This is a genomic window from Paenibacillus sp. BIHB 4019 (genome assembly GCF_002741035.1).
Taxonomy (GTDB): domain Bacteria; phylum Bacillota; class Bacilli; order Paenibacillales; family Paenibacillaceae; genus Pristimantibacillus.
Window position 1 is genome coordinate 1,787,679 of sequence record NZ_CP016808.1, and the last position, 42,322, is coordinate 1,830,000.

Sequence of the window (42,322 nt, forward strand, 5' to 3'; positions counted from 1 at the left end):
CCAGCTGCCACGGGTTCTGCCCATTTCCGGCCTGTGCACTGCCTTGCAGGCCGCCATCCCTTGCTCTACCGCTGTTTCCTGCTCTGCCGCTTTTCCCTGCTCTTCCGCCTTGCCCTTCATTCCCGGCTCTGGCGCCTCTCGCTCCATTGCCTGCTCCAGAGCCTTGCGCTCCATTGCCCGCTTTGCCGCCCTTGCCTTTAAAGCCGCCGTAGCCGCCATTTCCGCCCTTGCTGCCAGCAGCGGTACTGTCGCCCTTCGCTCTAGTGCCGGTGCCCGCACCGCCACCGCTGCTGCGTCCGCCTTTGTTAAAGCCGCCGCTGCGCCCACGCCCGCCGCGCGATGCGCCGAACCCAGCATCAGCGATGCCTTTAAAACCGCTGCGAGGCTTCATATCGACCATTTCAAAATCAATCGTATGATCGTTCATATTCACATTGCCAATGCGGATTTTCACCTCATCGCCAATCCGGTATACCTTGGAAGTACGTTCGCCGATAAGCACCATATGCTGCTCTTGGAAGTGGTAATAATCATCCGTCAGATCGCTCAGACGAATAAGCCCTTCCACCGTATTATCCAGCTCGACAAACATCCCGAAGCTCGTTACGCTGCTGATAATGCCATCGAATTCCTCGCCGATTTTATCAAGCATAAATTCGCATTTTTTCATCTGCTCGGTATCACGCTCGGCATCAGCCGCTACCCGCTCGCGCTCAGATGAGTGCTGCGCGATATCCGGCATGCGTGCAGTCAGCGCCTCATTGCGCTTCTCGCTAAGCGCTCCGCCGCCTTCCAGCACCTCGCGAATGACGCGGTGGATAACCAAATCCGGATACCGGCGAATTGGAGAAGTGAAGTGCGAATAAAATTCAGCTGCCAGCCCAAAATGTCCCAAGCTTTGCGCATCATATTTCGCCTGCTTCATCGAGCGAAGCATAACGGTGGAAATGACCGTCTCTTCCTTCGCCCCTTTGATTTCCTCCAGCAGCATTTGCAATGCACGCGGATGAACCGAGTTGCCTTTGCCTTTCACAACATAACCGAAGTTCGCCGCAAACTGCATGAAATGCATCAGCTTCTCCTGATCCGGGTCTTCATGGATCCGGTATAGGAAAGGAACGCGCAGCCAGTGGAAATGCTCGGCAACCGTCTCGTTCGCCACAAGCATAAATTCCTCAATGATCTGCTCCGCGACGGAACGATCTCTTTTCACGATATCGACAGCCTTGCCCTGCTCATCTACGATGACCTTCGATTCCTGAAAATCAAAATCAATCGCGCCCCGCTTCATCCGCTGCTTGCGAAGCTTCATCGCCAGCTGCTCCATCAGCGTGAACATATCCAGCAAATCAGCGTATCGTTCCTTCAGCTCGGTCTGCGGCTCCTCTTCGGTTGCCGTCAGCAGCTTGCGAACGTTCGTATACGTCATGCGCTCCTTCGTACGAATAACACTCGTAAACACATCATGACGCACGCGTTTCAGCGTTTTGGCATCAAACTCCATTTCGCAGGAAAGCGTCAGCCGATCTACTTGCGGATTAAGCGAGCAAATGCCATTCGACAAGCGATGAGGCAGCATCGGAATGACGCGGTCCACCAAATAAACGCTGCAGCCTCTGCGGAAAGCTTCCTGATCCAGCTCGGAGTTTTCACGCACATAATAGCCTACGTCTGCGATATGGACGCCCAACAAATAATTGCCGTTGTCCAGCACCTTCACATGGACGGCGTCATCGAGATCCTTAGCATCCTCGCCATCAATCGTTACGATGACTTCATTGCGCAGGTCACGACGACCCTGCTCTACAATTTCTTCCTCGGTAATCGAATCTGGAGCCGCTTCCGCCTCTGCATCCACCTCTTCCGGAAAGCCTTCCGGCAGCTGATGCTTGCGGATAATCGACAAAATATCGATGCCTGGATCATCCTTGTGGCCAAGGATTTCAATAATTTCGCCTTGTGCTGCTGAACGGCCTTCTGGATAGGTCACGATGCGCACGACTACCTTTTGGCCGGATACGGCGCCTTTAAATTCATTTTTCGCGATGAAAATGTCGCGGTTAATCCGTTTGTCATCCGGCACAACAAAGGCATACACCTCATGGCTTTCAAAAGTGCCGACCACCTGTGTAACCGCTCTCTGCACAATGCGGACAACCTCGCCCTCCAGGCGGCCACCCGCTTGGCTCTTGGACGTCACACGCGCAAGAACAATGTCGCCGTTCATCGCGCTGAGCTGATCATTGGCATGAATATAGATGTCAGGATGCTCTTTGTCGTCAGGAAGCAGGAACGCAAAGCCTTTCGCATGGACCTGCAATTTTCCGCGCAGCAAATTCATCCGTTCCGGAACGCCGTAACGGTCATTGCTCGTACGGAGGATTTTTCCGCTATCCTCCAGATGGGTAAGCAGCTGCAAAAAAGCTTTGAAATCAGCAGCCTCCATCACGCCGAAATGCTGCTCCAGCTCCTGATAAGTCATCGGTTTATAAGCGGTCTCCCGCATAAAATCAAGCAATTCCTGCTCTTGTGTCATTAGTTTCCTCGTCACCTCATATACCGGAGGCCATTCTATCAGCACTTGCAACCGGTTGATAGATTATCATATACCATTTAGTATACACGAAATTACCCAATCGCATCCGCGAAACCACGAAAAAACAAAAAAAGTGGAGGAAGCTCCCCCACTTTTTGCATTCAATACAGATTATTACTGTTGTACGACGTAAGCAACAACGAGCGACAGGACGAAAAATCCAACAGCCAGTGCAATCGTCAAACGCTGCAGGAACAAGTCCAAACCACGCGCTTTCTGCTTGCCGAACAAATGCTCAGCGCCACCACTAATGGCTCCGGACAATCCCGCGCTTTTACCTTTTTGCAGCAATACGACCGCAATTAGGCCAACCGAAAAAATAACCAGTAAAATTTTCAAAGCTATATCCATTCAATCCACCTCCAGCATAGGAGCTCCATTAAAACATATAAAATGATTGTATCACAGCGATTTACTGAAAACAATACTTTGCTGTTTAACCCTAACATTTCCTGTTACGGCTATCCCTTGGCTGGCTGCGGTCCTTGCATAAGCCTTTGCATAAAATGAAAGCTCATCTCTGCGCTTTTCAGCGACGTTTCCGTAAACTGCTGCTGTTCGATAATGATATATTTTACTCCCGATTGTTTTACTACCTCATACAGCTCGGTGTAGCCGACATCTCCTCTCCCGAGCTCTGTATCCTTGCGTCCCTCCTGAAAATCTTTAAAATGAACGAGCGGCAGCCGATCCGAATAATATTTCACGTATTCAGCCGGGTCATAACCCGCCATGTAAATCCACCCCAAATCCAGCTCCGCCTCTAATAAATCCGCAGGCACAAGCTCCAGCAGGTGCACATACAGCGGCTTGCCTTCAACCTTTTTCCAATCCGCATCATGGTTATGCAGGCATAGCTTAATGCCCTGCTGCTTCGTTTGCCAAGCGCATCGCTCCAAAATTTCAGCCAAATATTTAATATCGTCCATTTTCGGCACCTCTGGCACTGGAACCCAAGGCACGACCATATATTCCAGCCCAATCTCATTTGCATATTCAACCTGCTTCTCGAAGTCTGATGGAATTTTTTTTGCATTTTCAAAATTAAGCGGGATGTGCGCGGAAGGCGCAATGAGCCCCAGTGAATCCAAACGCTCTTTCAACCTTCTTGCCGGTGCGTGAAAATAACCCCCGAATTCGACTGCTTTATAGCCGATTTCCGCCACCTTGTCGAGCGACCCCAATAGGTCGCTTTCTGTAATATCCCGCAGCGAGTACATTTGCAGGCTTAGCACTTGTTTTTCCATAAAGTAACACCTCCATATCTACTCAAATCCAGCAACCATTTATAAAACAGGCTCGTCATTAGAGGTAACCAAAAACGTGCCTGGATTCGCACACTACTTTTGCAGAAGGGGATGCTGCTATGTTTATTATCATTTGTTTGGCCGGGATTATCCTAACCATGATTGTTCTCAAAAAAGCTGGCGCCTTATACATTTACTCCAAAGGCGTGTTCATATCCGTCATTGTTACGCTTATAGCTGCAATCGGTCTTTCACAAAATTATTTATACAGTCTGATTCCCTCGTTCGAGGACGGTATTGCGGTTTCTAATTTTATCGCTTATTGGATTATTGGCGATGACGGTTGGTCGGTGAGGTTATTTCAGAAGTATTCGGAAGGTTCGATAGCGCTGGCTATTGGTTTGCTGGTTATCTACATTATTGTGCATAGTGTGGAGTTGGCTGTTGGTCGTAAGACGGTACGGCGATAGGTAGCGTGGAAGGCTGCTGAAAAGAATCTGCGCTGCGTAAAAGGGTTGGGATTCGATCGCTATTGTCTGCAAACGCTCCGCTTCACCACCCCAACCCTTTTATTCCGCTTGCCTTTTCATCAGGTTCCCACCCACTTACATACCAAAAACCCCTGCCCACAATATTTGTGGGCAGGGGTTTTTTAGGGCAATATAGCCTATTCGCATTGATACTTGCTCATTTAGATATGGCCAAGGTATTGGCTGATCATAATGAGCAAGTTGTCATTGTTTAGACTTATTTGAAGTTTTTAAGGTTGTAGAATGCGGATTTGCCAGCGTATTGAGCTGTAGCACCCAGTTGGTCTTCGATACGAAGTAATTGGTTGTACTTCGCTACGCGGTCCGTACGGGACGGAGCACCTGTTTTGATTTGGCCAGCGTTTGTTGCAACTGCGATGTCAGCGATTGTGCTGTCTTCGCTTTCGCCGGAACGGTGGGAGATAACCGCTGTGTAACCAGCGCGTTTCGCCATTTCGATTGCGTCGAAAGTTTCAGTAAGGGAACCGATTTGGTTAACTTTAACCAGGATCGAGTTGCCCACGCCTTTGTCGATACCATCGGACAGACGCTCAGTGTTTGTAACGAACAGGTCGTCACCAACGAGTTGAACTTTGTCGCCCAATTTTTCAGTAAGCAATTTCCAGCCATCCCAATCGTCTTCGGAGCAGCCGTCTTCGATTGTGATGATTGGGTATTTATCAACCCATGAAGCAAGCAGGTCAACGAATTCAGCAGGCGTGAAGGATTTGCCTTCGCCTTCCAGGTGGTATTTGCCATCTTTGAAGAATTCAGTCGAAGCTACGTCCATACCGAGGAATACGTCAACGCCTGGCTTGTAGCCTGCGCTCTCGATAGCGGAAATGATTGTAGTGATTGCTTCTTCGTTCGATCCAAGGTTAGGAGCAAAGCCGCCTTCGTCGCCTACAGCTGTGTTCAGGCCTTTGTTTTTCAGAACCGATTTCAGGCTGTGGAAAATTTCAGCGCCGATACGAAGAGCTTCTTTGAACGTTGGAGCGCCAACTGGCAGAACCATGAACTCTTGTACGTCGATGTTGTTGTCCGCGTGCTCGCCGCCGTTGATGATGTTCATCATTGGAACTGGCAGAACTTTAGCGTTGAATCCGCCCAGGTAAGTGTACAGGGATACGTTCAGTGCATCAGCAGCAGCGCGAGCTACAGCCATCGATACAGCAAGAATCGCATTAGCGCCCAGCTTAGCTTTGTTCGGCGTACCGTCAAGCTCGATCATTTTGCGGTCGATAGCTACTTGATCAAGAGCGTCCAGACCAATGATTTCAGGAGCGATAATTGTGTTAACGTTATCTACTGCTTTTTCTACGCCTTTACCAAGGTAACGGCCTTTGTCGCCATCACGAAGCTCAACAGCTTCGTATGCGCCAGTGGATGCGCCGGATGGAACGATAGCGCGGCCTTGGCCGCCGGACTCTAGGGATACTTCTACTTCTACTGTTGGATTACCGCGGGAATCCAATACTTCGCGTGCATAAACGTCAACGATAATAGACATGTTTGAACACTCCTCTTAGTTTGATGATAGTTGCTACTTCTGAATCAGGGAAATGCCCGTCATTTCTGCCGGCTTGGAAAGCTGCATCAAATCAAGCACCGTCGGTGCAAGGTCTGCCAAAATTCCGCCTTCACGCAGCGTTGCTCCAGCAACCGTCACAATGCATGGCACCGGGTTGGTTGTGTGCGCTGTGAAAGGACGTCCATTTGCATCAAATACCATATCGGCATTACCATGGTCAGCTGTAATAATACATACGCCGCCTTTAGCAAGCACAGCTTCAACGACTTGGCCCAAGCATGCATCCGTTGCTTCCACCGCTTTGATTGTCGGCTCCAGCATGCCGGAGTGACCTACCATATCGGGATTGGCAAAATTCAAGATAATCGCGTCATGCTTATCTGCTTCAATCTCGCTGACTGCAGCTGCCGCTACCTCATAAGCGCTCATTTCTGGTTGCAGATCATAAGTCGCTACTTTAGGCGAATTAATCAGAACGCGAGTCTCGCCCGGCAGTTCATGATCGCGGCCGCCGCTGAAGAAGAACGTTACATGCGGATACTTTTCTGTTTCCGCAATGCGAAGCTGCTTCTTGCCGTTTTGCACAAGCACTTCACCAAGCGTATTATCAAGGTTTTTCGGCGAATAAGCGACAAAGCCGCCAATCGTTTCGCTGAACAGCGTCAAGCATACGAAATACAGATTTTTCGGAGCATGCTCCCCGCGTTCAAAACCGCGGAAATCTTCATTCGTAAATACTTGTCCCAGTTGAATCGCACGGTCAGGACGGAAATTGAAGAAAATAACCGCATCCTCCGACTCGACAAGACCAACCGGTTTGCCATCTTCGCCCACGATAACCGTTGGCATAACAAATTCATCATAAACGGATTTCTCGTACGATTCAACTATCGCCTTGAGCGGATCGTTATATTGCGGGCCTTCGCCATACACCATAGCGCGGTAAGACTTCTCTACCCGCTCCCAGCGTTTGTCGCGGTCCATCGCATAATAACGTCCTTGCACCGTTGCAACATGGCCTACGCCAACCTCTTCGATCTTCGCGAGAAGCTGCTCCATGTAGCCTTTTGCGCTATCCGGGGCAACGTCGCGACCATCAAGGAATGCATGGATATAAACATCTTCCAGGCCTTCCTTCTTCGCCAGGTCAAGCAGAGCAAATAAATGCGCAATGTGGCTGTGTACGCCGCCATCGGACAGCAGGCCGTACAAATGAAGCTTCTTGCTATTTGCTTTTGCATGACGCACAGCGCCGAGCAGCGTTTCGTTGTCGAAAAACTCGCCATCGCGGATCGACTTGCTGATGCGAGTCAAATCCTGATAAACGATGCGGCCTGCGCCGATGTTCAAATGGCCAACCTCGGAGTTGCCCATTTGTCCATCTGGCAAGCCTACCGCTTCACCGCTAGCTGTCAGCTGCGTATGAGGGTAAGTCGACCAGTAACGGTCATAGTTAGGCTTTTTCGCTTGGGCAACTGCATTGCCTGTCACGTCATCGCGCAGACCAAAGCCGTCAAGAATAATTAATGCAACCGGAGCAGCCATCTTACTTGGCCCCCTCGATCAGTGCGATATAGGAAGCAGGCTCAAGGCTAGCTCCGCCTACAAGCGCGCCGTCGATATCTTGCTGACCCATATATTCAGCAACATTGTTAGGTTTGACGCTGCCGCCGTATTGGATACGAACCGCTGCTGCTGTAGCATCGTCATAAAGGCCTGCAATTACGCTGCGGATATAACCGATAACGTCTTGTGCATCTTCAGAAGTTGAAGATTTGCCAGTGCCAATCGCCCAGATAGGCTCATAAGCAACAACGACTTCAGCTGCTTGAGCTGCGGACAAGCCTTGGAATGCCGCTACCGTTTGCACGTTGCAAACATTTTTCGTTTCGCCAGCTTCGCGCTCTTCAAGCTTCTCGCCTACACATACGATAGGAGTCAGCTCATGCTTGAATGCTGCATGTACTTTTTTGCTAACGATTTCGTCTGTCTCAGCAAAATAAGCACGACGCTCGGAGTGGCCGATAATGACATATTTTACGCCCAGGTCTTTCAGCATCACGCCGCTGATTTCACCTGTGAATGCGCCATTGTCTTCGAAGTGAAGATTTTGAGCGCCAATCGCGATCGTTGTTCCTTTAGCTGCTTCAACTAGGGAAGGAAGTGCTGTGAATGGCGCGCAGATTACGCTCTCTACGCCATCAACCTCTGCTTTGCCTTTCACATCTGCGAAGAAGGAAGCCGCTTCAGAAACCGTTTTGAACATTTTCCAGTTGCCTGCAATAATTGGTTTTCTGCTCATATATATACCCTCCTGTACTGTATGGGTTGCTTATTTATCGTTAAGTGCTTCAACGCCCGGCAAAATTTTGCCTTCCATGAATTCCAGGGAAGCGCCGCCGCCAGTGGAAATGTGGTCCATTTTATCAGCCAGACCGAATTTCTCAGCCGCTGCAGCCGAATCGCCGCCACCGATAACGGTGTAGCCAGCTGTTTCTGCACATGCTTTCGCTACTGCTTGTGTACCATGGGAGAAAGGCTCGATTTCGAATACGCCCATTGGTCCGTTCCAAACAACCAGCTTGGAGTTTTTGATCGCTTCTGCGTAAATTTCACGCGTCTTAGGACCGATGTCGATGCCTTCCCACTCAGCTGGAATGCCGTCAACGTCAACGATTTGCGTGTTGGCGTTTTTGCTGAAATCATCAGCTACAACAATATCAACCGGAATGAGGAAGTTTTTGCCCAGCTTTTTCGCTTTCTCGATGAACTCAAGCGCCAGATCAAGCTTGGAGTTGTCTACGAGCGATTTGCCGATTTCATGGCCTTGCGCTTTGAAGAATGTATAGGACAAGCCGCCACCGATAATGATGTTGTCGGCAATTTCGATCATTTTGTTGATAACGTCGATTTTATCCTTAACCTTCGAACCGCCTACGATAGCTGTGAAAGGACGCTCAGGGTTGTTCAGCGCTTTGCCAAGAACATCAAGCTCTCTCTCCATCAATAGACCGGAAACAGCCGGCAGGTGGTGCGCAATGCCTTCAGTCGAAGCATGAGCACGGTGTGCAGCTCCGAAAGCATCATTTACGTAAAGATCAGCAAGCTCAGCGAAAGCTTTCGCCAGCTCAGGATCGTTTTTCTCTTCGCCCGCATGGAAACGAACGTTTTCAAGCAGCAATACATCGCCAGCGTTCAATGCCGCGATTTGCGCTTTAACATTTTCACCGATCGACTCATCCGCTTTTACTACCGGTTTGCCAAGCAGCTCGGACAGACGCGCTGCCGATGCTGTGTGGCGAAGCTCTTCTACAACTTCACCGTTCGGGCGGCCCAAGTGGCTTGCCAAAATAACTTTCGCGCCTTTTTCGATCAAGAAGTTAATCGTAGGAAGCGTCTCACGGATACGCTTGTCATCGGTAATTTTACCATCTTCGAGCGGCACATTGAAATCGACGCGTACGAATACCCGTTTGCCTGCTACTTCTACGTCACGAACACTTTTTTTAGCCATGAATGTAACCTCCTGATATTAGCGTGCAAAGCTTAACACTTTCTATATTCAAACAAAAAGAAGCGTTCCCTCTTTATCAAAAGAAGGAACGCTCCCTCTTGGCCCGCGGCCAGAAGGCTCGCGAACCTGAAGCTGCGCTTCGTCATGAAGACAAAATCGCGCCCCTGTTAAGGTTTCGCTTGAATCGCATACGATGCCCCGGGAGCGCCGCGGATTAAGCGTATCCCAAGGGCCAGTGCAATACCGGCCTGGGACGTAAAGCGTTCCATGTAATTGTGGGGGATATTTCCCTTGTTCTTACAGACCTTTGCTTGCGATATAAGCAGCGAGATCAACTACGCGGTTCGAGTAGCCCCACTCGTTGTCGTACCAAGAAACCACTTTAACCATGTTGCCTTCAACAACCATAGTCGACAGACCGTCGATTGTGGAAGAAGCTGGATCGTGGTTGTAGTCGCTCGATACAAGCGGCAATTCATTGTAGTTCAAGATGCCTTTAAGAGCGCCGTCAGCAGCTTCTTTCAAAGCAGCGTTAACTTCTTCAACTGTAACGTTAACTTTCAATTCAGCTACCAGGTCAGTAACGGAAACGTTAGGTGTAGGAACACGCATAGCCATACCGTTCAGTTTGCCTTTCAGCTCAGGAAGTACAAGGGATACCGCTTTAGCAGCACCAGTCGATGAAGGAATGATGTTCTCAGCAGCTGCACGAGCACGACGAAGGTCTTTGTGCGGTACATCCAGAACGGATTGGTCATTTGTGTACGAATGGATCGTTGTCATCATGCCTTTAACGATGCCGAATTTATCGTTCAATACTTTTGCAAACGGAGCAAGACAGTTCGTTGTGCAAGAAGCGTTGGAGATGATTGTGTGGGAAGCTGCATCGTATTTGTCTTCGTTAACGCCGATAACGATAGTGATGTCTTCGTTAGTAGCAGGAGCGGAGATGATAACTTTTTTAGCGCCGCCTTTAAGGTGAAGCTCAGCTTTTTCTTTAGCTGTGAAAATACCAGTGGATTCAACAACGATTTCAGCGCCTACAGAAGCCCAAGCCAGGTTCTCAGGGTTGCGCTCAGCGAAAACTTTGATTTCGCGGCCGTTAACTACGATCGCGCCTTCTTTAGCTTCAACTGTAGCATCAAGAGTACCGTGAGTTGTATCATATTTCAAAAGGTGAGCCAGTGTAGCTGTGTCTGTCAAATCGTTTACTGCTACGATTTCAACATCAGCGTTGTTCAGAGCTGCGCGGAATACGTTACGACCAATACGACCAAAACCGTTAATACCTACTTTAACCATTGTTGTTTCCTCCTAGAGTGTTTTGGGATGAAAAATATATTTCAAGACATTTCGCATGCCGATGCCATTGTCTCGCACGGCGCGCGAAGCATCAAGATCACTTGCCAAGTTAAAACGACTTCGACGTCCTTCTAGGACGAGCGAAGAGCTTTGCCCTAGAATTCTAAGCGGATATAAGGATAAAACTTATAAATTCTTAGAATTCAAGCGTAAACGGCCGAAAGCCATCCTCTTGCGGTAAAGCTGCGGCTTCGCGGTGAAATATAAGTCCTATTTATAAGCTGCAACTTATAAATTCTTATATTTTTATGGAGCTGAGCCTTCAATAATCGCAATGATTTCTAATGCGGCAGCCTCATCGGTAACTAACACATCATTGTGTCCAAAACGCATAACTGCAGCGATCGCTTCACCTTTGCTTTTGCCTCCGGCTACTCCGATAACTACTTCAGTCTTCACAATATCCTCGAGCCGTAGTCCTACCGTCGGCATCTTGTGAACCACTTGCCCGCTGCGATCAAAATAAAAACCGTAAGCTTCAGCAAGCGCCCCTTCAGCTTCAATACCCTGCATCGTCGCCTCATCGAGCTTCCTGCGCCGAGCCATCACCATAGCGTCTCCGATGCCGTGCACGACAATACGCGCCCTGCGGATCACTTCTATAATGTCCTGGATATTCGGTTCCTGCATAATGGGAGCATAAGCTTCCTCGCCAAGATGATCAGGAACGTGAAGCAGCCGATAGTTGGCACCTGTCCGCTTCGCCATAGTGGAAGCAATCGTGTTCGCCTGATAATCGACGCTTTCGCCAAGTCCGCCTCTTGCAGGCACGAACCAATTGGTTTTAAGCGGCGCTACAGCCGAAAGCTGATTAGCTACCTGGGCAGTCGTCGTACCGCCTGTAACGGCAATGACGTCGCCTTGCTCCATCGCTTTGCGCAGTACCTGCCCTCCTGCTCTGCCGAGTTCCCGCTTCGTCTGCGCGGATACATCAGAATCGCCGGCCACAACAACCACTTGGCTCAGCCCGAAATAACTTCTGATCTTCTCCTCAAGCTCCGATAAGCCGAAAATCGTCTGCACAAAAGGCTCAAACTGTTCAAGCAGTTCTTTGCCAGGTTCACTGATTCTCATGCCTGAAGCATGAATTTCAAGCAAGCCCTGCGACTTTAGAAAGTCCGTTTCTGCTCGCAGTACCCTCTCCGTCATACCGAGCGTTGTCGCAAGCGTTCTGCGGCCGATGAGATCAGAGAGCATAACCTGGTGCAGTATCCTGTAGCGCTTCCTCATCACGTCGAGCAAATCTGGCAGAAGCTGCTGCTGCAATTCAATCATTTGGCGCATCTTCTAATTATTCACTCCACCCGTACTAAGTTAAGCGAAACCGATACTCATGCATAGCGGTGGACACGAAATGTCCCATGCTTTCGTTTTAAGTCCCACCTCTATTTTACCGAACTTGATCTAACATTTCAAGTCAACAATTTCATATGAAACCGTTTACTGACACGATTTTATCAAATTTATTTTTAATAGCTGGCTTGATTTCTATTCACATTTAACATATACTAAATCTTGCTGTTACTTTTATACATGCGCCCGTGGTCCAATGGATATGACGTAGGCCTCCGGAGCCTGAGATCTAGGTTCGATTCCTAGCGGGCGCGTTCTGATTTGCCCATAACGACATACAGCAAGCAATCGTGTTTATGAAGCCTAGTATGTGGCCACCCTGATGAAAGGGTGGTTTTTTTATATCGTTTTTTAGCTGCTAAAAGGCGTGCGATAGAGAAAAATCTGATTTGTCTGACTATCTTTGACTTTTAACGTTTCATCCGCTATTATGATGTTACGGCAATATCAATCTTGTTATTTTTCGGAGGAGGTTTACAGGATATGAATTTCGTCCCTATGGTTATTGAGCAAACTAATCGCGGAGAGCGCTCCTACGACATCTATTCCCGGTTATTGAAGGATCGTATTATCTTCTTGGGCTCGGGCGTCAATGACGTTGTAGCCAACTCCATCATCGCACAGATGCTGTTTCTGACAGCTGATGACCCTGAGAAAGACATCTCCCTTTACATTAACAGCCCTGGCGGTTCCATCACCTCGGGTATGGCTATCTATGATACGATGCAATACATCAAGCCTGACGTATCCACCATTTGTGTAGGTATGGCAGCATCGATGGGCGCTTTCCTGCTTGCAGCAGGCGCCAAAGGCAAGCGTTACGCGCTTCCGAACAGCGAGGTTATGATTCACCAGCCGCTAGGCGGCGCAGAAGGCCAAGCGAGCGATATCGAAATCCGCGCTCGCCGTATTATCAAAATGCGCGACCACTTGAATGGCATCCTGTCCGAGCGCACAGGCCAACCGCTTGAGCGCGTGGAGAAAGATACCGATCGCGACTATTTCATGAGCGCAGCAGAAGCTTGCGAGTATGGTCTGGTTGACAAGGTTATTGAGAAAATCTAATTGCCCCGCATTATTGTGGGCGCATAACAAAAGAAACCCGGTTCAGGCGAACCGGGTTTCTTTTGTTATGCGCTTTTGTTATAAACTTTTTTCAACCAAAAAACCGCCCCAGATCATTCTGATCCAGAAGGCGGCATGGCCAAATAATAGGGTTATGAGCAAGCGAGCCCCTACTGAATAGGGCTTCTTATTGGTTCTCCAGCTCTTCCTTGCTTACCAATGCAGCTAAAGCGTTTACAGCCTGTTCTGCGTCCGAGCCTTCCGCACTTATGAAAACTTCAGTGCCCGAACTGATTGCCAAGCTCATAATTCCCATAATCGATTTGGCATTCACTTTCTTGTCGTCTTTCTCGACGAATACTTCAGATGAAAATTTATTAGCTTCTTGTACGAATAATGCTGCAGGTCTTGCATGAAGACCCGTCTTTAGTCGAACGACAACCGGAAGCCTTGTCATGGAAACCATACCCCCTATATCTTATTCAATCCTTAATTATGCCGATAATTTTAAACTCATTGTATCATTATACCATCGGAAACAAGAAGTTAAAAGTTTAGCCATTGCGTATTTTTTCAGCAAGCTCGTCAATTTTGCGAAGACGATGGTTTACACCCGACTTGCTTACTGACCCTTTCAGCAGTTCGCCAACTTCCTTCAAGTTCAGATCGGGGTGCTGCAGGCGAATTTCAGCGACTTCCTTGAGCTTATCCGGCAAGTTATCAAGGCCCAGCTCGCGGTCCAGCAGTTTAATATTATCAATCTGCCGTACGGACGCGCCAATGGTCTTGTTCAGGTTCGCCGTCTCGCAATTGACGATGCGATTGACGGAATTGCGCATGTCGCGCATAATCCTTACATCCTCGAATTTGAACAGCGCCTGATGAGCGCCGATAATGTTCAGCAGCTCAATAATTTTCTCGCCTTCCTTAATGTAAAAAATAAAGCCTTTCTTCCGTTCAATGCAGCGGGCATTCAGCTCGAACTTATTGGCAAGCTCCACTAATGAGGCGCAATATTCCTCATACATCGAAGAGATTTCCAAATGGTACGAGGAACCCTCAGGGTTATTCACTGAACCTCCAGCAAGGAAAGCCCCGCGCAAATACGAACGCTTGCAGCAAGACTTCTTGATCATCGCTTTATCGATTCCGGAGTTGAACACGAAACCTTCCGACACGATATGAAGCTTGCTCAATATAGATTGTACCATTGTTGGAATACGTACGATATACACATTGTTCTTTTTCAGCCGCATTTTTTTCCGAACCAACAGCTCGGTGTGTACCTCAAAGTGCTTTTTGACCAGAGAATAAATACGACGGGCTATGGCAGCATTTTCTGTTGAGATGTCCAAAATGACTTTGCGGCTGGATAAGCTGACAGAACCATTCATCCGAATGAGTGCGGAAAGCTCTGCAAGCTCACAGCAGGAATCCGCTTCAATAAGCGTAAGTTCCTTTTTCGTTTGTGCCGCAAACGACATGGTTTGTCACCTCTTTCTAATCATCCAGTTTTCCACTAGCTTATAAATATGATGGCTTAGACGCTCGGCATCATGCCTTAGAAACGTCTGGAATAAAACAAAACGATCCGCAATAACCTCGCAGCCCTTGCTGCGAATAGCTTCCAAATCAATAGCAACGGGCTTTGCGCCCATCTCTGCATATTTGGCTTCCACTTGCGGTGAAATTTCACCATTGTTCACAATGACATAATCAAATAATTGCAGGCCGATATGGGCCTCAATCGCATTCATATGATCCGATACCGTATAATTGTCCGTCTCGCCCGGCTGCGTCATCACATTGCACACAAACAGCTTGACGGCGCAAGATTCCGTAATTGCTTGGGCAAGCATGGGAACAATCAAATTCGGCATAATGCTCGTGTACAAGCTTCCAGGCCCAATAAGAATGGCATCTGCTTGCTCAATCGCCTTGACTGCTTCTGGCAGCGCGTGTGCTTTCTCCGAATCAATGAATACACGCTTGATCGCTTGACCCGCCTTTGGAATCATCGACTCTCCAATGACGATCGAGCCATCGGCCATTTCTGCCTTGAGCACGATAGCCTGGGCTGCCGCAGGCAAAACCCGTCCGCGCACCGCCAGCACCCTGCTCAGCTCGCGTACGCCCGTCACAAAATCGCCTGTGATGTCAGCCATAGCAGCCAGCATTAAATTGCCGAGACTATGCCCGGCAAGCCCCGTGCCTGAATTGAATCGGTATTGCAGCACCTCTGCAAGCAGCGGCTCCGTATCAGCGAGCGCCATCAGCACATTGCGAACATCGCCCGGAGGCGGGATTTGCAGCTCATTGCGCAGCACGCCGGAGCTGCCCCCATCATCCGCAACGGTGACGATGGCTGTAATATCCATGGGCTTTTCCTTCAGCCCGCGCAGCATAACGGATAATCCTGTGCCTCCGCCAATGACCACGATCTTGGGAGGCGCTCCTATTTTGTGCCTGTTCTGCATACGTTCCCTCCGTTAATGCCTGTCGCGGTCGGAATCGCGATGGCTGACGCGTACCCGTTCCGTATCGCTGCTTCCCAGCACACGGCCCAAGTATTCCGAAATCGCCACCGAGCGATGTTTTCCTCCGGTACAGCCAATACCGATAACGACCTGGCTCTTCCCTTCCTTATGATAAAGCGGAAGGAGGAACTGGAGCATATCAACCAGTTTGGCCAGAAACGCCTGCGTTTCCGGCCATTTCATCACATATTCATAAACCTCAGGCGTCTGGCCGGTATTTGGGCGCAGATGCTCAATATAATGAGGATTAGGCAAAAAACGCACATCATAAATTAAATCCGCATCAATCGGAATGCCATATTTAAAGCCGAAAGAAATGACATTGACCGACAAGCTATTTTGCTCCAAATTCGTAAACCTGGAAATAATCCGTTCCTTCAGCTGTGCGGGCTTGATGCTGCTGGTATCAATAACCAGCGATGCAGAACCCTTCAAATCCTCCAGCATTCTGCGCTCCAGCTTAATGCCGTCCAGCGGCAAGCCGTCGGGCACAAGCGGGTGGCGGCGGCGGCTCTCCTTATAACGTTGAACGAGCACGCCATCCGTCGCATCCAGGAACAGTATCTCACAGCTTATGGTAGAATGGTCTTTAATATAACTTAAAGACTCCGCTAAAGCTGTAAAAAACTCCCTGCCGCGCAAGTCAATAACTAAGGCAACCTTGCCGATCTTCCCGTTTGATTGCTCAATCAGCTCTGCAAACTTAGGGATAAGCACCGGGGGCAAATTATCGACGCAGAAGAAGCCAAGATCCTCTAGACTTTGTACAGCAATCGTCTTGCCCGCGCCTGACATCCCTGTAATAATAACAAGCTTCGCTAGTGCCGCTGCCGTCTCCATCTTCTTCTCCTCCTCACAAGCGGGGAAATGTCCCTGTTATCCTATGTTTATCGCTACGAGCGCAAAATCAATCCCGCTGCGCCAACGACACCTGCATTGTTGCCGAGCGTAGCAGGGATGATTTTCACGCCATCCTGCGCTTCTTTCTGTGTATACTTCTCGAATACTTCGCGAATTTGCTCGAACAGAAACTCGCCGGCTTTGGACACGCCGCCGCCAATAATAAAGCATTCCGGATTCAGCACGACGGCCATCAGTGCCATCGAGCGTCCCAAATAATACGCCGCACGGCTTACAATGCGCATAGCTACTTCGTCTCCAGCTTTTGCTGCATCGATTACGTCCTTCGCCATGATGTCTGTCACTTGAGCAAGCGTCGTACGGTCGCCGCGCTCCACAGCATCCTTCGCCATACGGATAATGCCCGTTGCGGAAGAAACCGTTTCGAGGCAGCCCATCTTGCCGCAGCCGCACTGAATCGCTTCGAGATCCGGCACAATTGCAATATGTCCAAGCTCGCCAGCCATGCCGGCGAAGCCTTCGACGATTTTGCCGCCGATAATAATACCGCCGCCTACACCTGTACCAAGCGTGTAGCATACGCAGTGGTCGATGCCTTTGCCCGCGCCAGCCCAAGCCTCGCCCAGCGCTGCCACGTTTGCATCATTGTTTACAAGCACTTTAGTTGCCAGCTTGGCTTCCAAATAGTCTTTCAAATTTACGTCGCGAATCTTCAAATTCGGCGCGAACTTAATATAGCCCGACGGAATGTCCAGGAAACCGGCGATTCCTACGCCTACGCCGCCAACCTGCTCCCATTCATAAGAAGATTCAGCGACGATGGCACGCGCATAAGCAGCAATATTTTCAAGGATAGCATCCGTACCTTTATTCGTTTCTGTGGGACCTTCATACGTGTGAAGCAAATCCCCGTTCTCGTTGCACAATCCGACCTTAATTGCCGTTCCGCCAACATCGATTCCAACGTAAATCTTTTGAGACATTTGTAGTCCACCTCATTAATATGTTAATCTTCTCTGTCCACTATAAGCGAAGCTCCTCCCTCTGGTCAAGGCAGGAAGCTCCTTGCTGCCGCTGGATTTGCACGTTGAGTTCACCCCGTATATCCATTAGACTAGGGTCAAGGTGAAACGGCTGTCGCGGTCCTTTGGCGGCGAAGCGCGTTTCATTCCGAGAAATATAGAGAAAGGATAACGAAATGATATACTTTCCTATATTTCAAGGTGAAACGGCTGTCGCGGTCCTTTGGCGGCAAAGCGCGTTTCATTCCGAGAAATATAGAGAAAGGATAACGAAATGATATACTTTCCTATATTTCAAGGTGAAACGGCTGTCGCCTTCCTTTGGCGGCGCAGCGCGTTTCATTCCGAGAAATATAAAGAAGGGATGGGAACATCACATACTTTCTCTATATTTCAAGCGAACACATCGCTTCCCGCCCTAGATGGCGGACTCCGTTCCGCATTTGAATCGAAGCAGCGTTTACACGCCTAACTGGCAGCTTATTATAGATCAATGAATCCACATCCCCGATAAGGAGGTATTCGGCCTTGCCCTTTCACAACCAGCAAATATTGCCTGCCCCGCGAAAAACGAAAGATTTGGAAAAGCTGATGACCTCTGACTTCTCCTATATTGTGCTGCTGGAGACGCATATCAGCCAACTGAAGAGCATTTTCGAGCTGGCGAATGCCTATGGAAAAAAAATACTGCTCCACGCCGATTTAATCGGCGGCCTCAAAAATGACGAATACGCCGCCGAATATTTGTGCCAGATGATTCGCCCGGCCGGACTTATTTCTACACGCGGCGCCGTCATTAGCACGGCCAAGAAAAATGGCCTTATTGCGATACAGCGCTTGTTTCTGCTGGATACCCAGGCATTGGAGAAAAGCTATGTGCTGCTGGAGCGCACGAAGCCTGATTATATTGAAGTGCTGCCAGGCGTCATGCCGCATATCATTCGTGAAGTTTTTGAACGGACGGGCATTCCGATTTTTGCCGGCGGCCTGATCCGAACTGTAGCAGATGTAGAAAATGCAACTGCCGCTGGGGCTACAGCGGTGACCACCTCGCGCAGCGAGCTGTGGACGCATTTTGCGTCTACAAGCAAATGATTGTATTCGGCAAGCCGATGCCGCTCGCGTCAATGCTGCGCCACCCGTCCCCCACACAGGTACATAGTGCTGCTTGTTCTGGGGTACTGCCCAAACATACAACCGTACAATAAACATACAACCGTACAATAAACATACAACCGTACAATAAACATACAACCGTACAATAAACATACAACCGTACAATAAACATACAACCGTACAATAAACATACAACCGTACAATAAACATACAATAAATACCCCTTTGCCTTATTCATCAGGCAAAGGGGTATTTGCTGCATTTCGATCTAGGGAACTAGGAAGCCCAGCGTTTAATAGGCGCTTGCGCCTTATGCGCGTATTTAACCTAACCGCCGATCTATGTTTACAGGGACTGGCTCCAGTCATGCGTCATGCTGCCTTCGAGGAAACGTTCGCAATCGAGCGCCGCCATACAGCCGCTGCCCGCAGCGGTAATCGCTTGGCGATATTTGCTGTCCTGCACATCGCCACAAGCGAAGATGCCTGGAACGTTCGTCTCGGAAGTGCCCGGTTTTACTTTAATGTAGCCATGCTCATCCGTATCGATCTGCCCGTTAAGGAAGCCAGTATTCGGCGTGTGTCCGATCGCTATGAAAATGCCGTGCGTCTCAATGACTTCTTCACTGCCCGTTTCATTGTTGCGTACTTTAAGGCCAGTAACGCCCATTGGCCCAGCTACAACCTCAACTGGCGTGCGGTTTAGGCTCCAGTCGATTTTCTCGTTTTCGCGCGCGCGATCCTGCATGATCTTAGAAGCGCGCAGCTCATCACGGCGGTTAACAAGCTCTACATTCGTCGCGAAGCGAGTCAGGAAGCTAGCTTCCTCCATGGCGGAGTCGCCGCCGCCAACCACGATGATTTTTTTGCCGCGGAAGAAAAATCCGTCGCAAGTGGCGCAGGTGCTGACACCGCGGCCTACGTTTTCTTTTTCCCCAGGAATGCCCAAGTATTTCGCTGAAGCGCCCGTCGAAATAATAAGCGACTCGCCTACGAATTCGCCTTTGCCTTCTACTTGCAGCTTGAACGGTCTCGCGGAAGTATCCACGCTGTTCACCCAGCCCGTAATGAACTCTGCACCGAAACGCTCCGCTTGCTTGCGCATATTAGCCATCAAATCCGGACCCATAATGCCTTCTGGAAAGCCCGGGAAGTTTTCTACTTCCGTTGTCGTCGTCAATTGTCCGCCCGGCTCCGGTCCTTCAATAACTAGCGGCTTCATGTTTGCACGAGCCAAATAAATCGCAGCCGTCAGTCCCGCAGGACCCGTACCGATAATAATCGCTTTATACATTCTGTAACCCTCCTTAAATTTTGCCCTATCCCTATTATATTTCACAGACGCGCCTGCTCGCTATTCCAGCGGCTCATCTGGCGCAAATACCGAATTAATCGAACGCATCTTTTCCTTAATGCCGCACACTTGATCGATCCGCTTCGCATTTTTGCTGACCGTTGCAATGGAAGTGCCATAACGAACGGATACCTCATGATACGAAATCGTGCGCCGATGCATCTTCGCCGTCAAATATTCCAGTGCTGCGGCCCAGCCTTCGACCTTGCTCAGCTTCGGAACGTCCGGATAAACCCGGCTGAGAAACTCGACCCACAGCGTCATCAGATCATGCTGCTGGATCAGATCATAACGTTTGTTCATTCGCGATAACGCAGCTTCTACTACTTCCTGCCATTTGGCTTCCCACACAGGCAGACGAGAAGGAACACGATTCGGTTCAATGACCGTCTCCTTGCCTTCCAAAATCGCCTGCAGAGGCTCCTGTACATCAATGGTGCGCAGGACGAAAATCGCAATCCGCTTCAAATAATCGTCTTCGCCCGGTTCGATTAGAAACGCTCTTAGCGCATCCTTCACTTCATTGTCGGCAATCATGCCGAGCGCCTGAATAACTTGCAGCTTCGTGTTCCGATCGCCGTGGCGCAGCGCCCAGAAGAAGGAGGAGCGGACGAGCGGATCGCGCTTCAAATGATCAGGCAATCCATCCGAGGAGTTTTCCCAAAGCTTGAACTGCTCCTCAAACGGCAAATGATAATGGTAGCTGACTGCTGATTTATGCTGCCCTTGCTTCACCAGCTCCAGTTGCTCCATATAATAACGGGGGATATTCGACTTTGGATCAAGCTTCGCTGTCTGCCGCCACAATCGCTCGGCTTCATGGAACCGCCCGATATTGCAAGCCGCTACAGCCGCGTAATGGTACAGGCATGGATCCTGATTTAAATCAGGGTCCTTCAGCAAACGAAGGAAGTGGCGGTAAGCCGCCTCATGCTCGCCAAGAATGCCCATCGTCGTAGCCAGCTTAAACACATGCTCCTCATGAAAAGGTGCCGTCTTGCGCAGAAGCTCCACCAGCGGAGCCAAACTTTTCTCGTCCTCCGCATGCTGATAAAAGATGGCCAAATTGCACAAGGCATGCAGGTTGCCCGCATCAATATGCAGCGCCTCATGAATCGTTTCCATCGCCTTATCGAACAGACCCATATAATAATAAGCGAGCGCCAAATTGTTGCGTGCGGCCAGAAACTCCGGCTGTGCCGCAATAATGTCCTCCAGCAGGCGAACCGCCTCGGTAAACTTGCCTTCCTCCAGCAGCGTGCGTGCCTGATCATGCTCAAACAGGCCTTCACGCGCCTTAATGCTCGTTACCCGCGTTGGACGCTCCAGCTCATAATCGAGCAATTCCATCATTTCTTCCGCCTCATCGAGGTACTGCCCATCCGCATCCTCTTCGAGATATTGCACCAAAGCCCCTTCAGCGGCTTCATATTGTTCCATATTGGCATAGTTGTTCGCCATATAAAAATGGCATTCCGTCATCGTAGGATCAAGCTCATCGACGATCCAATGCAAAATTTTATTGGATTCCTCATAATTGCCCATTTCCGATAAAATGCCAGCCATATTACAATGGTTAACCGGATTTTCCGGCTCATATTCCACAGCACGGCGAAAATATTTAAGTGCCTTGTCATAGTGGTATCGGTCCAATGAGCGGACAGCCCGTTCGAAAAAGAATGTGGCATCCCACTGAATAGGTATGATTTTCGTTTTTGGCTCAGCTGTGGCCGCGCGTTTCTTTCCCTTCATTGGCAAGGCACCTCCCGGAAACTTCATTTTCTACGATTATAACATAGGAACGGTCAAGTCGCGCACTCAAACTAAAGGAAACGCTCCAGGACAGCTGCAATGACCCGCGTTCCATTGCGACAAAAGGCAAAAAGTTATGAAAATCGCGGGCGTTTTAATAACCGCCCGCGATTCTCATATAAGTATTTATGCTGTTTGTGGTAAAGAGTCCACAAGGTGAAACGGCTGTTGCTGTCCTCTGGAAGAACAGCGCGTTTCATTCTGAGAAATATAGAGAAAGGATGGGATAATCATATACTTTCCTATACTTAAAAAAAGTTCTCGCTACACGCCTGCATTTTTGAACAGGGTGCTGATCGAACCGCCTTCAATAATGATGCGTGTCGCTTCTGCAAGCAGAGGAGCAACCGATAGCACCGTGAAACGGTCCGGACGGTTGTCAGGCAGGAGAATAGAGTCGGTTACGACTACTTCTCTAATACTTGGAATATCCAAACGCTCAATAGCATTGCCGGAAAAGAGAGGGTGAGTAGCGCACACGTACACATCTTCCGCACCACGTTCCTTCAAGCTTTCGACTACATTGACAATCGTTGTGCCGGTATCAATCAGATCCTCGATAATAATCGGTGTCTGGCCTTCAACATCACCAATAACATGGGTAATCGATGATTCATTATGTGCTGGACGCTTCTTGATCATAATCGCGAACGAAGTGTCCAAGTAGTTGGCAAGCTTCTCGGCAGTCGAAGCGCGTCCAGCATCTGGCGATACGACAACTGGGTTTTTAATATTTTTCGATTTCAAATAATCGCTGAGCAGATCAAGAGCTGTCATATGATCGACCGGAATATTAAAGAAGCCCTGAATTGCTGGTGCATGCAAGTCAATCGTAACGACGCGGGTCGCCCCAACTGTCGTCAATACGTCTGCAACCATTTTTGCGGAAATCGGTTCCCGCGGCGCGGATTTACGCTCCTGACGGGCATAACCGTAATACGGCATAATAATGTTAATTGTTTTCGCCGAAGCCCGTTTCGCTGCATCGATCATAACTAGCAGCTCCACGAAATATTCGTTGATCGGATGCGAAAACGATTGAACCAGAAATACGTCGCAGTTCCGGATGGTTTCTTCATAGTGGACATAAATTTCGCCACTCTTGAATCTGGACATCTTAATGGCGCCGAGCGTCAATCCTAAATCCGAAGCAATCTTCTGAGCTAGTTCCGGATTAGACGATCCCGAGAAAATACGCAACTTGTCGCTTAACATAATACCCTCCTGAGCGTTTAAACCAAATAAGTTTTACCTGACTAGGCTTTCAATGCGCAACGCCTGCTTGCCCTAAGCTTGTGCTCCGGGCACAGCCCGTTTGCGCTTGGTCAATACCATTATACATCGAATTGCTAATAATTCAAAAATCAATACTGACTAATTTTCGACGATCAAAGGTCGCGAGCTGCGAAAAACCGACTTCTTTCAACATCAGACGCGCTTGATCGAGGTATTGTGCCAGTCTTTCTGGCTGATGCGCATCCGAGCCAACCGTAATTGGAATGCCCAGCTTAAGCGCATATTCCAGCATTCTGCGGCTCGGGAACATTTCCTCCGCTGGTGTCCGCAAGCCCGAGGCATTCAATTCAATCGCAACGCCATGCCGCTTGACGGCTTCGAGCGCTGCATTTTCCAAATGCGTTACATCTTCCTCCGGCTTAAAGCCAAAACGCTTGATTACATCGATATGCCCGATAAAATCATAAAGCCCGGTTGCCGCCGCCTTCTGTACCGCATCATAATACTGCTCATATACCGCCAGCCGGTTTTTGCCTTCCCAGCCATGCGTCTGGCGAAAATCGGTAATATCCCACTCGCCGAGAAAATGCACCGAGCCAATGACATAATCGAACGGATACGCTTTAATGATATCCTCGATTTGCCGCTCGTAACCCTCGATATAATCGCCTTCCAGCCCGACGCGTATGTCGATTTGATGTTTGTACTTCTCCTTGAGCGTCAAACACTCCTCGACATAACGCGGCAGCTCCTCCATTGGCATGGCCATCTCTGGATAATACGTCGCCGGATCGACATGAATAAGCGGCAAATGGTCGGACAAGCCGAGCTGGTCAAGCCCCAGTTCAATGCCCTTCTGTACGTATTCCTCAAGCGTGCCCACTGCATGCCCGCAGCGAACATGATGGGTATGGTAATCGATAAGCATAAGGCAGCCCTGCCTTTCCTTTTTTAATCCTATGAATTAAAACCGCAAAACGCGGCAATCCGCCTGGCTAGGCTTTGGACTGCTCGCGTTTCATTGCATTATTGCTGGCTGGTTTGCCGTGGCGCTGCACAAGCTCCTGCATCACATCATCCAGTGGCAAGCCCCGCTCTCTGAGCAGCACCAGCAGGTGGAAAATCAAGTCGCTCGCTTCAGAACGCAGCTCGTCGTTGTCTTGATTTTTCGCCGCGATAATCGCTTCGGTTGCTTCCTCGCCAACTTTTTTAAGAATTTTATCGATGCCTTTATCGAATAAATATGTCGTATACGCACCTTCTGGACGCTCCGCATGGCGCTCGGCAATGACGCTTTCCAGGCTGCCCAAAATCGCAAAGCGATCTCCGCCTTGGCCAACTTCAGCTGCAGCTGCCCCAGTTGACGCGGAATCTACGCCGGAATTGGCCTCCATAGCTTTATTCGCCAGCTCGATATCATTGAAAAAGCAGCTATAGCTTCCCGTATGGCAAGCTGGGCCAACTTGATGAACGCGTACCAGCAGCGTGTCGCCGTCACAGTCATAGGATAAGGACTCAATACGCTGCGTATGGCCGCTCGTTGCGCCCTTGTTCCACAGCTCGCTGCGCGAGCGGCTCCAGAACCAGGTCGAACCCGTCTCCACCGAAAGCTTAAGCGAATCCTCGTTCATATAAGCGAGCATCAGTACTTCCTTGCTTTGCACATCCTGCACGATCGCTGGCACAAGGCCGTCCTCGCTCCACTTAATCTGTTTTATCCAGTCTGTCATCTAACTTCCACGCCCTTCTGCCGCAAATCATCCTTCACTTCGCGAATCGTCATTTCTTTGTAGTGAAAAATCGTCGCCGCCAGCGCAGCGTCCGCCTTGCCCTGATCGAAAACATCGCTGAAATGCTCAATTCGGCCTGCCCCGCCCGAAGCAATAACCGGAATGCCCAGCTTGCCTGATACAGCAGAGGTCAGCGGAAGATCAAAGCCATCCTTCGTTCCGTCGGCATCCATGCTCGTCAGCAAAATCTCGCCAGCGCCAAGCTTTTCCACCTCACAAGCCCACTCCAACGCTTTAATGCCTGTCGCCTGGCGGCCGCCGTGCGTATATACTTCCCACTCGCCCCACGCTTCGTTAAATTTCGCGTCTATCGCGACAACGATGCACTGGGAACCGAATTTGCGCGAGCCGTCGCGTACGAGCGAAGGATTTTTGACTGCGGCCGTATTAATGCCGATCTTGTCTGCGCCTGCGCGCAGCAGCCGCTTCATGTCGTCGACATGCGAGATGCCGCCGCCAACCGTGAACGGAATCGTAATTTCGCCTGCCGTGCGTTTGACGACCTCGATCATCGTCGCCCGGCCTTCAACCGAGGCGGAAATATCGAGAAATACGAGCTCATCCGCTCCCTCGCGGTCATAGGTAGACGCCAGCTCGACCGGATCGCCGGCATCGCGCAAGTTAACGAAATTTACGCCTTTAACGACGCGGCCGTCTTTGACATCGAGACATGGAATAATGCGTTTTGCCAGCATTTTGCACGCTCCTTATATTAGACTCATCTATGGCTTCGCCTGCGACAGCCTGTAGATATTCATTTTTTAAAATATAAGAATATATAAGCTTCACCCTTATACTCCGCTTATATTTCATCGCGAAACGTTAGATTTACCGCCAGAGGACGGCGACAGCCGTTTACGCTTGTGAAAAAATAACGTTGTCGTTCGATAGATACATGGTGCTGTTAAGCGACTTCCCGTGATGTAGCCGGCGGGGCTAGGCTAAGCCTTGCTGCTGCCGGTCAATGCGAGGAAATTGCCAAGCAGCTGCATGCCCAGCTCGCCGCTTTTTTCCGGGTGGAACTGCATGCCGTATACTTGGTCGCGCCCAACGATTGCCGTTACCTGTTGATAATAATCGGTCGTAGCCAGCAGATCGCTGCCTTGCTCCGGCTTCGCATGGAAGGAGTGGACGAAATATACATGGCCCTCTTCCAAACCCGCAAACAGCGGGCTTTGCTCCTGCTCAAAGCTAAGTTTGTTCCAGCCCATATGCGGAATTTTGTAATCGCCTTGGAAACGGATGACCTTGCCTGGCAGCAAGCCGAGGCCCTCATTATCGCCGTACTCCTCGCTCGCGCTGAACAACAGCTGCATGCCGAGGCAAATGCCGAGCAGCGGCTTGCCGGAGGCGGCAAATTGCTTCACGACCTCATCCAGCTTCGTCTCGCGCAAATTGCTCATCGCATCACCGAAGGCGCCGACACCTGGCAAAATCGCGCCATCCGCCGCCAAAATCTCCTGCGGATCAGCCGTTACAACCGCAGCATAGCCAAGACGCTCAACCGCCTTGCTAACGCTGTGAAGATTGCCCATGCCGTAATCGATGATTGCAATCATGCTACAGCACTCCTTTCGTCGAAGGCACTCCTTGTACGCGAGGATCAATGCTCGTCGCTTCATCCAGCGCCCGGCCAAGCGCCTTGAATACCGCTTCAATCATATGATGCGTATTCTGGCCGTAATGTACGATAACATGCAGCGTAATGCGCGCTTCCAGCGCCAGCTTCCATAGAAATTCGTGTACCAGCTCCACAGAGAAGCTGCCTACTTGGCTTGAAGGATACTCCGCACGGTATTCGAAATGCGGGCGGTTGCTCACATCGATAATAACCTGTGCCAGCGCCTCATCCATCGGCACGAATACGCTCGCGTAACGCTTGATGCCGCGCTTGTCGCCAAGTGCTTCACGCAGCGTTTGCCCGAGGCAAATGCCGATATCCTCCACCGTGTGGTGGTCATCGATTTCAATATCGCCTTTGGCATCAACCGTCAGGTCGAACTGGCCGTGCTTTGTGAACAAATCCAGCATATGGTTCAGGAAAGGCACATCCGTCTCAATGTTGGCCGTTCCGCTTCCGTCTACCGAAAACGCCAGCTTGATGTCTGTTTCATTTGTTTTGCGAGCTACTTCCGATACGCGTCCTGTCAATTCCGCCATTACCGATTCCTTCTTTCTTCCCGTAAAATAAATGTTTGCTTTGTTCGCCTTGTTTGCTTTATTTGCTTTGGCTGTTGCTTATCTAGCCTTGCGCTTTAGCGCCCTTCGCGCTCCAAACGGATTTGAATCGCCCGCGCATGGGCTTCAAGCCCTTCCTGCCGGGCCAGCGTCATAATTTTGTCGCCATTTGCGAGCAGCGCTTCCTTGCTATAGTAAATCAAGCTTGATTTTTTTAGAAAATCATCCACGTTGACCGGAGAGGAAAATCTCGCCGTTCCATTCGTCGGGATAATGTGGTTCGGTCCAGCGAAATAATCGCCAACCGGCTCCGAGCTGTAAGGGCCGAGGAAGATTGCCCCGGCGTTTTCGATCAAGCCGAGCAGCCTCATTGGATCGGCTGTCAGCACCTCCAGATGCTCAGGCGCCAGCTTGTTCACGACATCGATGCCCGCTTCCAGCGAGTCGACCATGAGTACGGCGCCGTAGCTGTCGATAGAAGCCCGCGCGATTGCTTGGCGCGGCAGCGTAGCGAGCTGGCGCTCCACTTCAGCGGCTACAGCGCTGGCGAGCTGCTCCGAAGGCGTAACGAGGATGGACGATGCCATCTCGTCATGCTCCGCCTGCGACAGCAGATCAGCGGCGATATAAGCCGGATCAGCCGATTCGTCGGCAAGCACGACGATTTCGCTAGGACCTGCGATGCTGTCGATATCGACAGCGCCAAATACTTCGCGCTTCGCCAGGGCGATATAAATATTGCCCGGCCCGCAAATTTTATCAACGGGCGCGATCGTTTCCGTCCCATGGGCGAGTGCGGCAATCGCCTGCGCTCCGCCTACGCGGTACATCTCCTTGACCCCTGCTTCAGCAGCAGCAACGAGAATGCCTGGATCAATGCCGTCCCGTCCGCCAGTTGACGGCGGCGTGACCATGACGATTTCCGGCACGCCAGCTACCTGGGCCGGAATGACATTCATGAGCACGGACGACGGATACGCCGCCTTGCCTCCGGGCACATAGACGCCGACCCGCTTCAGCGGGCGCAAAATTTGCCCGAGCAGCGTCCCGTCCGGCTGCAAATCCATCCACGAGTTGCGCTTCTGCTTCTCGTGGAAAGACCTGATGTTGACAGCGGCCTCGCGGATCGCTGTCAGAAAAGCGGCGTCTACCTGCTCATACGCCGCATCAATTTCCGCCTGCGTCACGCGCAGCTCCGCTGCCGTCAGCTCAGCCCTGTCCAGCTTTGCCGTGTAACGCAGCAAAGCGGCATCTCCTTCTTTGCGGACATCTGCAATAATCGTCCGCACTACTTCATTTTGCTCCGGCGATCCGTACTCCACCTCGCGCTTCAAACCGAACTGCTCCGCTCGCATAATTCTCACAATCGCCAACCCCTTTCCTTTCAGGCTCTGTTCCATTTGCTTTATGGCTCTGTTCTGCTTTTACTGCTCTGTTCTGCTTTGCTTTTACTGCTCTGCTTTGCTTTATGGCTCTGCTCTGTCTTTCTATTATCGCTCTTTCCTGCTTTTAACTCCCTGCTCCATCTACCTTAATGCAGTCGTTCCCGCAATTCTAGAGCTTTGCGCCAAGCGTTTCCTGCAATCTATCGCAGAGGCTTTGAATCGCCTCGTTTTTCATCCGGTAGCTGACGCGGTTCGCAATCAAGCGGCTCGTAATGCCGAAGATGGACTCCATCTCGACCAGGCCATTTTCGCGCAGCGTCTGTCCCGTCTCGACCATGTCGACAATGCGGTCAGCGAGGCCGATAAGTGGCGCAAGCTCTATTGAGCCGTTCAGCTTGATCACTTCTACCTGCTGCCCCAACTCGCGAAAATATTGCGAAGCCACATTCGGATATTTCGTCGCTACCCGCGGATTTATTACCGGCTTCCAATCGGGCAGCCCGATTACCGACATCCGGCACTTGGCGATGCCAAGATCCAGCAGCTCGTATACATCTTTATTTTCCTCCATCAGCACATCCTTGCCGACGATTCCAATATCTGCGACGCCATATTCCACATAAGTAGGCACGTCTACAGGCTTTGCCATAATAAACTCCATGCCTGCTTCCGGCAGCTCAATGATCAGCTTGCGCGTATCGTCAAAATCGCTTGGAATCGGCAGTCCCGCTTCGCGAAACAGCTTCGATGCCTGCTTGTAAATCCGGCCTTTCGGCATAGCTACCTTCAAAATCTCTCTGCCTGCTCCGCTCACTTGCTATCCCCTCCAAGCATTTCGTCCATACCTTCGGTAAATAGTAGAAACTCCACATATTCCACGCCTTTGAAAATAAACCGTCCCGACGTGTTCTTCGCCAGCTCCGCTGCCTCTTCTTGCCCGATACGCTCTGTCACAACCGTCGCTCCTTGGCCTCTGAGCTGCTGCGCGATTGCCAGCGCCGCTTTGCGCTCCGTCTCATCGTAGCCAATCAGCACGCGCTCAGCTTTCGCTGGTTCATCTTCATTGCCGAGCACTTCGAGTATCCGCGTCGTCTTCAGCGCGAAGCCTGTTGCTGGCGCCGGGCGGCCGAATTGGGCTAGCAAATTGTCGTATCTTCCGCCGCTCACTACAGGGAATCCAAGATCCGCCGCATAACCTTCAAAGGTCATGCCTGTATAATAGGAGAAATCGCCGATCATCGTCAGATCGATCAGCACATGCTCGCTCAGTCCGTAAGCGTCGAGCACGTCCCACATCTCGCATAAATGCTGGATAGATGCCTGTGCCGTCTCATCCGCGCTTAATTCAAGCGCCTGCTTGCATACTTCCTGGCCGCCGCGCAGCCTTAAAATCCCTTCCAGCTCGCGCTTTACAGGCTCCTCCAGCGACAGCTGGCGCAATTGCTCGCGGTAGCCGACATAATCGCGTCCCAGCAGGCACGCTTTAAGCTGCTCCTGCTCTTCCTTGCGTCCAGACAGCGATTCCTCGAACAGCCCGTTCAGGAAGCCGACATGGCCAATAGCGATCTTGAACCGTTTTACACCGGCTGCCTTCAAGGAGGCTATAGCGAGCGCCACAACCTCTGCATCCGCATCAGCCGAAGCATCGCCAACAAGCTCTACGCCCGTCTGGAAAAATTCAGCCTCTCGGCCCGCTTCCTCTTCAATTGCACGATACACATTCGCATGGTACGACAATCGCAGCGGGAATGGAGACTCCTTCAATAGCGAGGACACTACACGCGCAATAGGTGCTGTCATATCCGAACGCAGCACGAGCGTAGTTCCACGGTTGTTGAGCAGCTTGAACAGCTTTTGATCAGAGGTAGAGCTTGCTACCCCTACAGTGTCGTAATATTCCATAGTTGGCGTAATGATTTGCTCATAGCCCCAGCCCTGCATGCAGGCAAGAGCGGCATGCTCAATTCGGCGAAGCTTTGCAACAGCTTCTGGAAGATAATCTTTAACACCAATCGGTTTCTCAAATACTTTTGGTTTGGACATCTATTTTCACCCACAATTTACTTTAGTATGTTAACGCGTTGCCATATTAGCGATCTGCCAAAATAAAGAACCTAGTCGTTATGGTAACATGAAGCTTCTACTCCGTCAAGATTAGAGCTTTCCTTGTCCGGCTCCTCAACGATTACGATTCAAAATGAAGCTGCCAAGGTAGAGGAGAAGTGCTGCTAAGACGAAAAGCGCTTCTCTCAGCATCTCAACATAAATAAAGCTGATGCTCATTATGGGCACCAGCTTCATTCGTGCAGCATTACCAGATTTAGCTGTGATCCGCTGAGCGGTTCCCCTTTCCAATATCCCGAATCGGATTCCCGCCAACGAAAGCATGGGCTGGCACATCCTTGTAAACAACTGAGCCAGCGGCTACAACCGCATGATCGCCAATCGTTACGCCCGGTAAAATCGTCGTATTGGCGCCAATCATGACGTTCGCCCCTATTTTCACATCTCCAAGCCGGTATTCGCGAATTAAATATTCATGCGTAAGAATCGTCGTGTTGTATCCGATAATCGTATTATCCCCAACCTCAATCCGTTCCGGAAAAAAAACATCCACCATCACCATTAACGCGAAAGCGGTATGCTGACCGACCTTCATGCCGAGCACACGGCGGTAGATTATATTTTTGACCGGCAAAATCGGACAATAACGGGCCAGCTGAATGAATATGAAATTTCGAACCGCCTTAAAGCGGCTGACCGTGCGATAGACCTGCCAGAGCGCATTAGGTCCCTCTACCGGATAACGTTCGACATTACGCAAATTATCTCCGCTCCAATCCTGCGAAAGCGTACAGCTCCCGCATATCATCAATGACATACTGGGCACCAGAATCTCTAAGCAGCTGTGCTCCCTTCATCGACCAGGCCACACCAACAGGCAAAGCGCCAGCCGCCTCAGCGGATAAAATATCGACCGAGCTGTCGCCCAGCATCAATGTCGTCGCCGGATCTGCACCAAGCGCAGCAATAGCCATGCTGACAGGCTCTGGATGCGGCTTCGGATTTGTGACATCATCGATGGTCACGATCGTGTCGATATAGTCGCTCAAGCCGACATATTTCAAGCCTCGTTCTGTCGTCAGACGCATTTTCGTCGTTACAATCCCAATCTGGATACCTTGTTCATGCAAATTTTTAATGACCTCTACAACATAGTCGAAAGGCTTCACGTATTCATCATGCAGGCGAAGGTTTACTTCGCGATAAGCCGCTACCAGATGCGTAACATCCTCCAGCCCCGAAAACTGCTGCATTTGCATCGTCAAAGGCTGTCCCATGCTTGGAATAATATGCTCTCTGGAGAAATCCGCCGGAACGACACCTTTCAGCGCATCCAGAAACGAGCGGATAATCAGTTCATTCGTATCGATAATGGTACCATCCAAATCAAACAGCATCGTTTTTATGTTGCCTAGCACATCTGTCTCCTCCTAAATCCGCTTTAAAACTTCTCTATAAGCCTTACAAAAAGTCTTACAAAAACATAACGGCTACTGCCTTCAAGAAGGCAATAGCTCGTCTTATGTCCATTTAACTTCCGCCGTTACGCTTTTGGAACATCATCCGTGGCAATAGCCGCATGCTCCACCTTCGTGGAGACGATTGGATCGGAATAATGCTCTTTGGCAGCTCCTGTTTTGCGGCGAATAACGATAAACGCAATGGCGCCAACAATAAGCAGAAGCGCAAGCAGCTGTGAAATTCTCAGATTGCCGTAAGCCGGGTCCAAGTAACCAGGCTGGAACAAAATCGTCATTGGCGACCAAAGAGCGTCAACAAGGTTCACGAGCCAATTAGGGCCATGGAAGGCCAGGCTGTCTGTACGCACCATTTCAATGTAGAAGCGGCCGAGGGAATACCAGATGAAATAGCTCGCCAGCAATTCGCCCGCACGCAGGAAGCGTTGACGGCGCAGTACGCAAAGCAGAAGGATACCTACAAGGCTCCACAGCGATTCGTACAAAAAGGCCGGGTGATGGAAGACGCCATTCACGTTCATTTGATTCACAATAAAATTAGGCAGGTGAAGCGTATCACGAAGGAAGCTTTCCTCTACCGGACCGCCATATGCCTCCTGATTCATAAAGTTGCCCCAACGGCCAATCATTTGGCCGGCAAGCAGCCCTGGAACGCACACATCGGCGAGTCTCAAGAAGCTGTAGCCCTTATAACGGAAGTAGAAGAACCCGCATAGAAAGGCACCGATCAGCGCGCCATAAATGGCTATGCCGCCTTCCCAAATTTTAAACACGTCGAGCGGGTTCGCTTTATAATCTTCCCATTTGAAGGCAACATAATAAATCCGGGCACAAATCACGGCAGAAGGAACGCCAAGCAGCAGCATATCCATAAAGAAATCCGGCTTAATACCAAAGCGTTTGCCCTCTTGTATCGCCAGCAGCAAGCCTACCAAGGCAGCTGTGCCGAGAATAATGCCGTACCAACGTACAGTTAGGGGACCCAGTGAAAAAGCAATCGGGTCAATTAGCGATGTAAGCATCTTTTATTAGCTCCTTTATATCAATCGTAATCATCCGCATCTTCAGCAATCGTTTCCGTCAGCTTATTAGTAAACTGCAGCGCAGCATTATAGCCCATCCGCTTCAATCTGAAGTTCATAGCCGCCACCTCAATAATAACTGCAAGGTTGCGTCCCGGCCTTACAGGCACAGTTACAAGCGGCACATCGGTATCAATGATCCGCGTCTTCTCTTCATCCAGTCCCAGACGGTCATATTGCTTATCCTGCTGCCAATTCTCAAGCTTGATGACTAACGTAATCCGCTTCTGTGTACGAACGGCACCCGCGCCAAACAGCGTCATTACATTAATAATGCCCAAGCCGCGAATCTCCAGCAAATGACGGATCAATTCCGGTGCTGTGCCGTGAAGCTGGCTGTCAGACGTCTGTCTAATCTCAACCGCATCATCGGCAACGAGGCGATGCCCGCGCTTTACAAGCTCAAGCGCAGTTTCGCTCTTGCCAATACCGCTGCCGCCAGTGATGAGCATGCCCACCCCATATACGTCTACCAGAACACCATGAATAGTTGCGGTAGGCGCAAGCTTTTTCTCCAGAAAATCCGTAATCCGGCTCGTCAAAATCGTAGTTGCCACATGGCTGCCAAGCACAGGAATATTTGTTTTATTCGAATAAGCAATCAGCTCATCCGGCGGTTCTAGTCCACGGGTCAAAATAATACAAGGCGTGTCTGAATGGCACAGACGCTCCATACGCAGCCTGCGCTCCTCTGATGTCAGCGTGCTGAGAAACGTAATTTCCGTTTTCCCTAACAGCTGTACCCGCTCACTCGGAAAATAATCAAAGTATCCGGCCATTTCAAGCCCCGGACGATACAGGTCATCAACCGTAATCGCACGCTTCAGGCCTTCCTCACCCGATATGATTTCCAACGAAAAATGCTGCACTAATTCTGATACTTTCACTTTCTTAGGCATAGCATGGCCTCCTTATATCACAACAGCGTATGTAAGCTAATTACCATTGACTTCATCGTATAGGAAAAAAGCGCCGAAAGCAATGTCTTCCCGCTTTCTGACGCTCAAATTGACGTTCAATTGCATGATAAGATTCACATATTTATTCCCAGTGGAATAACAAAGAGCTGTTGGACGAATCCAACAGCTCTCTTATGAAATCTATAATGGCTTTAGCAATTAGTTTTCGAAAATGTTAAGCTCGGACTCTGTGTCGAACAGGTGAACTTTGTTCATGTCCAGAGCAAGTTTAACTGTCAGTCCATCACGCAGAGCGGAACGTCCGTCTACACGTGCGATAACTGTGTCTGTGCCAATACCGTTCAGGTACAGGTACATTTCGTGACCCAGGTTCTCTGCAACTTCGATCGAAGCGTTAACGATCGTGTTAGGCGAAGCTTCCAGGAATACTGGCTCTTCATGAAGATCTTCTGGACGAATACCCAAGATCACATCTTTGCCGATGTAGCCTTTGGAACGAAGTGTAGCAGCTTTGCCTTCAGGCACAACTACATCTACGCCAGTCGATTTGAAGCGAACAGTACCGCCTTGATCCGTCAATGCACCTTTAATGAAGTTCATGGAAGGAGCACCGATGAAGCCAGCAACGAAAATGTTAACTGGGTGGTTGTAAAGCACTTCTGGAGAAGCTGTTTGTTGAATAAAGCCATCTTTCATAACAACAATGCGATCACCCATCGTCATAGCTTCGATTTGGTCATGCGTTACATAGATTGTTGTTGTTTCAAGACGTTTAGTCAGCTTGGAAATTTCAGCACGCATTTGACCACGAAGTTTCGCATCCAAGTTGGAAAGCGGCTCATCCATCAAGAATACTTGCGGCTCACGAACGATCGCACGACCAAGAGCGACACGTTGACGTTGACCACCGGAAAGAGCTTTCGGTTTACGGTCAAGCAAATGCTCGATATCTAGAATTTTAGCAGCTTCACGAACGCGTTTGTCGATGTCTGCTTTTTTGAATTTACGAAGTTTCAAACCAAAAGCCATGTTTTGGTATACGTTCATATGCGGGTAAAGAGCGTAAGATTGGAATACCATTGCGATATCGCGATCTTTAGGAGCTACGTCATTAACAAGACGCTCGCCAATAAACAATTTACCTTCGGAAATTTCTTCAAGACCTGCAATCATACGAAGAGTTGTCGATTTACCACAACCGGATGGACCTACAAGCACTAGAAATTCTTTGTCCTTGATATCTAAGTTAACGTCAGTTACCGATGCTTTATCAGAACCCGGGTATTTTTTGTAAATGCCTTCTAAACGTACGCCTGCCATGTGAATTTCCCCCTAAAAGAAATTTTCTTATAGGACTATCTTATCCCACATGCAGTCAGATGACTATGCACAAACTTTACAAAAAAACTAATGTCTTTTCGTAACTTTGTACAATAGCAATATAATTTTGACTAAGACGGCATCCCGAAACTGTCGTACATCCAGCCCCGTCTCCTGTTTTAGCTTGTCCAAACGGTACAATAACGTATTGCGGTGGATATAAAGCTTCTTCGCGGTTTCGCTTACATTACAGTCCAGTGAGAAGAAGGTTTCGAGTGTTGCGAGCATTTCTGCCTCTACGAAAAGCTCCGTACGTTTTAGCGATTGCTCCAAATATCGGGCCCGCTGGCTCTCCGGTATACTATTCAGCAGGCGCTCCAGTTGCAAATTCCATGGAAAATGAATATTGCTTCCAACATGGAATTTCCGCCCCAAATTAATCGTTTCGCGCAGCGCAGCCGTCGTCTCTACGATGCCCTTCGCCGGTCTAATCGGATGGGACACCGCCAGATGGCATTCGCCAATCCACTCGCTGGCAAGCATCTCATGCAGCCCCAGACAGATGGAAGCCAGATTATCCTCCACCGACTCTTCATCATCGTCATCAAACACCTCTGAATCCGCTTCCTTAAGCAGCGATACCGGACCCCAAATAAGCCATTCCTGCTCCCGAAGCGGTATTAATAAAATTTCCTCGGCGAGAAAGGAACGAAGCAGCTTCTCCAGCTCCACGTACGCTGCTTGCTTCGTATTTGAATATTCCGTTACTAATAAAAAAGGAATCATATCCGCGAACAGCTTGCCACCCGCGGTCAAGTGATCCGGCATCGATTGCCCCGGCTCGCCTGATTCGAACTGCTCCTGAATCCACTCGCCGATGCTGCGAGCTGTTTTCTCGCTTTCTGTCAGCTTGCCAGCCGCTTTATCGTGTGCCGGCCTTGTTTCATTCCAGCGCAGCATTAGGCTCAGTAAATCCAGCGTGCTCTCCTCAAAGCGGCTGCCCTCTATTTCCAAAACCTCTATTTCATGCTCGTCTACTCTGACGGCTACCCACATCTTATCCTCGCGTTGGACGCGTTGTCCTTCCAAAGCTAAGCTGCGCCCATGCTCCTCCGCCTGCAGGTAGTGATTTTTCTCTGCTATATCATTCCATTCGGACAATTGCATTTTTACTAGACGAACTGGACAGTCCAAAATGCGCTCCAGCGGTTTCAACCATTCTGTCGTGCTCATTTTCTGCTATCTCCTATCGCAAGCCTCACGAATGAACGCTTTTTCTCGTCATTGTAACATATTGGAGGAGGGAATTCAGCCCATGACCAGCAAAAGGATGATCGACAGCATAGAGAACAAAGCCGCAATTAAATATAGAAAAGATACGGTTTGCACCTGGTTTAATCCCCATTTCATCAGGGCATGATGCGTATGCAGTTTGTCCGCATGGTGAAGTCCTTTGCCGCGAGCGAGCCGCCGCAGCATGACAATGGAAGTATCCATAATAGGCAAACCCAGCGCCAGTAACGGAACAAGCACGGTAATGAAGGTTGCCTTCTTGAAAGCCCCGTCTACTGCTACAACAGCAAGCGTATAGCCAAGAAATGTGGCTCCCGCATCTCCCATAAAAATCCTTGCCGGATAAAAATTAAACAGCAGAAAGCCTAGGCATGCCCCGCCTACAATCGCCGCTAAAATCGCCGTCTCAGCTTGTCCTTTGACCAGCGCAGTAATAAACAGCGTTATTGCCGATAACACGCATACGCCAGATGCCAGCCCATCAACCCCATCCATGAAATTAATCATGTTGATAAGAGCGAATATCCAGATCGACGTCCCAAGCCAAGCTACCCAATGCGGGAGAAAAAAGAACATCCCCGAAGCAGGGTTTGTCACCCCTGCGATTTGAATATGGAACCACAGCGGCAGCGTAGACACCACACCATAAACAAGTACTCTGGGCCAGACAGGAAAATCCCTTCCCTCCGCTTTTGCTTTATCATCTAATAAACCGATGGTAACAAGCACCGCGCCCCCTGCCGCAATCGTCCAGCTTAATGACGTCATCCCCTGAAATGCAATAATCGTAACCGTACACGCCACATAAATCGCTATGCCACCGAGCAAGGGAATCGGCTGCCGATGAATTTTTCGCGCATTCGGCCGATCCATAATACCATATTGCAAGGCGAGCCTTCTTACAATCGGAACCATTACACTTACAATCGCCAAACTTATAAAAGCCGCCAACCCATAGAACATCTTAGACGGACCCCTTTGCATCGCTAATCAGCTTGTTTCCGCCTATTGTTCCCTAATGAGCAAAAAATCATGAACCGTTTTCGTAAATGTCATTGACGCCGAAAAGATTGCAATGTTAAGATTAAACAAAGTTATCTTATCGGAATAAATATATATACAACAGAGGAGCGATTTTCATGTCAACGATTGTCATCATTTCGGGCAGCCCTAATCCTGGTTCCCGTCTAACCGGCATTACCCAATATATCGAACAGCAGCTCAACAGCCAAAATGTAAAGGTCAGCCATATTACAGTCGCTTCGCTGCCAGCGGAAAATCTGATTAACGCCCGTTTCGACAGTCCAGCCATTAAGGAAGCAACAGCCTTGGTTGAAAATGCGGGTGCCGTTATTATCGCAAGTCCAGTCTATAAAGCCTCATTCACTGGTGTTCTTAAAACCTTCCTTGATCTATTGCCGCAAAAGGGCTTGGAAGGGAAAATCATTACGCCATTTTTCATTGGAGGGTCACTGGCCCATCTGCTATCTATTGATTACTCCCTGAAGCCTGTGCTTGCATCTATGGGGGCCAAGCATTTTGCCAGCGGCGTCTATGCGGTAGACTCTCAAATCGCCCGTGTGCAATTGGAAGATGGATCTGCCGGGTTTGAGCTGAATGATGAATTAAAGCTTCGACTCGACGCCTCTCTAACTGAACTACAGGCTGAATTAAAGCTTCGCTCCTAATAAAATTCATACAAAAAAGGCTAGGTACAGGTGTAATCACCATGACCTAGCCTTTTATTCTCATATAAACAAAAAAAATTCACAGATTATCTTCTGTAAATTAGCTTTTAAAAAAATGGTGAGTCATGTAGGATTCGAACCTACGACACCCTGATTAAAAGTCAGGTGCTCTACCAGCTGAGCTAATGACTCTCGATGTGAAAGAAATGGTGGAGGGCGATGGATTCGAACCACCGAACCCGAAGGAACAGATTTACAGTCTGCCGCGTTTAGCCACTTCGCTAGCCCTCCATAAAAATGGTGGCTCGGGACGGAATCGAACCGCCGACACGAGGATTTTCAGTCCTCTGCTCTACCGACTGAGCTACCGAGCCGTATAACGAAAAGAAAATGGCGGAGCTGACGAGATTCGAACTCGCGGTCTCCTGCGTGACAGGCAGGCATGTTAGGCCTCTACACCACAGCTCCATAAATTATTGCTTAAAAATTGGTTGCGGGGGCAGGATTTGAACCTGCGGCCTTCGGGTTATGAGCCCGACGAGCTACCGGGCTGCTCCACCCCGCGTCATTGTAAAACATATATGGTGGAGGCTGAGGGGATCGAACCCCCGACCCTCTGCTTGTAAGGCAGATGCTCTCCCAGCTGAGCTAAGCCTCCGAAAATATGGTAGCGGCGAAGGGGATCGAACCCCCGACCTCACGGGTATGAACCGTACGCTCTAGCCAGCTGAGCTACACCGCCACATTTTCCCGATAACTTACATTGCGTACCTCGGGATGTACTGCAATATCAACGTGAATTGCACGCTGAAAACTGGATGCGAAAGACAAGTCATGAAACGTTAGCGTGTTGTTTAGGATAAGCCCTCGACCGATTAGTATTCGTCAGCTGCACGCATTGCTGCGCTTCCACCCCGAACCTATCAACCTCGTCGTCTTCAAGGGGTCTTACTAATTGGGAAATCTCATCTTGAGGGGGGCTTCGCGCTTAGATGCTTTCAGCGCTTATCCCGTCCGTACTTGGCTACCCAGCGGTGCTCCTGGCGGAACAACTGGTACACCAGCGGTACGTCCATCCCGGTCCTCTCGTACTAAGGACAGCTCCTCTCAAATTTCCTGCGCCCGCGACAGATAGGGACCGAACTGTCTCACGACGTTCTGAACCCAGCTCGCGTACCGCTTTAATGGGCGAACAGCCCAACCCTTGGGACCTACTTCAGCCCCAGGATGCGATGAGCCGACATCGAGGTGCCAAACCTCCCCGTCGATGTGGACTCTTGGGGGAGATAAGCCTGTTATCCCCAGGGTAGCTTTTATCCGTTGAGCGATGGCCCTTCCATTCGGTACCACCGGATCACTAAGCCCGACTTTCGTCCCTGCTCGACTTGTAGGTCTCGCAGTCAAGCTCCCTTATGCCTTTGCACTCTCCGAATGATTTCCAACCATTCTGAGGGAACCTTTGGGCGCCTCCGTTACATTTTAGGAGGCGACCGCCCCAGTCAAACTGTCCACCTGACACGGTCCCCGAACCAGTTTCATGGTCCTAGGTTAGAACTCCGATACGATCAGGGTGGTATCCCAACGTCGCCTCCACACAAGCTGGCGCTCATGCTTCAATGGCTCCCACCTATCCTGTACAGATCGTACCAAAGTTCAATATCAAGTTACAGTAAAGCTCCATGGGGTCTTTCCGTCTTGTCGCGGGTAACCTGCATCTTCACAGGTATTAAAATTTCACCGGATCTCTCGTTGAGACAGCGCCCAAGTCGTTACGCCATTCGTGCGGGTCAGAATTTACCTGACAAGGAATTTCGCTACCTTAGGACCGTTATAGTTACGGCCGCCGTTTACTGGGGCTTCGGTTCACAGCTTCGGATTGCTCCTAACCGCTCCCCTTAACCTTCCAGCACCGGGCAGGCGTCAGCCCGTATACTTCGCCTTACGGCTTCGCACAGACCTGTGTTTTTGCTAAACAGTCGCTTGGGCCTTTTCACTGCGACCCCCTCGGGCTATTCACCCTACCGAGGTACCCCTTCTCCCGAAGTTACGGGGTCATTTTGCCGAGTTCCTTAACGAGAGTTCTTCCGCGCGCCTTAGCATGCTCTGCTCGCCTACCTGTGTCGGTTTGCGGTACGGGCACCTTCACCTGGCTAGAGACTTTTCTCGGCAGCCGGAGTACATGACCTTCGCTACTGTAATTTTCGCTCCCCATCACAGCCCAGCCTTACGATGAGCGGATTTGCCTACTCATCAGCCTCACTGCTTGGACGGACTATTCCATCAGTCCGCGTCACTGCCCTTCTGCGTCATCCCATTGCTCATAACGGTTTACGGTGGTACAGGAATTTGAACCTGTTGTCCTTCCACTACGCCTTTCGGCCTCGCGTTAGGTCCCGACTTACCCTGAGTGGACGAGCCTTCCTCAGGAACCCTTAGGCTTTCGGCGGACAAGATTCTCACTTGTCTTTTCGTTACTCATACCGGCATTCTCACTTGAATACAGTCCAGCACTCCTTACGGTATACCTTCAACCTATATTCAACGCTCCCCTACCCAAGTACCTTACGGTACATGTCATAGCTTCGGTGGTGTGTTTAGCCCCGTTACATTTTCGGCGCAGAGTCACTCGACCAGTGAGCTATTACGCACTCTTTAAATGGTGGCTGCTTCTAAGCCAACATCCTGGTTGTCTTTGCAACTCCACATCCTTTCCCACTTAACACACACTTGGGGACCTTAGCTGATGATCTGGGCTGTTTCCCTCTTGACAATGGATCTTAGCACTCACTGTCTGACTCCCGAGAAGCACGTCTATGGCATTCGGAGTTTGACTAGACTTGGTAACCCTTGGCGGGCCCCGCACCCAATCAGTGCTCTACCTCCACGACGTTCATACCTCGAGGCTAGCCCTAAAGCTATTTCGGGGAGAACCAGCTATCTCCGAGTTCGATTGGAATTTCTCCGCTACCCCCACCTCATCCCCGCACTTTTCAACGTGCGTGGGTTCGGGCCTCCAGTGCGTGTTACCGCACCTTCACCCTGGACAGGGGTAGATCACACGGTTTCGGGTCTACGACCACGTACTTATTCGCCCTATTCAGACTCGCTTTCGCTGCGGCTCCGTCTTCCCGACTTAACCTTGCACGTGAACGTAACTCGCCGGTTCATTCTACAAAAGGCACGCCATCACCCATAGATCGGGCTCTGACTTTTTGTAAGCGCACGGTTTCAGGTTCTTTTTCACTCCGCTTCCGCGGTGCTTTTCACCTTTCCCTCACGGTACTGCTTCACTATCGGTCACTAGGGAGTATTTAGCCTTGGCAGATGGTCCTGCCGGATTCCGACGGGGTTTCTCGTGTCCCGCCGTACTCAGGATCCGTCTCGGAGAGTGTGTGCTTTTGGCTACAGGGCTTTTACCTCTTATAGCGGGCCTTTCCAGACCTCTTCGCCTAACACACACCTTTGTAACTCCATGTGAGACGTCCTACAACCCCAAGGAGCAAGCTCCTTGGTTTGGGCTAATCCGCGTTCGCTCGCCGCTACTGACGGAATCACTTTTGTTTTCTCTTCCTCAGGGTACTTAGATGTTTCAGTTCCCCTGGTATGCCTCACTCTAACCTATGTATTCAGTTAGAAGTAACTGTCCATTACGACAGCTGGGTTTCCCCATTCGGAAATCCCCGGATCAAAGCCTGCTTACGGCTCCCCGAGGCAGTATCGTTGTTCGCCACGTCCTTCTTCGGCTCCTAGTGCCTAGGCATCCTCCGTGCGCTCTTATTAGCTTAACCAGTCGCTACAGTATGCTCGATTAGCCGGCCGTTGTCCGTTCCACTCTCCTCATACAGTTACCTGCCTGATATCGAGAAGAACTACCAAAAGTCCATCTAATTCGATCATACTTTCGCTAGCAGTTGGGACAAATCAAGGTCAAGACCTTTTCATTGCCTTCCTGCGATATTTCTCGCTAAAGGATGTTTCGTTCTTTGCTT

At 50.0% G+C, this 42,322-nt stretch carries 35 protein-coding genes, 8 tRNA genes, 1 rRNA gene and 2 pseudogenes (1 of these 46 running past the window's edge); 6 read left to right on the forward strand and 40 right to left on the reverse strand.

Annotation, left to right across the window (positions count from 1 at the left end):
- The 3 genes from rnr to BBD42_RS07495 all read right to left on the reverse strand — a co-directional run.
- On the reverse strand, positions 1-2,536 hold the 5' portion of the coding sequence (gene rnr, locus BBD42_RS07485) for a ribonuclease R (protein ID WP_099517680.1). It extends 656 nt beyond the left edge of the window; only the first 2,536 of its 3,192 coding nucleotides appear in the window; it begins with the start codon at positions 2,534-2,536; the stop codon falls past the left edge of the window.
- Between the two features lie 174 nt (positions 2,537-2,710).
- Complete coding sequence (gene secG / locus BBD42_RS07490; protein ID WP_046234099.1) at positions 2,711-2,947, reverse strand: preprotein translocase subunit SecG; 237 nt, start codon at positions 2,945-2,947, stop codon at positions 2,711-2,713.
- Between the two features lie 110 nt (positions 2,948-3,057).
- Positions 3,058-3,843, reverse strand: coding sequence for a sugar phosphate isomerase/epimerase family protein (locus BBD42_RS07495; RefSeq protein WP_099517681.1), 786 nt, complete (start codon positions 3,841-3,843; stop codon positions 3,058-3,060).
- 158 nt (positions 3,844-4,001) lie between these two features.
- On the opposite strand from BBD42_RS07495, the gene BBD42_RS07500 reads away from it, so the two are divergent.
- Positions 4,002-4,313, forward strand: coding sequence for a hypothetical protein (locus BBD42_RS07500; protein ID WP_150131525.1), 312 nt, complete (start codon positions 4,002-4,004; stop codon positions 4,311-4,313).
- A gap of 277 nt (positions 4,314-4,590) precedes the next feature.
- On the opposite strand, the gene eno is transcribed toward BBD42_RS07500, so the two are convergent.
- From eno to BBD42_RS07530, 6 genes are all read right to left on the reverse strand, one after another.
- The gene (eno, locus tag BBD42_RS07505; protein ID WP_046234101.1) at positions 4,591-5,883 is read right to left on the reverse strand and encodes a phosphopyruvate hydratase; all 1,293 of its coding nucleotides are present in this window, start codon (positions 5,881-5,883) and stop codon (positions 4,591-4,593) included.
- Between the two features lie 33 nt (positions 5,884-5,916).
- Positions 5,917-7,449: a 2,3-bisphosphoglycerate-independent phosphoglycerate mutase gene (gene gpmI / locus BBD42_RS07510; RefSeq protein ID WP_056032479.1), complete on the reverse strand. Its 1,533-nt coding sequence runs from the start codon at positions 7,447-7,449 to the stop codon at positions 5,917-5,919.
- Position 7,450: 1 nt separating this feature from the next.
- A complete protein-coding gene (gene tpiA / locus BBD42_RS07515) occupies positions 7,451-8,206 on the reverse strand; it encodes a triose-phosphate isomerase (protein ID WP_099517683.1) in 756 nt (251 codons plus the stop codon).
- Between the two features lie 30 nt (positions 8,207-8,236).
- A complete protein-coding gene (locus BBD42_RS07520; RefSeq protein ID WP_056032485.1) occupies positions 8,237-9,418 on the reverse strand; it encodes a phosphoglycerate kinase in 1,182 nt (393 codons plus the stop codon).
- A gap of 297 nt (positions 9,419-9,715) precedes the next feature.
- Positions 9,716-10,720 carry a type I glyceraldehyde-3-phosphate dehydrogenase gene (gene gap / locus BBD42_RS07525; RefSeq protein WP_099517684.1) on the reverse strand — a complete coding sequence of 335 codons (1,005 nt, stop codon included), beginning with the start codon at positions 10,718-10,720 and terminating at the stop codon, positions 9,716-9,718.
- Positions 10,721-11,026: 306 nt separating this feature from the next.
- Positions 11,027-12,064: a sugar-binding transcriptional regulator gene (locus BBD42_RS07530; RefSeq protein WP_056032491.1), complete on the reverse strand. Its 1,038-nt coding sequence runs from the start codon at positions 12,062-12,064 to the stop codon at positions 11,027-11,029.
- A 251-nt stretch (positions 12,065-12,315) separates the two neighbouring features.
- On the opposite strand from BBD42_RS07530, the gene BBD42_RS07535 reads away from it, so the two are divergent.
- Positions 12,316-12,387, forward strand: a tRNA-Arg gene (locus BBD42_RS07535).
- 229 nt (positions 12,388-12,616) lie between these two features.
- Positions 12,617-13,198 carry an ATP-dependent Clp endopeptidase proteolytic subunit ClpP gene (gene clpP, locus BBD42_RS07540; protein WP_056032494.1) on the forward strand — a complete coding sequence of 194 codons (582 nt, stop codon included), beginning with the start codon at positions 12,617-12,619 and terminating at the stop codon, positions 13,196-13,198.
- Positions 13,199-13,385: 187 nt separating this feature from the next.
- On the opposite strand, the gene BBD42_RS07545 is transcribed toward clpP, so the two are convergent.
- The 5 genes from BBD42_RS07545 to BBD42_RS07565 all read right to left on the reverse strand — a co-directional run bounded on the left by BBD42_RS07545 (position 13,386) and on the right by BBD42_RS07565 (position 17,579).
- Positions 13,386-13,655, reverse strand: a complete 270-nt coding sequence (locus tag BBD42_RS07545; protein ID WP_046234108.1) for an HPr family phosphocarrier protein — start codon at positions 13,653-13,655, stop codon at positions 13,386-13,388.
- 97 nt (positions 13,656-13,752) lie between these two features.
- Positions 13,753-14,682, reverse strand: a complete 930-nt coding sequence (gene whiA, locus BBD42_RS07550; RefSeq protein WP_099517685.1) for a DNA-binding protein WhiA — start codon at positions 14,680-14,682, stop codon at positions 13,753-13,755.
- Between the two features lie 6 nt (positions 14,683-14,688).
- Positions 14,689-15,675 (reverse strand): gluconeogenesis factor YvcK family protein, encoded by a 987-nt coding sequence (locus BBD42_RS07555; RefSeq protein ID WP_056032501.1) that lies wholly within the window; start codon positions 15,673-15,675, stop codon positions 14,689-14,691.
- Positions 15,676-15,687: 12 nt separating this feature from the next.
- Positions 15,688-16,575, reverse strand: a complete 888-nt coding sequence (rapZ, locus tag BBD42_RS07560; protein ID WP_056032504.1) for an RNase adapter RapZ — start codon at positions 16,573-16,575, stop codon at positions 15,688-15,690.
- Between the two features lie 53 nt (positions 16,576-16,628).
- Positions 16,629-17,579 (reverse strand): ROK family glucokinase, encoded by a 951-nt coding sequence (locus BBD42_RS07565; RefSeq protein WP_056032507.1) that lies wholly within the window; start codon positions 17,577-17,579, stop codon positions 16,629-16,631.
- A gap of 567 nt (positions 17,580-18,146) precedes the next feature.
- On the opposite strand from BBD42_RS07565, the gene BBD42_RS07570 reads away from it, so the two are divergent.
- Positions 18,147-18,713, forward strand: coding sequence for a glycerol-3-phosphate responsive antiterminator (locus tag BBD42_RS07570; protein ID WP_099517686.1), 567 nt, complete (start codon positions 18,147-18,149; stop codon positions 18,711-18,713).
- Between the two features lie 366 nt (positions 18,714-19,079).
- Here the strand turns inward: BBD42_RS07570 and trxB are convergent, their stop codons facing one another.
- The 13 genes from trxB to ppaX all read right to left on the reverse strand — a co-directional run bounded on the left by trxB (position 19,080) and on the right by ppaX (position 31,970).
- On the reverse strand, positions 19,080-20,027 hold the full coding sequence (trxB, locus tag BBD42_RS07575) for a thioredoxin-disulfide reductase (protein ID WP_099517687.1): 948 nt from the start codon (positions 20,025-20,027) through the stop codon (positions 19,080-19,082).
- A gap of 60 nt (positions 20,028-20,087) precedes the next feature.
- Positions 20,088-21,839, reverse strand: a complete 1,752-nt coding sequence (locus tag BBD42_RS07580) for a tetratricopeptide repeat protein (RefSeq protein WP_056032516.1) — start codon at positions 21,837-21,839, stop codon at positions 20,088-20,090.
- A gap of 324 nt (positions 21,840-22,163) precedes the next feature.
- Entirely contained in the window at positions 22,164-23,114 is a 951-nt protein-coding gene (locus BBD42_RS07585) for a ribose-phosphate diphosphokinase (protein WP_056032519.1), read from the reverse strand.
- Positions 23,115-23,256: 142 nt separating this feature from the next.
- On the reverse strand, positions 23,257-24,063 hold the full coding sequence (gene hisJ, locus BBD42_RS07590; RefSeq protein WP_056032522.1) for a histidinol-phosphatase HisJ: 807 nt from the start codon (positions 24,061-24,063) through the stop codon (positions 23,257-23,259).
- Between the two features lie 67 nt (positions 24,064-24,130).
- Entirely contained in the window at positions 24,131-24,865 is a 735-nt protein-coding gene (gene hisIE / locus BBD42_RS07595; protein ID WP_099517688.1) for a bifunctional phosphoribosyl-AMP cyclohydrolase/phosphoribosyl-ATP diphosphatase HisIE, read from the reverse strand.
- A complete protein-coding gene (gene hisF / locus BBD42_RS07600) occupies positions 24,862-25,620 on the reverse strand; it encodes an imidazole glycerol phosphate synthase subunit HisF (protein ID WP_099517689.1) in 759 nt (252 codons plus the stop codon). Before hisF ends, hisIE begins: the two co-directional genes overlap by 4 nt.
- 246 nt (positions 25,621-25,866) lie before the next feature.
- Positions 25,867-26,484 carry an imidazole glycerol phosphate synthase subunit HisH gene (gene hisH / locus BBD42_RS07605; protein ID WP_099517690.1) on the reverse strand — a complete coding sequence of 206 codons (618 nt, stop codon included), beginning with the start codon at positions 26,482-26,484 and terminating at the stop codon, positions 25,867-25,869.
- Position 26,485: 1 nt separating this feature from the next.
- Positions 26,486-27,085 (reverse strand): imidazoleglycerol-phosphate dehydratase HisB, encoded by a 600-nt coding sequence (hisB, locus tag BBD42_RS07610; protein WP_099517691.1) that lies wholly within the window; start codon positions 27,083-27,085, stop codon positions 26,486-26,488.
- A gap of 95 nt (positions 27,086-27,180) precedes the next feature.
- A complete protein-coding gene (gene hisD / locus BBD42_RS07615) occupies positions 27,181-28,458 on the reverse strand; it encodes a histidinol dehydrogenase (protein WP_481855967.1) in 1,278 nt (425 codons plus the stop codon).
- Between the two features lie 199 nt (positions 28,459-28,657).
- Positions 28,658-29,266, reverse strand: a complete 609-nt coding sequence (gene hisG, locus BBD42_RS07620) for an ATP phosphoribosyltransferase (RefSeq protein ID WP_046234141.1) — start codon at positions 29,264-29,266, stop codon at positions 28,658-28,660.
- A gap of 32 nt (positions 29,267-29,298) precedes the next feature.
- Complete coding sequence (locus tag BBD42_RS07625) at positions 29,299-30,531, reverse strand: ATP phosphoribosyltransferase regulatory subunit (protein WP_099517692.1); 1,233 nt, start codon at positions 30,529-30,531, stop codon at positions 29,299-29,301.
- Between the two features lie 277 nt (positions 30,532-30,808).
- Positions 30,809-31,312, reverse strand: a complete 504-nt coding sequence (locus BBD42_RS07630; RefSeq protein WP_150131526.1) for an acyltransferase — start codon at positions 31,310-31,312, stop codon at positions 30,809-30,811.
- Between the two features lies 1 nt (position 31,313).
- The gene (gene ppaX, locus BBD42_RS07635; RefSeq protein ID WP_237163411.1) at positions 31,314-31,970 is read right to left on the reverse strand and encodes a pyrophosphatase PpaX; all 657 of its coding nucleotides are present in this window, start codon (positions 31,968-31,970) and stop codon (positions 31,314-31,316) included.
- A 135-nt stretch (positions 31,971-32,105) separates the two neighbouring features.
- Between ppaX and BBD42_RS32820 the strand changes: the two are divergent.
- Positions 32,106-32,168 (forward strand): annotated as a pseudogene (locus tag BBD42_RS32820) (hypothetical protein); the annotation flags it as partial.
- Here the strand turns inward: BBD42_RS32820 and lgt are convergent.
- From lgt to BBD42_RS07660, 5 genes and pseudogenes are all read right to left on the reverse strand, one after another.
- Positions 32,141-33,052, reverse strand: a pseudogene (gene lgt / locus BBD42_RS07640) (prolipoprotein diacylglyceryl transferase); the annotation flags it as partial. The pseudogenes BBD42_RS32820 and lgt sit on opposite strands and share 28 nt — an antisense overlap.
- Positions 33,053-33,072: 20 nt before the next feature.
- Complete coding sequence (gene hprK, locus BBD42_RS07645) at positions 33,073-34,011, reverse strand: HPr(Ser) kinase/phosphatase (protein WP_056032546.1); 939 nt, start codon at positions 34,009-34,011, stop codon at positions 33,073-33,075.
- Between the two features lie 219 nt (positions 34,012-34,230).
- Entirely contained in the window at positions 34,231-35,352 is a 1,122-nt protein-coding gene (locus tag BBD42_RS07650) for an ABC transporter ATP-binding protein (protein WP_056032549.1), read from the reverse strand.
- Between the two features lie 87 nt (positions 35,353-35,439).
- A complete protein-coding gene (locus BBD42_RS07655; RefSeq protein WP_099517695.1) occupies positions 35,440-36,585 on the reverse strand; it encodes a PucR family transcriptional regulator in 1,146 nt (381 codons plus the stop codon).
- Positions 36,586-36,660: 75 nt separating this feature from the next.
- Entirely contained in the window at positions 36,661-37,608 is a 948-nt protein-coding gene (locus BBD42_RS07660) for an MraY family glycosyltransferase (protein WP_099517696.1), read from the reverse strand.
- Between the two features lie 176 nt (positions 37,609-37,784).
- On the opposite strand from BBD42_RS07660, the gene ssuE reads away from it, so the two are divergent.
- Positions 37,785-38,333, forward strand: coding sequence for an NADPH-dependent FMN reductase (gene ssuE / locus BBD42_RS07665; RefSeq protein ID WP_099517697.1), 549 nt, complete (start codon positions 37,785-37,787; stop codon positions 38,331-38,333).
- Between the two features lie 116 nt (positions 38,334-38,449).
- Here the strand turns inward: ssuE and BBD42_RS07670 are convergent.
- The 8 genes from BBD42_RS07670 to BBD42_RS07705 form a co-directional block, all read right to left on the reverse strand.
- A tRNA-Lys gene (locus BBD42_RS07670) sits at positions 38,450-38,525 on the reverse strand.
- A gap of 15 nt (positions 38,526-38,540) precedes the next feature.
- A tRNA-Tyr gene (locus BBD42_RS07675) sits at positions 38,541-38,624 on the reverse strand.
- Between the two features lie 7 nt (positions 38,625-38,631).
- Positions 38,632-38,707: transfer RNA gene (locus BBD42_RS07680), tRNA-Phe, on the reverse strand.
- A 17-nt stretch (positions 38,708-38,724) separates the two neighbouring features.
- Positions 38,725-38,801 (reverse strand) — tRNA-Asp (locus tag BBD42_RS07685).
- Positions 38,802-38,821: 20 nt separating this feature from the next.
- A tRNA-Met gene (locus BBD42_RS07690) sits at positions 38,822-38,898 on the reverse strand.
- Between the two features lie 17 nt (positions 38,899-38,915).
- Positions 38,916-38,991, reverse strand: a tRNA-Val gene (locus tag BBD42_RS07695).
- Positions 38,992-38,998: 7 nt separating this feature from the next.
- A tRNA-Met gene (locus tag BBD42_RS07700) sits at positions 38,999-39,075 on the reverse strand.
- Between the two features lie 113 nt (positions 39,076-39,188).
- Positions 39,189-42,121 (reverse strand): 23S ribosomal RNA (locus BBD42_RS07705).
- Between the last annotated feature and the right edge of the window lie 201 nt (positions 42,122-42,322).

Excerpts from the sequence above, each read along its gene's own strand:
- BBD42_RS07625 (WP_099517692.1), bottom strand. The coding sequence starts at position 30,531 with ATGTCCAAACCAAAAGTATTTGAGAAACCGATTGGTGTTAAAGATTAT.
- tpiA (WP_099517683.1), bottom strand. The coding sequence starts at position 8,206 with ATGAGCAGAAAACCAATTATTGCAGGCAACTGGAAAATGTTCAAAACG.
- gap (WP_099517684.1), bottom strand. The coding sequence starts at position 10,720 with ATGGTTAAAGTAGGTATTAACGGTTTTGGTCGTATTGGTCGTAACGTA.
- BBD42_RS07565 (WP_056032507.1), bottom strand. The coding sequence starts at position 17,579 with ATGTCTCAAAAGATTTACGTTGGAATCGATGTTGGCGGAACGGCAATT.
- BBD42_RS07585 (WP_056032519.1), bottom strand. The coding sequence starts at position 23,114 with ATGTTAAGCGACAAGTTGCGTATTTTCTCGGGATCGTCTAATCCGGAA.
- BBD42_RS07545 (WP_046234108.1), bottom strand. The coding sequence starts at position 13,655 with ATGACAAGGCTTCCGGTTGTCGTTCGACTAAAGACGGGTCTTCATGCA.
- BBD42_RS07580 (WP_056032516.1), bottom strand. The coding sequence starts at position 21,839 with ATGAAGGGAAAGAAACGCGCGGCCACAGCTGAGCCAAAAACGAAAATC.
- BBD42_RS07650 (WP_056032549.1), bottom strand. The coding sequence starts at position 35,352 with ATGGCAGGCGTACGTTTAGAAGGCATTTACAAAAAATACCCGGGTTCT.
- eno (WP_046234101.1), bottom strand. The coding sequence starts at position 5,883 with ATGTCTATTATCGTTGACGTTTATGCACGCGAAGTATTGGATTCCCGC.
- gpmI (WP_056032479.1), bottom strand. The coding sequence starts at position 7,449 with ATGGCTGCTCCGGTTGCATTAATTATTCTTGACGGCTTTGGTCTGCGC.
- clpP (WP_056032494.1), top strand. The coding sequence starts at position 12,617 with ATGAATTTCGTCCCTATGGTTATTGAGCAAACTAATCGCGGAGAGCGC.
- ssuE (WP_099517697.1), top strand. The coding sequence starts at position 37,785 with ATGTCAACGATTGTCATCATTTCGGGCAGCCCTAATCCTGGTTCCCGT.
- secG (WP_046234099.1), bottom strand. The coding sequence starts at position 2,947 with ATGGATATAGCTTTGAAAATTTTACTGGTTATTTTTTCGGTTGGCCTA.
- BBD42_RS07660 (WP_099517696.1), bottom strand. The coding sequence starts at position 37,608 with ATGTTCTATGGGTTGGCGGCTTTTATAAGTTTGGCGATTGTAAGTGTA.
- trxB (WP_099517687.1), bottom strand. The coding sequence starts at position 20,027 with ATGTATAAAGCGATTATTATCGGTACGGGTCCTGCGGGACTGACGGCT.
- hisF (WP_099517689.1), bottom strand. The coding sequence starts at position 25,620 with ATGCTGGCAAAACGCATTATTCCATGTCTCGATGTCAAAGACGGCCGC.
- whiA (WP_099517685.1), bottom strand. The coding sequence starts at position 14,682 with ATGTCGTTTGCGGCACAAACGAAAAAGGAACTTACGCTTATTGAAGCG.
- BBD42_RS07530 (WP_056032491.1), bottom strand. The coding sequence starts at position 12,064 with ATGCGCCAAATGATTGAATTGCAGCAGCAGCTTCTGCCAGATTTGCTC.
- hisG (WP_046234141.1), bottom strand. The coding sequence starts at position 29,266 with ATGCCGAAAGGCCGGATTTACAAGCAGGCATCGAAGCTGTTTCGCGAA.
- hisJ (WP_056032522.1), bottom strand. The coding sequence starts at position 24,063 with ATGCTTATCGATTACCATACCCATCATGTTCGCTGCGGGCATGCAGTG.
- BBD42_RS07555 (WP_056032501.1), bottom strand. The coding sequence starts at position 15,675 with ATGCAGAACAGGCACAAAATAGGAGCGCCTCCCAAGATCGTGGTCATT.
- rapZ (WP_056032504.1), bottom strand. The coding sequence starts at position 16,575 with ATGGAGACGGCAGCGGCACTAGCGAAGCTTGTTATTATTACAGGGATG.
- BBD42_RS07520 (WP_056032485.1), bottom strand. The coding sequence starts at position 9,418 with ATGGCTAAAAAAAGTGTTCGTGACGTAGAAGTAGCAGGCAAACGGGTA.
- BBD42_RS07655 (WP_099517695.1), bottom strand. The coding sequence starts at position 36,585 with ATGAGCACGACAGAATGGTTGAAACCGCTGGAGCGCATTTTGGACTGT.
- hisIE (WP_099517688.1), bottom strand. The coding sequence starts at position 24,865 with ATGACAGACTGGATAAAACAGATTAAGTGGAGCGAGGACGGCCTTGTG.
- BBD42_RS07495 (WP_099517681.1), bottom strand. The coding sequence starts at position 3,843 with ATGGAAAAACAAGTGCTAAGCCTGCAAATGTACTCGCTGCGGGATATT.
- hisD (WP_481855967.1), bottom strand. The coding sequence starts at position 28,458 with ATGCGAGCGGAGCAGTTCGGTTTGAAGCGCGAGGTGGAGTACGGATCG.
- hisH (WP_099517690.1), bottom strand. The coding sequence starts at position 26,484 with ATGATTGCAATCATCGATTACGGCATGGGCAATCTTCACAGCGTTAGC.
- hprK (WP_056032546.1), bottom strand. The coding sequence starts at position 34,011 with ATGCCTAAGAAAGTGAAAGTATCAGAATTAGTGCAGCATTTTTCGTTG.
- BBD42_RS07500 (WP_150131525.1), top strand. The coding sequence starts at position 4,002 with ATGATTGTTCTCAAAAAAGCTGGCGCCTTATACATTTACTCCAAAGGC.
- hisB (WP_099517691.1), bottom strand. The coding sequence starts at position 27,085 with ATGGCGGAATTGACAGGACGCGTATCGGAAGTAGCTCGCAAAACAAAT.